Raw genomic sequence first — 57061 nt, 5'->3', positions numbered from 1 at the left:
CCGGCCTACCCACAAGGGATCTCAATTAGGTCGTGCATTGTGCAGTTTATCCGCTCTGCGCGCGATTTCCTGAGATGAGCCTCAGGTCACAGCCTGCTGCTCCGGAACGAATCACCTCGATTGAAATTCGATCCCGATTCTGTTCCGTAGAGTTGCGGATGTCTCACTCCCAGTGGACTCCATCCATTATCCCGGCCGATGAGCTGACGGTTTATCTGGTAGCAGACGAGTTTGGACGCGCCGGAAGCGCCTGGCGCGAAGCCGACCTCGAGGCCGCGGACTTCGATCGTTATGCTGAATTAATCGCCGGCGAGTACCGGCGACCGATACAGGAGCTCTGGTCGGAAGACGGGACGTCGCCGGTGAAATCCAGCGCCGTTGCGATCTGCAGCTCAGCGTCCCATCTCATTTGCAGGATTTTGTCGATCGCTACGCCGGTCTGCGCGGCGGCAGCCTAGCCCACAACCGGACCCGAGAGCATCTGCAGCGCCCCCTCGATAGCCCGCAATGTCCTGCTCCACCTGCGCGATCGACGACCCGGCAAGAAGCCTGTCCTGGCCTTCAGGTCCACGGCCAACCGCCGACGGTGCATCCTCAGATCCTCGAGCGACTGGCGGTCCTTCAGCCTCGCGTAGCCATCCACAATCAATTCATCGCACTCGAACGCGGAAGCCCGCGTAGGAACGCCTCAGTTCGATAGTTTGATGGCTGAGGTTAGCTGCGAGGTTCCTACGCGCCAAAGTCAACAGTTCTTGCCTACGGAATTCGCCGGGGCGGCCTCTACTTCGATCCAGACGGATTGTTCACGACGTTCGGGGTATGAGGACCCGGTGCAGTCCTCGTGTCCCGACCATCGTAAAAGAAGAGCGCGCCCAACACCGCTACGATGAAGGCGATGCCCACCATCCAACCGGCGGAGCTTTTCGTGCCCTTTGAACTACTCTTTTCTCGATAGGAATTATCATTTGTGTGGATTGTCATGGCCACTCCGATCTTGGTCGCTCTTTTAATTGAAGCGCGTCTTGCTCGTTCCTACTGCAAGCGCCTCCGGCCATGTGGCATGAAGTCGCCAAATGTGAGCTGTCAAAAATGACGGAAGCATAGCGTGATTTTCCTTGAGATCGACACCGACCTCGTGTCGGACCAGATGAACGCGGAAGCCCACGCAGGAACGCTCAGTTCGATAGTTTGATGGACTGAGGTTTATGAGCTGTTCGTCTCGGGAATAGTCGCTGCTGCGCTCGGCGGGTACATTGCTGGCCGGCTTTCCGGCAAAGCGTCGCAATCGACGACGGCCTATCACGGTCTCATATCTTGGGCAGTCTCGACGCTCACGGTGGTCTATCTTCTCTCGTCGGCCGCCTCCGGCATGATCGGTGGTGCCGTCAGCACGGCGTCCTCGGCTCTTGGTGGAGCAGGTAGGGCTCTTGGCGGAACAGTTCAGACCGCGGTTCAGACCGCAGCGCCCTCTCTGAATAACGTTGCCGATCCGATGGGAGCCATCGAAAGCAAAGTGCGAAGCGCGTCCGGGGGCCAGGATCCTGCGGCACTTCGTGATGCCGCAATGACAGCTGTTCGAGCGGCACTAACCGGGGATCCTGCACAACAGGCTGCTGCGAATGATAAGGCGGCGGACGCCTTGGCCAAGGCGCAGAACATCTCTCAAGACGAGGCGAAAGGTCAGATCGCTCAGTATCAGCAACAGTATAAGGAGACGGTCGCGAAGACTAAGGCGACCGATACCGCGGCGAAGCGTGTATCGCAGGGCGCCTTATTCGGTGCCCTCGCCCTCCATCTGGGCGCACTAGCTGCATTTTTCGGTGGTCGAGCGAGTGCTGTGACTCCGACTGTTTCCGTCAGAACAACCTAGGGCGAGATGCTTGACCACATTGGCTTTACATAAGGTCCGGAGCTGGCTTACGGACCTCGGTGTTCTCGCCTCGCGTCCCGCCGCATTCGCTGTATTTGTCGTGTACGGACTACTCTGAGCCTTCATTGGGGGTGGGCTCGGGTGGCACGATCTGGCGACGCTTTCGACGTGGGGGATGACCTTGGTAATTCAGCGGGCTGAGCACCGCGACACGCAAGCTCTTCACGCAAAGTTAGACGAACTGTTGAGGGTTAACGGGGACGCGAAGAACTCACTCATGACCCTCGACAACAAGGACGCCGAGGAAGTCGAGGAAGAACGGGCGGCTCAGTTCCGATGGGACGAGCCGAAAGGGAGAAATTCGGCAGCATCAGGTACCCGCCCGGTCATATTGCGCGTTCGGCCGTTCTCGTTAATGCCAATATCCAATCGGGTGCGTACGGCCGTTGTGGCGAACTTGCTCGCGCCGGACAGTAACCACAGGCCCAGCAGCAGCTAACCGCTGCGCCGACGCGCCCGATAAGAACCAAAAGGGCCCCTTGGGCGATCACCTGCAAAACTTCGGTATGCCCCAGGGGCCGACATGTAGCTGCACTCCGTGAAGGGCACCGGTGGCCCATGAGTGGAAGTTGCCACCGGCCTTAGCTGCGGGCCTTCAACTGAATGTCTCACTTCAAATTTTGGCGGACCTTTACTCTTTGATGATGCGCCGGGTCTCTTCCAAACGTGTCACCTTGGGAGCGGGATGTGTCTCTGGTTCGAGGTCATTCACCCCCTGAAGCATAACCGGGGGATGCCGGTGGCCTTCATCTAAATTAATGGGTCTAGTCTCGCCGGTCCGGGGCGCTGCGTTTTTTAGTCTACGAGCTAGTCGCCCGCCATGGGAACGTGCAGAAGCTCGGTCGACATGAGGACATTTGAGTGGTACAAAGGGTCAACTGGCTGAAGCGCTAACCTGGTGATTTTGCTGATCTTCGGCGACCAGATGTCCAGTCCGCCCCTGCGCACCTGAAGCTCAAGCGCCGATCGAGACTCTGTCCGCAACGCGGCCTGTGACTACCTCGTTGAGGAAGTACCCGCTTAGTGCTTCGCGAAGTGGGGGCGCGGAGCTTGGTCTAGTCTGGTGCCATCATTCGTCGCACCGTGGCCTTCGTCGAAGATGACATCCGTGCGCCGAACGGCGCTGACGTAACCGTTCTTCGACCACCGATTGACCACCGAAACAGCGCGAACAAACTGCGATAAAGATGGTCAACCAGTAGCAAACTTCGTTGTTTTTGTTGGTCTTTCCGCAAGCTATCCACGTTCGGGACGCAGGGGTCGCAGGCCCGGAGACTTGGCCGAGGAATTTACATTTCGTCTGTAACCTACTGATCTAAATAGTGAGGTTGTGGCGGCATTTTACAGCTAAGTGGCTGAAGTTACATTTGGAAGATGAGACTCTTAATCAGCGGGTCCCAGGTTCGAGCCCTGGTGCGCCCACCATCCTTAAGAGATTGGCCCGCAAGGGCTTTTTTAAATTCTCCCGCAGAACAAAGCGCGTCTCGTGCGACGTTCTTTGTGTGGGGTGGACACGGCGTGCACGCACGATCTAGCCGGCTTACCCACTTCCGCGTCAGCCGCGCTTTCGCTCAGAGGGTGGCTTAAACTCCACGACCTCGTGCGGGTTGCTCGGATCAGGTGGCTCACTTTTCTTCACGATTAGCTCGAGCTCGAGAGCCTCGAAGGCGAGCTCATCCGCCAAGCGCCTAAACAGCTCACGCTTTTCCATGTCCGTGGCCTGCTGACTCATCAGCGTAAACTCTCTGGCGTCAGCGCGGACCTTTTCCAAACGTCGTCGGAAGTCCTTCATGTGTGCCAGCTTAGCTTTTAAACTTTATCGGCCCGAACAATCAGTTTGCTTGTTCGGATCCACCGGGAGTCAACTGCCGAAACTCGATATTGGTTCTAGGCGGACCGCCAAATTCGCTGCTCATCGTGCCGCGATATTTAGGCCATGCTCTATGACCATGCCCCTGTTCAGGGGTTGCGGGCTGGAGGACGCCGCTGGCTGATGAGCCATCCCTGCCCGGCTCTCGCCGGATGACGCATAGCACTAGCATACCTGAAGGGGCATGAATGTTCGAAAGCGCACAGACGCGAGTGTTGCGCCCGACTAGGCTGCGAGCGATCCTGCAGGCTCGCGAAGCGCTCAGGGCCCAACGGCCTCGGGGGATGCCAAATTGTGCCGGCTGCGCTGAAGCGGCTCCGTCCGCGAACGCAGTGTTGCCGGCTGCGTGCCGGGTATGAGGCAGGATTAAGCTCGACAGATTTTAGATCAACGATGGTCGTCTCGTGCGTACTTTCCTTCTCATTGTGGGAATATGGCTCCTGGCGAACGTTCTGTTCGTTGTAGCTGTCCTGCCCTCGCGCAGACCGGCACCTACTCGGCGAGCAGGAACTCCATCTCCGGTGACGATCAACACGACGGCCGGTCGCTCGGACGATCACGACCCACCACTCCTGCAGCGCGGGATGACGCCGGTTTCAATCAGAGTTCTTTTCCTCGTCCTCCTCCTTCCAATCCTTCGAGCGTGGAATGCGGTTAGGCGGCACTTCAGAGGGCACCACGACTAGACGTGGGCCATCGCGCGCTTGGGATTCTCGTCGATGTCTTCACTGCGCCGCGGGCCCCCCGAGCGATTCAGCGAGAACCATCAGCCAGATCGCAAGTGCGCTCGCTACGGCCATGCCTCCAAGCATGGTTATGACCCGCGTTGAAACGATGATGTGAAAAGCTCAGAGCCCCAGGGTGCGCCGGCATTCCCATCCCGAAATGCCGCAATCGGCGCTCAATTTGTCTGCCGCTTTTGAGCTGAAGCCTGATCGATCAGAAAATCGTCCAGAGCTCGGCCGCTTCGAAGCTGCGGACGCAGCCATCGCGGCTGCCTGCCGCGACCCGACCATGTCTCCGCTGGGTTCTTCGGATTGCGATATTTGGGACGAACGGGCGGGTATGCACGGCGGCGCTTACGATTGAGCCGCGTGACCTCGTTGGCCAGTGCAATCCTGTGGAGCCTTTCCTCCAAATGCGCTTTTTGCGCCAACATTTTCTGAGTGAGTTTGGCGGCGACCTCTTGATGAATTATCCAGAGCTCGTCAACGGAGAGCGAATTAAAATGCGCGGTGTTCATGGCTCCATCCGAATCTTGGGCAGAAGGCCCAGGCAGACAAGTCGGGAATCCGGGAGCAGACAAGCCGTCAGTTAAATATTGATCGTGAAATCCACATTTAAATCGAGAGGTGGCAGGGAGAAAGGCGCGACAGTGGTAATATCGTGGCGCAGTATTTAATTCGCCGCGAGGGGGTAGCCACGTCTCGTGACATCCACAAACTCACCCCTCGGCGAGTTGCGCTTTCGTGATCGACGAGCGCAACGTTGGCGATCGAGCGGGCGGCCGCGGCGCGGATCGTGGGCAGGAGCGAGGCCCGGCGCAACTCAGATGGATCGATGAATCGATCGCGCCGCCTCGTGTTGCACCCCTGGAGTGCCGGGCCGGCATATTAAATTAGGTGGCCAAGAGGATAATTAATTCATCGCGCCGCCCGATTTAAGCCGCATGGGGGCCGTTGTCGCCGCTAAGGTTCAAGCGGGGTGGGGCGCACCCGGGAGTTTTCGATGTCCGGTCAATTGCGATTGTACTTCGCCAGTTTGGTCCTTGTCGGAGGTTTTTCGGCGGCGCCCGCGTCTTCCAATCCTCTAGCCGACTACTTCAATACTGCTACGTCCCAACCCACGGTAACCCCTCCGCCGCAAGCCGAATGCGTGCCGCGTCCCGGTACCGCGACCAGTGGTGGACAGCATTGGGTCTACCGAACGGACGGTCGCCGCAAATGCTGGTTCCTGGCCGAGGGCATCGCGAGGGTGAAGAAGCCCATTCGGGCTCGCGCGGCCAAAGACCGCAGCGCCAGTTTGGACGAAAACGGGACCACGCAGACCAGGCGGAGCGCGGTCGTTGATGCGCGCGCGGAGTTGCTGCGCTCCGCACCGCCCGCGCGATCTCAGACGCCTGTACCCGAAATGCAGGTAGCAGATGCCGCTTCCGATCCTGGCACGGGCCCCACCCTGATGTCGGCGACCCCCATCGTGAATCTTGCCAGCAACCAGCTCACGCCCGAACACTCCGTGCCGGGCCAAGTCGACGCTGGGCAGCTTCTCGCCGCCGCGCCCGCCGACCCACCTCAAGATATGCCGCTGGGCGCGCGCACTGCAGAGGCGCACGGCGAAGCGCGCAGCTGGACGGCCTGGTTCGGTGTGCTGCTGATGACGCTTGGTGGTCTCTCGCTTTTAAGCTCGAACCGCACGCTTCGGCACGCAGTGAGATTACGCCACTGAGGTAGTACAAGGTACTGCCGGCCGCGCGACCGAGGGATTGAACGAGCAGGTATAGCCGAACTGCCACACGTACCAAGGTTCCGTGTGTCGTCACTTAGTTTTACACTGTCCTAGACGGACATTCGAGTATGATGACGGTCGCCTTTTGGATCGGACTGCATCATGCGGTACAAGGTGTTCGTGGTGGACGGCAGCCGGCAAGTAATCTGCACAGCAAAGCTCGACTGCATTGACGAGCAGGCGGCGAGACGCCGAGCCGAGCAAATGCATGACGAGCACGACGTTGAGCTTTGGGAAGGCGATCGACTCGTTGCGGTGTTCCGAAGTGCAACATCGCATGAAAGTCGGAGCTAACGCGCGATCCTGAATAGGTTGGCCGATCTCGCCGCCGAGTTAGTTAAAGCGTTGTGAGGCACCCCGCCTGGCTGGTTGGCGACATGTCGCAGCGACGTCATAGCCGAGGCTCGCTACTGCCGGGATGAAGGCGCCCAGTCTCTTTCAAGATAGTGGCAGATGCCAGGAACGCGGGCAATCCGTGCATCGAATCGCGCGAGTGAGCCGACGCGGGTCAACCTTCGGACCCGGCGGGGGTCTCTAACCGGCTCTTGCTCTGCCGCTCGCTTTGATACGCCGTCTTCTGCCGATTGTTTTTGCTTCTGCATGTCGGAGCTTACTTCGAAGCTTCTCCACCTCTCTAAGCTCCGCCAGAAGCGCCTGATGCCGTTCGCTCAGAACAGCACTCGAAAAAAATCGACGCGTACTCGACATCACATGCCTCAGAAAATGACTTGAAGTAAGAAGTCGACGAAAAGCGAAGGACAAAGAACGCTCGACCGAAGCTCAATGAGCTAAAGCCGCAGCCGCCAGATGCTCCCAGTACTCTGCCTCTGCAAGCAGTTTCCAGCTTCTCTCAGGTTGGAGTGCGGCAGTCTGTCGGCAAAGCAACGCCATTGCGCGAAAGCGGCGGGCAGCTTCCATTCCAACCTCCCATGTTTTCTTTTCCCCAACATATTTTTCAATTTTGCGATGGAGTCATCATGATTATATACGATAATCAAATATATCATTTAATGGCAGGTCGATTTGACCGACTTCCCGAGTCAAGCGGGAGCTGGTTTCGGTTTAAGCTTCACATGGATTTCGAATGCGCCTTGCCGCGCCCTTTTGCGCGTTAAAGCGAACGAGACGGCGTGCGCGGGGCAGCAACAGGTGATGCGAAGCTTCGTGCGCGAGCATCCCAATGTCAGAAATCCCAACCGAGGACTCTTCACGCCGCACCCAGGGCACATGCGTTGGCTACCGAGCCATGACCCGGTCATTGGATGCGTCAGCGGTCTGGCGACGCGCCTCGCTCCTAACGCACAATGCCGCCAACGGCTCGGTGAATGGCCTTACGTTCTGAACAACGGGGCCGCCCAGTACCTCGCTGCGGACCAGACGATCACCGAGAGCTTCCCGGTGACGATCAATGGCGGCCACGGCCCGACAGATAGCCAGACGGTGACTGTCACGATCACAGGCACAAATGATGCGGCCACGGTCGCTTCCGAGGCGAAGTCCGTCACCGAGGGCAATGCCGCGGCGGCGCTCAATACCACCGGGCAGCTCAGCATCACTGACCCGGATGCGGGCGAAGCCCATTTCGTGGCGCAGAGCAATGCGCACGGCAGCTAAGGCGACTTCAGCATCGACGCCACTGACAGGCTGATGCAGCGCCATAGCTCATCGCCATCACATAATTCTCGAAGCTCAGAATAATAAAATTATACCCTTGGTCACCCGTACTATTCCGGTGAATCTTTGCCGACCCTTGGCCGGCGCCGTCCTCGGGGTTCGATTGCGGAGTCTGACATCATCTTCATATTTCGACGTTTTTGCCGGTTTATGGATCCTCACGGCGGCTTGTTTCGCGCGCGATTAACTCAGAAAGGTCATTAATATATTAAATGTTGACGGTAATAAACATTTAATGGATAGTTTTATCGCTGGCGGGGCCGGACATAAATCCGCGGCCGCTGGAAGTTGCCGAGGTGTCTGCAAATTCATCTTGAAAGAAGGGATTCTTCCTATGTTGCATCATTTCATCGAGACCAAGGAAGCGTTGAAGCGTCTGCGGACGGACCAGGACGGCGTGGTGTCATTCGAGTACATCATCGTCGCGGTTTGCATCGTTGGCGCAGTGGGTGCCGTGTTCGGCGGTGGAGCCGGCGGGCAGATTGGGGCGGCGCTGACCACCGGGATCACCGCAATCACCACCGCTTTCGCTACCGCGATCGCTGGCTGATACAGCCATTTTGGCGCCAGAGGGGGGCAATCCAGCTGCCCCCCTCCCGCAGGAGTGCTCCCGCTAGTTTGCCTTCCACTTTTTTGAAACGTGCATTTCATGAGTTGGATTGCTCCCACAGCCTCGATCCTGGAAATCCTTTTGTTGCTCTATGTCGCAACGATGGACGTTGCGACCCGCTTGATCCGAAACGAATTTTGTCTTGCGCTGGCGCTCCTCGGGATCGCCGGTCAATTGCCCAGCCCGATTCAAGTCGCTGTGTCGCTGATCGCAGCCGCGATCCTGTTTCTGCTGCTTTTTGTCCTATACGCGCGCGGAGGAATTGGTGGCGGCGATGTCAAGCTGCTGGTTGCCCTGGCGGTTGGTTTCCCGCCGAGCGGCGTGATGCAGTTGCTGACCGTCACCGTGCTGGCCGGCGGCGTTCTTGCCTTGGTGCATCTGATGATGCGTCACCTGCCATATCCCAGGCTGGCACCCGCCGGATCGTCGCTCGCGCGCAGGATCTACGCGATCGAGCGTTGGCGCCATTTGCGACACGCCCCGCTGCCTTACGGAGCCGCTATCGCCTGCGGCGGTATCTGGACCATTTTGAGCAAAGGATCATGAAATGTCATCCGCGCTGCGTCTGTCGATCATCGTGGTGCTTTTGCTTGCAACCACAGCGTTCGGATTGATCGCCTATAGCATGAACCTGCCGAAGGCGCAGACTCCGGTCCCAGTACAGGTGACAGCGGCGCCCCTCGCGCCGGCGGCGCCGGCGACCGCCGGGTACTTTGTCGCGGCACGACCATTGCCGAGAGGGACGTTGGCCCGCGAAGAGGATTTCGCCGTCCGCTCGGTGCCACCGGAGCGCGTTCCCCAAGGGGCTATCCTTGAAAACCCCGAATCCAAGGCCGGACTTCCCGGTTCACTCATCCGCAACTTCGTCGAAGCGGGCAGTCCCGTTACGTTGCAGGATATCCTGCGTCCGCGGGATCGAGGTTTCCTCGCCAGTGTACTGGCGCCAGACAGCCGCGCCATCAGCATCAAGGTTGACGAGGAGGCCGGTGTCTCCGGCCTCATCAGGCCAGGCGATCACGTCGACGTCGTGTTGACCCAGGTCTTCGAGAAAGTCGATACCGCGCGCCGCGCCCTCAGCGAAACCGTTCTGCGTAATGTTCGAGTCATCGCGATTGATCAGGAGATCGTGCAGGGCGCGCGACCCATCAGCGGGATGGCAGGTAAGCAAACCCAGACCGTGTCACTGGAGCTTACGCAGGTGCAGGTCAAGAAAGTCACTGTCGCAAAGCAGCTCGGGACGCTCTCCTTGGCCGTGCGCGCAGCAGTCGATCAGTGGGACAAGGCAGACACCGGCGCGATGTCGAGCTGTGATGTGTCGCCTGAACTTGCCCGCCAGTATGCAATTTCCGCACAGCGAACGGCTGTGGTCGTTCATTCAGGCGGCGAGGTCAAGCAATACACGGTCAGGAAGCAAGAGGAAGACGCGCTCGTCAGCTGCGACGGTGCATCGGAAACCGTACGCCCGACTGCGACGGCGGCGGGTTACGATAACAGGTTGTCGGAGAAACGGTGATGAACATTGCCATAGCCACCCCGCCTGAAGAATCGACGTCGATCGTCACGCGTAACCGCATCGTCGGCTTCGTAAATGACGAACTCAGCGCCGCGGCGTTGCGCAAGGGGCTCGAGGGCGCCAATCTCTCGATCAGGCGCGGCACGATCCGCAATGCCATACGGATGCTCGAAACCGACACGGATCTGTTCGCGCTGGTGGTAGACATCAGTGGCATCGATGATCCCTTTACGGAACTGGAAAGACTGGCCGGCGTCTGTCCGCCCGATGTCCGCGTAGCCGTGATCGGCGACAACCGAGAGATCACCTTCTACCGTGAGCTCCTGGAGCTCGGCTTGACCGAGTATCTGCCGCGGCCGCTCACGCGCGATCTGGTGCTGGACAAGCTGCGCCCCAAGCTTCTCGGCGACGTCGCAGCCAACCAGATCGATCGTGGCGGGCACGTGGTCTCGATCTGCGGGGCGCAGGGCGGCGCCGGTGCCACAAGCATCGCGATCAATCTGGCGCTGCAGCTTGCCGAGACAACCAAGGCGAAGGTGGCCCTGCTTGATCTTCATCTGCAGGGCGGCGAAGCCGCCGTGATGCTGGGTGTTCGTCCCGGGCCGGGGCTGCGTATCGCTCTGGAAAATCCGACGCGGGCGGACACACTCTTCCTCGAGCGCGCGGCAATCGAGGTCAACGAAAGGGTTTGCCTGGTCTCGGCTGACGAGGACCTCGATGCGCAGCTCGAAATTACGGAAGCTGGCGTACGACACGTGCTGGGTCTGCTGCGTCAACGGTTCAACTACATCGTCGTCGATGTACCCGTCCCATTTCCGCCGTCGATCTATCCCGTGATTGCGCTTTCCCGTCATGTGATGGTGCTGCTCGAATCCGAGGTGACCGGACTTCGCAATGCCCATGCGCTACGCACCGCCGTGATCAACATCGCGGGCAAGGACCGGGTCTTTACCTTGCTCAACCGGGCCGGTCGTCCCGGGGGCCTTCCGAGGGCGGCGGTTGTCAAGGCGTTGGGTGCAGAGCCCGACATCGTCGTTCCCGATCTCGGCAAGGGCATGACCGAGGCGCTCAATCTCGGAATTCCAGCTCTGAAGCACGTCAGGAAATTGCGGCGTCACCTGGCACCGATCGTACGGGAGATCAGCGGTGTCGCTGCCGAGCGGGTTAGCTGGTGGAGGAGGGTGCTCACAGCACATCTGCGATGAAGAAGTTTGGTAGGCGCGAAGACGACGCACCAGCTCACGTATTGGCGGCAGGCGTCCCTGCATCTGCGATAGGCTTGCCGTTGCAGTCGGCCGGCGCGACTGCAGCCGCACCGAACGTGCCGTCACCTGCGCCAAGGCGTGACGAACCTGCGATCCACCAACCCATCATTCCACCTTCGCTGCGTGAACGGGTGATTGAGCAGATCGAACCCGCGGTGGCCGCAACCGTCTCGCGGGAGGTTCTCCGGCGGCAGATTGAAGAGATCATCCATCACATTGCCAACCAGGAACGGCTCGAGCTGTCGGGCCGCGAGCAGCTGCAGCTCGCGGACGAAATTGCCGACGACATGACGGGCTACGGGCCGCTCCGTCCGCTGCTGCTGGACCAGTCGATCAGCGATATCATGGTGAACGGCCCAAGCAATATCTACGTGGAGCGAAGCGGCAGGCTGGAACGAGTTGCGGTGCGTTTCCGCGACAATGATCACATCGCCTCCGTCGCTCAGAAGATTGCCGCGCAGGTCGGTCGGCGCGTCGACGAATCCAGTCCGATGGTGGATTGTCGCCTGCTGGATGGCAGCCGGGTCAACATCATCCTCCCGCCGCTGGCGATCCATAGTCCGTGCATTTCCATCCGGAAATTTCCAAGCCGTCGTTTGGACATCGCCGGATTGATTGAAAACGGCTCGATGACCCCGGCCATCGGACAATTGCTGGAGATCGCGGCCCGCTCGCGGCTCAATGTTCTGGTCTCCGGCGGCACCGGATCCGGCAAGACGACGCTCCTGAACGCGATGAGCCAGTTCATCGATCACACCGAACGTATCGTCACGATCGAGGACGCGGCGGAGCTGCAGCTTCAGCAGCCGCACGTGATCAGCCTGGAGACCCGGCCTCCCAGCCTCGAGGGCACAGGGCAGGTGACACAACGCGATCTGCTGGTGAATGCCCTGCGCATGCGTCCCGACCGGATCGTGGTTGGCGAGGTGCGCAGTTCCGAAGCATTCGACATGCTGCAGGCGATGAACACCGGCCATGATGGTTCGATCTCCACGGTACACGCGAATAGTACCCGGGATGCCCTGACCCGCATCGAAAACATGGTGCAGATGGGACAGGTCAATCTACCGTCGCGCGCCATTCGAAGTCAGATCGTCGCTGCGCTGGATCTCATTGTGCAGGTCGAACGCATGCGGGACGGGCAGCGCCGTATCGTTCAGATCAGCGAGGTGATCGGCCTTGAAGGGGAGGTGATCACCACCAATGACATCGCAGCCTTCGAGTATCAGGAGGAGGATGTGAACGGGCGGATATCGGGCAGCTATAAGTCCAACCTTGCAACTCCGAAGTTCAAGAGCCGGCTTGTCTATTTCGGGCTAGATGGTGCGTGGGCCGAGGCCATGAGGCAAATATGACGCTGGAGTCCGTGATCGTCACTGTTCTGGCGCTCGCGATGTGCGCAGCAGCCATTTCGTTGTGGCTCGACGCTCGGGAAAGACGCATCAATCGCCGGTTGGCGGTTGCTCTGCCAACGTCGCATCCGGCTAACCTGCCATCCATTCGGCGCTTGGAGAGCGGGTCCCAGGATCAGTTTCTCAATCGGCTGTCCAACTACAATCCCGATATACCTTACACGTTGCATCCGGCCTATGTGCTGCTTGCCGGTGCATTCGGAGCAGCAGCGATCCTTTATGCGAACAGCCAGCTGGGATATTCCATTGTCTACGTGTCCATTGTCGCCGCAATCGCGGCCCTCATTGTGATACGAGGCCTATTCGGATGGCAGCAGCGTCGCTTCGCTCTTCAGCTTTTTCGACAGCTGCCTGATGCGATCCAGCTGGTGACGAGTACCGTGCGTTCGGGTCTGCCTGTGCACGAGGCATTTCGTGCCCTCGCGCGCGATATGCCGCAGCCAACGGCCGGGCAGTTTGCCATCGTATGCAGCGAAGTGAATTTGGGAAGACCCCCCGAGGAAGCTATCCAAGCTGTCTATCGGCGAACGCAGGTGGCGGAGTATGCGATCTTTGCGGTGACACTTGCCGTGCAGTTGAAGTCCGGTGGCAGCCTGGCCGAGACGTTGCAGAACCTGGGAGACACTGTCAGGCAACGTGTTGCGCTGGCCGCTCGCGCCAAGGCGCTGGCAGGAGAGGTGATCTTTTCCTCACGAGCGCTGACAGTCTCGCCCTTGATTGCAGGCGGGGTCCTGTACGCAGCCAATCCGCAAACGGTTGATCTGTTGTTCACCGATCCGGTTGGAAACAAGCTGCTGGCTTACGCAGTCCTTTCGGTGCTTGTCGGAGCCCTGGTGATAAGTTGGATGGTCAGAAGGGAAACAGAACTATGACCTCTGGTCTCAGTCTGGTGGCCCTCGCAGTCGTGGCTGCAACCGCGTCCTGCATGTTGATTATCCGCGAAATACACATTCGTACATTGGATGCCCGGGTATCAAACGCCGTGATGGGCGTTGCTGGCCGGTCTGCACCCTTCCAGGATTTGACCGGTTGGTTTTCGTCACTCGGCATGCGGTATCGTCGCTTCTACGCTGAGGAAAATCTGGATCAGCTACGAACCATCCTTCAATCGTCAGGTTTCAATCATCATCGAGCCTTGCCGACCTGGATCGGTGTCAAAGCCGTCAGCATGGCGCTATCCCCGATCATCGCCGGGTGTGTCGCTCAGCTTTTCGGGAAGGCACTGCTGGATGTGATGGTCTTCACACTTATCGGCTTGGCGATCGGGATTCTAGCGCCTCGATTGATACTGGCGGTACTGAAGCGGCGGTTTGATGCCGCCATTCGACTGGGCACGCCGGACATGATCGATTTGCTGGTTGTGTGCAGCGAAGCGGGAATGGGCCTGGAAAGCGGGCTGGCACGCGTCGCGCAAGAAATGCAAGAGACCAATCCCGCTATAGCCCGGGTCATGAGCGGCCTTCTTGATGATCTCCGGATCCTGCCAAGCCGCAGCGACGCATTCGAGAAACTGGGATCTACATCGGATGGGCTTCGCCGATTCGGAATCATGGTCGGCCAAAGCCTGCAATACGGAACGCCGGTGGGGCAGGCTCTGCGGAGTATTGCCGTCGACCTCCGGCGCGAACGTATTACCAAGCTTGAAGAAAGAGCACACAAGTTGGGCGCCAAGCTGACCATTCCGATGGTGTTGTTCCTGCTTCCAGCCATGTTCGTCATTTTGGGTGGAAGTCCCATTCTGCACCTCGTGCGTTCGTTCGCCAGCTTCGGTAAGTAGCCATGAGCACGATCGCCCTTCCGAAAACGTCCTCTTACGACCGGACCATGCAGCTGTTCGGCGGCATGTGGTTCATGTTGCTGGCGCTTGGCGTGGCGATCAAGATCGGATCATCGGCTCATGATCCTTGGCCGTCGCTCCTGTCGAGTGTTTGCCTCGCTGTCTTTTACGTGCTCCTGGCGCTGTTGGTCATCACGCGGCCGCCGGCGAAGGCGCAAGCGAACGGCCGTCTCCCAAGGATAGCGGCGTTCGTCGGCACCTATATGCCCTGGACGATCGCCTTCTTCGGCGAAACCGACAAGGCGTTGCCAAACCTGGCGTCCACCGTGTGCGTGTTGATCGGCATGATCATGATGCTGGTCACCATCCGACATCTTGGCAGGTCGTTCAGCCTGGTGCCACAGGCGCGCAACGTGGTGCAAACGGGTCCGTATCGATGGATCAAGCACCCGCTCTACCTTGCGGAAGAAATCGCCGTGTTGGGTGTGGTGCTGAGAAGCCCGACGCCGCTGACAGCGGTCTTGCTCGTCTTGCATATCGGCGTTCAGGTTTGCCGGATTTATTACGAAGAGGACCTGCTACGTCGCAACTGCCCGGAATATTCTGGTTACGAAGCATCGCGCTGGAGAGTGATCCCTTACGTTTGGTGAGTTCTGTTCCGGTCGACGACCGGAAGGTGAGTATCGGTCGAGGTCAACTCATGAGCCACAAGAGGTCGTTCGTCGTGGATCAGCGCGGCGCCGTCGCATTTGAGACATTGATCGTCTACCCGGTTTTGGTGGCGTTCCTGCTCATGCCGCTCGCCGACCTGGCTGCTGCAGGCTTCCAGTTTATCTCCGCATGGAGCGCATTGCGCTCCTTCGGGCAGTATGTGCAGTACGCTAATCCGCTCGCCCCTGACGGCACGGTGAGCTGGAAGACAGGGCTACAGACCACAGTCGCTGGTCATGCGATCAGCAACCTTCAGGTCTTGTGCGGAGACGCAGGGGCCACCTGTTCGCCAGGCAATCTGGCTTCTCCCAAGTACATTACATTCTCGACAACCATCACTTTGGCTCCAATTGTGTGGAGAGGGGTGCTGTGTCCCACCACTTGTACCTACACGCTGCCTTACTCGGAACGCTTCCAGTAGGGGCTTCCATGCGTAGCCTGCTCCGTTCCCAACGAGGCTCCGTCGCGTTCGCAACGGTCATCGCTCTCGTGCCGCTGATCGGAGTAGTCGCACTCGGGGCTGAGGCCGGATCGTGGTACGTCACCCGCCAGCATGCGCAGAACGCCGCCGACTCGGCCGCCTATTCGGGCGCATTGCGGCTTTCATGTACGATGGCGGGTGCGGCCTGCGAAACCCAGACGGTGGATTATCGCGGCAAGGAATTCGCGGCGCAGAATGGGTTTTGCAACTCCAGCCCGAATGACAGCACGCCCTATCCTGGCACCACGTGTGCACCTAGTCTTCCGAGCAGAATATCGCGTGCCGTGCAGATCGATATCGGCAACTACAATGCGGGCACGTTCACAACGCCCGTCGCGGGCACGGGCAACGCCGTTCGCGCCAGGGTCAGCCAGCAACAACCGGCGTACTTGGCGGCAGTGCTGGGTTTGACCACCGTCGACATCCCCGCCCAAGCCATTGCAGTGGTTCAGCAGCCGACCAAGGCCTGCGTCCTGGCGCTTGGACCTGACTTAGGCGCACTCAAGCTTGCTGGTAACCTCAGCAACAACGGAACTGGCTGCGCTCTGATGTCGGATACCAGTGTTCAACTTGCCAGCACTCCAACGTTCACCGGCTCGGGATGGGCAGTTTATGGTGTAAATGGCTGCACCCCCTCAAGCAGCTGCAGCAATGTTGGTGTACCGTACAACTATTTCATGACGTACGCTAACAATCCGCTCAGCAAACTGAACACCGCATCGTTCAATAGCAGGACTGGCAATGCAAGTATGCCATGCACCCTTCAGGCGGATGGGTGGAAGCATTGCGCGCCGAATAGCGCCGGGACTGGAGCTTACGGCAGTTTCACGGTGCAGAACGGCGACAAGTACGTTTTGGACCCGGGAACATATTTCTTCTACAAGGCAAACATAAAGGTCACCGGCGGGCAACTGAAAGGCGCAGGCGTAACCCTCGTCTTGCTCGGAGACTCGCAGCTTACCATCAACGGGGGTACGGTTGATCTCTCCGCACCCGCCACTAACACGTTCTCCTCTGATCTCAATGGCGTCCTGATTGATGATCAGGCTCCGAGCAAGACCAGCAACAAGGTCACCATAAACGGTGGCGGTCTGGTGAGCCTGGGCGGGGCTATCTACTTCCCCAACGTCGACGTTAGCTGGGCCGGTACGACTGCCAGTACGAACACGACCTGTTCGCAAGTGATCGCGAAAACGCTCGACATGAGCGGTGGCGGCTACCTCAGCACGCAAGGCTGTGATCCGGCCACAATCGTATACACCCAGGTTGTCGCTTTGGTGCAATGATGAGAAAGCTCGACAATCGCGGTATGGCGCCGTTTGAATTTATCATGGTGTCCGTGGCGCTTTTCACATTGATGTTCGCCATCTTCGATCTCGGGCGCTATGCCATCACGATGCAATCCTTGCGGACGCTTGCGAGTGCTGGCGCCCGTGCGGTCATGATCAGCTGCTATACGCCTGCCTTGCTTCAAAGCCCGCCGCAGTCGCCGGCCGGCTGCACCGGGGATCCCCTGTCCACCGCTGCCAAGCAGAACGCGGCCCCCTTCCTGTTTTTCGGTGGTCTGACGCCAACGCTGACCGTGGGGGCCAACAGCAACAGCTTGAGCGTTACAGCTTCCCAGGCAAACTTCACGATGCTGATGCCCATATGGGGCGCAGCGCTCAATGCGCCGAGCGCCTCCAACCAAATTCCCTTCTAGCACAAATATGGCAGCACGACTGACATGTTTCGCTCGACGGCTTTTGTGGACGCGGCGTGCGGACCAAACGCGCGGGGGGCGGAATTACTCGGCCAGGCGAATCGCCAAGCGTGCCACCGACTGTCCTTCGATCGCAAAGCCACGACGGGACCGCGCGCCAAGAGCGGTTGTGCTGCGGGATAGTTCCCCACAACCAGTGAGAATGATGCGCGCTGGCAACATCGAAGGGTTTTCTTTCTGCTTGCGGCGGTGCGGTAAGTATCTCGTCTTGCAAGCTGCCTGCATGAGGGAGGATGATCTTGGAAACACGAAGTAACGAATTGTAGTGGGACAGATTGTAAGCTCTGCGACGTGGTGCGCAGAGGGGAAATGTTGAGGACGTCGGGCACGTAGATTTGCGGGGATCTCCGTGGATCGCAGTGGGGGGACTCGGATGAGTGGCGATCGCATTTGGGGTAACGGGGCCGGGAGGCTTCTCGCCTTCGGCGTGATGGGTCTGGGCGCGGCGCTCGCCTCCTCTGGGTTCGCTGACCGCGCGGCGGCTGCAGACCGGCGGGGCTCCTCCGGCGGCGTCATCGTCAGCGAGATGAATGACGTCCAGCGGGTCAAGCTCGTCGTCAACAAGTCACGTACCTTCAAGGTCGACACGGCCTTTGCGACGATCGTGGCGGGCTCGTCTGACATCGTCGACGTGAAGTCGCTGAGCGATCATCTCATCTACGTGCAGGGCAAGCAGACCGGCACCACCAACGTCATCCTGTTCGACAGCTCGATGAAGCAGATCGGGATCCTCGACGTCGAAGTCGTGATCGATACCGGCAACCTACAGCAGAACATCCGGACCAGCACCGGCGGGCAGGGTATCCGCGTGTCGGCTTCCGAGGGCCAGGTGGTGCTCAGCGGGGTCGCCGCCGACGCAGTTACGGCCGAGCGGGCCATGGCGATCGCCACAAGCACGGTCGCGAAAGGGGGCGTCGTCGTTAACGCGATGAGCGTCGCGGCGCCGCAACAGGTGATGCTCGAGGTGCGCTTTCTAGAGGTGAGCCGGGAGGCTGGACGCAACCTGGGCGTCAATCTGTACGCGGCGAATGCCAATGGTACCAACGTCGGCAATACCGGTCTTGGTTCAACCACGGCCGTCGGGCGGGCACCCATCGGTGGCGTCAATAGTCTCACTAGGGTACCCACCACCGGCGGCACCAGCAACCTTAGTGCCAGCAGCACTCCTGTTGGTGCCAATCCTGCTGGCAGCCTTCCGATACTCGGGACTCTCGGGACGCTCGCCGGTACTGCAGGGGGCATTGCGCCGGCGCCGTTCGGAAGCTTGTTGACCAGCATTATCAGGACCAGCAGCGGGGGCTCGGTGGACCTGTTGATCTCGGCGTTGGAAACCAAAGGATTGGCTCGCCGGCTGGCGGAGCCAAATCTGACCACGCTGTCCGGCGATGCTGCCCGCTTTCTCGCTGGCGGCGAGTTTCCAGTGCCGATACCGACCCAGACGCAGAACGGCTTTCCCACCATCACAATTGACTACAAGAAGTTCGGTGTTGAGCTCGCCTTCGTCCCCACTGTGCTCTCGCGCGGTGTGATCAATCTTCGCGTCGAGCCGTCGGTCAGCGAACTTGATTTCGCCAACGCTGTGACGATCCAGGGGACGACCGTTCCTGCGCTGACCCGCCGCGACGCGCGAACCACGGTTGAGCTGCGCGATGGCCAGAGCTTTGCCATCGCCGGCCTGTTGCAGACCCGCAATCGCCAGGACGTCTCGCAGTTGCCTTGGATCGGCTCGGTGCCGGTGATTGGAAGCCTGTTCAGCAGCAAATCGTATCAGCAGGAGGAAACCGATCTGGTGATCATCGTGACGCCGCGCCTGGTCGCGCCGGCGGCACCCGGTCAGCAACTGGCATCGCCACTCGACTCCCGCCTGCCGGCCAACGACGTCGATTTCTTCCTCAATGGTCAGATGGAAGTCCGCAAGCGGTACAATGACTACGTCAATTCCGGAGGCGAGGTGAAGGGGCCGTATGGCCATATCATCGCGCCTGAAGTCCGGACCCCCGTCGTCGTCCCGGCCGCGAGTGCCGATCAGACGGTCGTCAAAACTCTAAACTAGAGGACGCGCGAGATGACGATCAGGTATCTGGCTCTGTTTGCGCCCTTCCTCCTCGGGGGATGTTACGGCGTCGCCGGTCATGACGAGGTGGACCGCTACTTTCAGCGTTCCGACAGCATCACGATGACCGCCGGCGATGCCAAGCAGGTCAACGCCGTGACCCATACAATTCATCCATGGCCGCGATACGTCGGTGATCGCCGGATCGCCTACGACGCTCGACGTGTGGGCTCGGCCGTGACGCGTTACGGCAACCAGCAACAGCCGGTGGATCAGCTTCCCGACATGGGCGATCCGACGAAACTCATGGGCCAGCGGCCTCCGGTCACGCAGAATGTCAACATAACTGGATTGGGTGCGGGAGCATCGGCGGGAGTATCGGTGCCAGTCGGCGGGGCAGCGGGCAGGTAGCGGCTTCTGGTAAATGAGTTTAGCGACGGGACAGTTGAGTGCGGTGCAGTGCGTCCGCTGGGCCGGGCGGGGGACAAAATTATGCGACGTGCCATTCTACTGCTGACCTGTTGCTGGCTGGCGCCAGGCCTTGCGGCATGTGACTATACCACGAGAGAGGCTGCCATCGTGGCTCCGGTCGAGCCACCGGGTGGGGACCCGGTGCAGGAGCCGACGGACGTCAAGTACTACCCGTCGGACGAGCCTGTGCGGCTGGGCCTGGAGCATTACAATCGCGGCAGTTACGGGCTCTCACAGCGCTATTTCAAGGACGCCGTCGAGAAATCACCCAAGGACGTCACGGCCTGGATTGGTCTCGCAGCGAGCTACGACAAGCTGCGTCGTTTCGACCTGGCCGATCAGGCCTATGCCCAAGCGATCCGGCTGGGAGGCGAAACCGTTCAGATCCTGAATGACCAGGGGTATTCGTACATGCTGCGCGGCAATCTGAGTGCGGCGCGACGGAAGTTCGAGAAGGCTTATTCGCTCGATCCAGGCAATCCGGTCATCGCCAATAACCTCGAGCTTCTCAATGGCAGCCGGCGGTTCATTGAAAGACCACCAAACAACCAGCCTTAGGTGGTCGATCGGCTACTGCGATCGCGGCCAGTTCTCGTCAATTTGGCCCAATCACAGCATCAGCGTGACGGCTGCCGCTCCGGATGATGACAACAACGCCATTGCGAACGGTAAATCGCGCGCCGAGCAGTTTCCGCACCTTCTCCGTGATCGGAGAGGGAAAGGGAACGGTTTCTCCCACGACGGGTTCGCCGACCTTTATCGTCTCAGTCGCTGGGCCAGCAACTGGTGCGGGCTTGATATAGTCTCGGATAAGCTGAATCTCTTCACGTGACAGGATGAGCGGAGCCTGGTCAGGTTGGGTCTCCGACAGCGGCTTGGGTGTTCCGCTGCTTGCCTTTTCACGTATCTCATTGGTGCTTGCGATCTGATCGAGCCTGGCTACGCGTAGCTTGAGCGCGATGATGTCACGTTGCAGTGTTGCGATCTCCAATTTGCGCGCGTTGACCTGCATGAAGACGATGATCGCGCAAACGCAGCTCACGATGAAGCCGACGCTCAGCAGTGCGATCAGCCAACGCTCGAAGTTTCCCATCGACCCTCCAGTCGTCCGGGGGAGTTGATCGCGCTGGAGATGGCGCCGCCAGATGCGGCGTCCTCGGTCGATCCAATCGGTAGAGCCCGTTACGCCGGTCGCCGCCTGGCCCGACCCAAAATGCGCAGGCGACGAGGTGGCTTCCTCGCGGGCCGGATCGACGAACGACGTCGTGTCGACTTGCTCAAGCTCTGGATTCTCGGGAAGGCGATCCGCCGTCGTCAGATGGGCGGCAGGATGGAAAGGATCCATCTGCTTATCGAGCCGGCCCATCTCCGCTCTCCATGCAGCCATCTATCAACTTCAGCAGTTCCGCCGACGCGGCTAGAATAGGGTACCCGAGGATTCGATCAATCGGAACGGAAAAGGCTCTAAGCCGCGGAGCCGCTCGAAGGGTAGCTTCAAGAGATGGGGTGCCAACTCGAAGCCAGGGTTCACCCGCGCGGATGCTCCGACCACGCAGAACTCGGCAACCACCCTCGCATAGTAAGCACAACCATAAGTAGTAGAATGCCCGCTCTTGAAAAGCCGGAACGCGGGCGTCGGCCACCAGAAGATTCAAATTCGACGGAGAATCGACCAGGATCAACGTCCACTTGCCGCCAGCGGCGCGACACGGCTATGGAGCAGGGCCACCGAAAATTGCCTAGGTGACCACGTCCGGCAAGTGGATTGGTGGAATGCCAATCCTTGATTGAAGTTGATTGATACCCTAATACCGTTGCTGACAGGCAACACAGGTGCGGACCGGTGCGGACGATCATTGCTGACGATCACGCGATCATGCGGGAAGGTCTGAAGCAGCTCCTGTCGACCGTCGATGATCTTATTGTCAGCGGAGAGGCGGCGGACGCAGAGGCTGTTCATCGGCTTCTGAACGAAAGCTCCGCCGATCTTCTCATCCTTGATCTCGGCATGCCGGGTGTGAGCGGCTTTCAATTCATAGCTCACCTGAGAACCGTTTGGCCGGAGCTGCGGGTTCTCGTCCTCACCGCCAATGTCGAGCCGCGTTCCGTTCGAGCAGCTTTTTCCGCGGGCGCGAGCGGCTATTTGACCAAGAGCGGCGATCCGTCCGAACTCGTTGCTGCGATCGATGCCATCAGAAAAGGCAACCTCTATGTTGCGGAGGAGGTTCGCTTCGCAGTGGACCACGGCCCGAACGTAATCCCGGAGCCGATCGCCGCGATCGTATCTCCGGTTGCGCTGACAAGGCGTGAGCGGCAAATCCTGGCGATGATTCCTCACGGCGCCACCAACCGCGATATCGCCAGCCGTCTCGGCATCAGCCCGCTCACCGCCCGGAAACATCGCGAAAATCTCATGCGGAAGCTTGACCTGCACAATGGCGCTGAGTTGACCGCCTACGCGGTTCGTCTCGGCCTTCCAGCGGGGTAGCGCAACGGCAACTCGCAACCGAAGCCGCCGCACCTGCCGGCGCGCGGAGAGGTCTCGATGCAAGAGGACAAGATACGCGAGGCGCTCGTTGAACTCCTGTATCGCAATTCCTATGGAGTGGTGGCTTCCAACGTCGTCATCTCCCTAGCGGCAGCGTCCGTGCTAAGGAGCGCGGTGCCGGCGAGCTGGTTGATCGGATGGCTCGGCGCGGTGTATCTGCTCACCGCCATACGCGTCCTGGCGGCGCGCCGGTTCTTCAAACGGGTTAGAGAGCCGACCTCAGTGTTGCGATGGGCTTGGCTTGCGGCTGCGTTTTCCTGCGTGTCGGGCCTGCTGTGGGGAATGCTCGGTTGGGTTGGCTTCCGTCCCGAGGAGCCCATTCTTTTTTCATTCACTGCTGTTGTCTTGACCGGTCTGATCTGCGGCACGGTTCCGTCGCTCTCGGCCTTTCCGCCTGCCTTGGTCGGCTCGATCGTCGCAACGATGCTGCCATTCACGGTACGCTCGATCACCAATGGAGGCGATATTTCCGGCGCATATCTCGCCCTGCTCGCCGGGCTTTTGACCATCAATCTCTATTACTGCCGTACGACGTACCGCATGCTGCATGAGAGCATCAGGTTGCGTTTGGAAAATGTCGAGCTCGTTAGCCACCTCCAGGAAGAACGCGACCGCGCACAAGCCGCGGACCGCGCGAAAACGCGTTTCCTCGCGGCCGCCAGTCATGACCTGCGCCAGCCGATCCATGCCTTGAGTCTTCTGATTGCCACGCTGGCGGCGCTGGGCCACCGCGGCGTTGTCCAGTCCGGCGATGCACGCGATCTGGCAGGCAAGGCAAAATCCATCGTCGGAAATCTCAGCGCCCTTCTGAACGGACTGCTCGACATCTCCCGTCTTGATGCCGGCGTCGTCACTGTTGCGCGGGAGACGGTGAATCTGTCCCAGCTTTTCAACCAGCTCAGCAATGAATTCGCTCCCGAAGCGAAGGATCGCGGCCTGGATTGGCGTGTCGTTGAAAGCCGTCTCCATGTGGACAGCGATCCCATGATGCTGAAACGGGTCCTGGGCAATCTGCTGTCGAACGCCTTTCGATACACGAGGTCCGGTGGCGTTCTGCTCGGTTGCCGCAGGCGCGGTGCCTCGGTGGAAATCCAGATATGGGATACCGGCCCCGGCATTCCCGCAGATCAGCAAGCGATGATCTTCGAGGAGTTCGTGCAGTTGCAGAACCCGGCGAGGGATCGCACCCAAGGCCTTGGCCTTGGCCTCGCCATCGTTCGCCGCACCGCCGCACTGCTGCAACATCCGCTGAAGCTGGTTTCCGTCGTCGATCGCGGTTCGATGTTTTCCGTTACGGTTCCGCAAGCCAGTGCAGTGGCGCCTCCCTTGCCCGATCACAGCGCGCCACCTGCAGATATCGCCATCAGCATCATGGTCGTGGAAGACGAGGGGGATGTTCTCGACGTCATGGTGCGGCTGCTCACGCTGCAGGGCCATCGGGTCTATGCCGGCCGGTCTGCAGCCGAGGTGCAACAAATTCACGCGGAGGCAATGGCGACCGGCGATGCGCCAGTCGATCTGATCGTCACCGACTACCGCCTCGGAGGTGGTGCTACTGGCCAGGACGCAATCGAGGCTCTTTGCGCATATATCGGCCGCTCCCTGCCTGCCATCATCGTGACCGGCGATACCTCGCCGGCGCGCATCAAGGAAGCCAGCGCCAGCGGTCATCGTATTCTCCACAAGCCGATCGCCGGCGAGCAATTGAATGAAGCGATTGTTGCCGCCTATGTAGATCGCAAGCAATCAATCAATAGCGGCTGCTAAAAGCACGCGTAGCTTGCTACCAAAATTGGCGATCAACCGGCCACGGTTGAGGTTGCATCTCCGCGCGGACGCCCACCGCGCCACTACCTGTGGCGACAAAGGTCTTTCGGCTTTCCCTTCCAGCCGGGTACGAAATACGACATCTGCCGTATCGCTCGCGGATTGCCCCAGTGATATCCATGTGGATGTCATTGCCGCCGTCGCTGGGTACGGTGCTATTTCGCCCAGCAGCGATAATCAATTTCGAGTTTAAAGCATGACGCTCGAATATGAGAAGCAGACGATGTGTCATCAATCGCGCGATTTAGCTCCCTCAGTATCTATTTTCGACAGCAGGGTGCGAAGCGTCCTCAAAGATATTCTCGTCTCCCTTCACGTATCGCGGCGCCTTGGAGCGAAACGCGTAATCGGAGAGTACCGGCATTTGCTTGCGAAGGACTGTGCTTCGTTGAATTTTCGGACGCGCACAATGCGTAATCTGAACAGGGGAGTTGCCGATAACCCCCGCGCCCGGCGAGCAGCGCCACCTCTCAAGGCGTGGACAATGGCTGTCCTGGTTGGCTTCGGCATTTTGCACGTCGTCGGAGAACGCACGCTGCATCAGGCGCCGAGTATTCGACCGATCGAGCCGGCAACGGCAGCGATCCAAGGCGACTAGATGGATTGGTTGTTTGTCGTTTGAGTGAGCTCGAACGACCCGACGCTGTCCCGCCATCCACGACGACCAGCATCTTTAGGAAGCGGTGTCATGTCCGACATAGCGGTTTATCTTGTGCTAAGCGGGGCGGTGTTTGCAGGCGCGTTCGTGTCTGGCCTTTCCGGGTTTGCGTTCTCGGCGGTCGCTGGCGCCATCCTGCTACACGTGTTTCCGCCTATCGAAGCTGTGCCGTTGATGATGGCCTGCAGCATCACCGTGCAAGCCGCCAATCTGTATGCTCTCCGCAAGAGCATGCAATGGAGAACCAGCCTGGTTTTCATCGCTGGTGGACTATTAGGCGTTCCGATTGCGATCTATCTCCTGCAGAACGTGGATACAGGTATTTTCAGATTGGGATTTGGAGCGCTCGTGTCGCTTTACGCGGCATACGCCCTGGTGCGGCCGACGGCTGCCTACTTGCGTCAGATGGAGAGCCAGAGCAGGAACGCGCTGGTGGGGTTTGGCGGCGGCCTGGTCGGCGGGTTGACAGCGATGCCTGGCGCACTTCCTGCGATCTGGTGCGATATCCATGGTCTTCCGAAAACGCAGCAGCGCGGCCTGGTTCAACCCTACATCGGGGTCATGCAACTTTTTGCCCTCGCTCTCATGCTTTCGCACCACAGCCTTTCCTTAAAAGTCTTGATCGACTTTGGCATTTCTCTGCCCGCCTTAGCTGCGGGAACGGCTGCAGGTATCGTCCTGTTCGGTCGGATCAACGAAGCAGCCTTCAAACGTATCATCCTTGGCTTGCTGCTGTTTTCGGGATTTTGCCTTGTGATTTAGCAGGACCTCGTGGGAAGGCATGCGTGCTTCTGCGTGCGCGCCGGTCCGGGCTGGCTGCTCATCTGCGCGAGCACGGAATTGAAGTTGTCGCCGACCTACCGGGTGTGGGCGAAAAGACCGTCAGCCGTCACGTCCACGAAATGTCAGGGCAGTGGCTGGAGTTTCCGCAGCATGGTCGGCGACGGTATCGAGCGGAGGAGCGGTGTCCACGGGCCTCATCCCCCGAAGCCATAATAGTCACGCACCACGGTCTCGCGGAGCTTGCCGGGCTCGAAGATCTCGATCACGACCCCGTCGGGTGCGCCGAGCATGAAATAGCCGCCGCCTCCGCCGAGGCGACGAATCGGATTGGGAACATGAAGGCCCGCAGCGGTCATGCGTTCGTAAAGCTCGTCGATGCCGACGACCTGCATGCCGAGATGATGGACGGCATTCTTGCCCTCGCCGCGTGGCAACTGGTCATAGAGATGCAGGGCGCCGATGCCGACCTTGATGAAGACGTTGCGGGCACCGGCAACGTCGCCATCCCACTTCACCTCGGCATCGAACCACTTTTTGTAGAAGGCGATTGTCGCATCGACGTTGGATGCGAACAGATGTACGTGCTGGAGGTGGTAGCGCTGCTTGGTGCCGTAGGGGTACTGCCACTCGTTCTCGGGTGTCGTCATTGTCGTCCTCGGATGTTGAAGTCGGATATCGGGTCAGCGCTTCACGAGCGGGCAGCTGCTCTCGGCCAGCGGAATGGTGACGTCCTGGGCCGGGATCGTGCGGAGGATCTTATAAAGGTCCCACTCGCCCTTAGAGTCCTTGGGGGCTTTCACCTCCGCCAGGTACATGTCGCGAACGACGCGGCCGTCCTTGCGGATCGTGGCGCCATGCGTGAAGGCGCTCTCGATCCGCGTTGCGCGCATTTTCCGACGTCTTGATTTGCGTCGTCCGACCGGTCGCCTCCACGGCCTGTAGATAGTGACGCACCGCCTCGTAAACGCCGATCTGCATGAAGGTCGGCCGCTGTCCCTTGCGGCCGGGCAATCGGAGCAAGCGCGCGCGACGAGCATCCCGAATACAGCCTCATCCGGCGTTCCCCCATCATTGCTGTGGAGGGTCTGTGTCAGAGCCGGTTCAGGCTGGCAAACGAGGTTTTCGCGGTGTCCCTTGAGTGAAACTCAACTCAATCGTTTGCACGCTTTCGCGAGGATGTCCTGGCCGCCGCCTTGTTGGCGCCCTGTTGCTTGCAGGCGTTGCAGAGCCACGTGGCAAAGGCCGCGACCGCCGGATCGTCCGCCATGCGTTGCTCATATTCGAGCACGAAATGGCGCCGCGTCGGCCGGACCACGGGATGCGCTCTGACGAGATTGAGTTGTGCAAGATCCGGAGCGAGCAGGCTCTCGATGGCGATGGCGGCGCCGAGCCCGGCCGCAGCGGCCTCGATCGCGAGCCCCAGATTTTCAAAGCTGCTTCCGCCGCGGATCGGCACCTTGGTGAGCTGCGCGTGGTCGAGCCAGCGTCGCCAATCGTCTGGCCGCGGCCTGTTGTGCAGCAGCGGAACTGACGCGAAATCCAGCACGCCATCCTTCAACAGAGCTGGCGAGCAGACCGGCACGGTGGCGATCGGCAGCAGAGGCCGGGTGACGAGGCCGGCTCTCGGCTCTCCGTCCGAGACGGCAATGACGGCATCGTAGCGGCTGGCAAGAAGATCAACCGGGTTGGCGCTGGTGTGCAGATCGATCTCCAACTCGGGATGTGCCGCCTTGAGCCCCGGCCATATCGGCAGGAGAAAACGCGACAGGAAGAATCCGTAGACGCCGACGGATAGCCGTCTGAACTGCCGCAGGTGCAGGCCTTCAGCGGCATCCGCAATGCGATCGAGGGCCTCGCGGGTGGAATCGGCGAACGCCTTGCCGGCCGAGGTCAGGACGAGGCCGCGCGACCCCCGCAGGAACAGCGCGGTGCCCATGCGCACCTCGAGTGCGCGGACGTGCCTGCTGACTGCGCCGACCGTCACGTTCAACTCGTCGGCGGCTCGCGTGATCGACAGGTGTCGTGCGGCCGCTTCGAATGCCCGCACGGCATGGAGTGGAGGAAGTCGTCGTGAAGCCATGATAGTGCGCCCCGCGGGATGACCGGGCCTTGAGTTTCGCTCAAGGCGCCCGCCCAAGAAGTCGTTTGCGTGGAGCGCTGTCAAGTCATACCCGAACACTGGCCCGGGGTCCGCCCCGCCCAAGATACGTCCGTCCGGAGAGGAAGCTCATGACCGTTCATGCCGGTTTGGCCCGTCGCGAAGCGTCGTCCCGACGCTCGATGGTGTTAGCGCCCACCTGCCGTGGGCTGAACTACTTTGCGATCGACCGGAGCATTCGGGATCTGCTTCCCCTGTACATGGAAGCGCCACTGTTGGCGCATCTCGAGCCGCATCTCGCCGAGCTCGGCGCGCTTGCCGGAAGTAAGCTCTACGATCTGTCCGATCAGGCCGAGCGCCATCAGCCGGTGCTGCATCCGCGCGATGGCTATGGCCGCGATGAGGAGTGGGTCGAATACCACCCGGCTTACCGGGAGATGGAGCGGATCGCATTCGGACAATTCGGTATGCACGCGATGTGCAATCGAGGTGGCGTGCTGGGCTGGCCCTCGGTGATGCCGCCGATCGCAAAATACGTTTTTCACTACCTGTTTTCGCAAGCCGAGTTCGGCCTGCTGTGCCCGGTGAATCTGACCGACAGCTCGTCCGAGCTGGTGCGACGTTTCGGCAGCGACGAGCTTCATAAGCGCTATCTGCAACGCATGTGGAGCCAGGATCCGGCCACGCTGTTCAAATGCGCGCAGTTCATGACCGAGAAGGCGGGCGGCTCCGATGTCGGTGCGGCCGAACTGACCGCCGTGCGCGATGGCGCGCATTGGAGGCTCTATGGTGAAAAATGGTTCTGCTCCAACGCCGATGCGGAGCTTGCCGTGTTGCTGGCACGGCCGGAGGGCGCAGTCGGCGGCGGGCGCGGCCTTGGCCTGTTCCTGATGCCGAAGACGCTGCCGGACGGCAGCCGCAACGCCTATCGCATCGTGAGGCTCAAGGACAAGCTCGGCAGCCGCACCATGGCCAGCGGCGAGATCGTGTTCGATGGTGCCGTCGCCTATCAGCTCGGTGAGCTCGATCAGGGCTTGAAGCATATGCTGGTGATGGTGAATTCCAGCCGTGTCTCGCATCTGGCGCGCGCCGCCGGCATGATGCGCCGCTGCCTCAACGAGGCGCTGCAGGCCTCCCGTCACCGCAACGCCTTCGGCCGCGCAGTGGTCGATCATCCCCTGATGCGCCGGCAGCTCGTCAAGCTGATGGTGCCGACCGAGCAGGCGCTGTCCGCGCTTCTCTATTCGGCAACCGCACCGGAGAAGGTGCTGCGGCTGCTGACGCCGATCGTCAAATACCGAGCCTGCCGCGACAATGTCACGGTGGCGACCGGTGCGATGGAGGCGCGCGGCGGCAACGGCTACATCGAGGACTGGCCGAACGCGCGGCTGGTGCGCGATGCCCATCTCGGCCTGATCTGGGAGGGCACCAGCAACATCAACGCGCTGGATGCCGTGCAGCGCGCCGTTGGAAAGGTCGGCGCGCACGCCGCCCTGCGCGACGATCTCCTCACCCGGCTCGCGGATACACAGGGCATTCCCGGACAGTTTCGCACGCGGCTCGATGGCGCAGTCAATGGCGCGCTGCGCTTTGCGGAAGAGGTCGCGTCCCGCAAGGAGAATGAGCGCTTCTGCCGGGCCGCGGCGGGCAAGCTCTATCACGCTGTCACCGCCGCGCTGTTCATTCAGGAGGGCTTGCGTCTGGGTGCATCCGGCGGCGACGCCCGCCGCCTGCTGCTCGCGCGCTTCGTGCTGGAGCACCGCTTGCAAGCGCCGAACACGCTGAACCTGGAGAGCCAGCGCTGGGAGGACGAGGCCATCGACCTGCTGCTGGATGAGGCGCCAGTGCCGTTGTCGCGCGCGGCCGCGCTGCTGGTGAGGTAATCGCGATGGATCAGTCGGCCCAGCGCGAACTCGCTCGCCTGCTTGCTACCCTGCGCCGCGAAGGACGCCAGCAGAGCGGCCTCGACCAGCGCCTCGTGCCGCCGGACAAGCCGACCGCCTATCGCGTCGCGCGCATGGTCGAGGAGGAGCTCGGCTGGACCGTCGCGGGCTGGAAGATCGCAGCGATGAAGGAAGTGCTGCAGCGCGAGTTGCGTACGGATTCGCCGATCTATGGCCGGGTCTACGCGCCGCTCATCAAGGCGTCGCCAGTTACGGTCGAGTATGCACGTCAGTGCAGTCCGATTCCCGAAGTCGAGTACCAGGCGCTGCTCGGCGCCGATCTTCCGCCGCGTGAAGCTCCCTACAGCATCGAAGAAGTCAAGCAGGCCGTCGTTTCGCTGCATCCGGGCGTGGAGCTGGCCGAGTGTCGTTTCGTCCACGACGCCGCGTTTCCTCCGTTGCCCGCTATCCTTGCGGACGGAGCCGGCAGCGGGACGATTGCATACGGTCCGCCGATCGAGAATTGGCGGCAGCGCGACATTGCCGGCCAGGAGGTCGTGCTGACCTGCAACGGGACGCTGAGGCGGAAAGGCAGTGCGGCGATCGCGCTGGACCATCCGATCGTGCCGGTGACATGGCTCGCCAACGAACTCTCGCGGACCGGCATCGGCCTGAAGGCGGGGCAGATGATCAGCACCGGCACCGTGACGGGAATGTTGAGACCGAAGGCCGGAGAGACGTTCGTCGCGGATTTCGGACCTTTCGGCAGCGTGACGGTGACGTACGCGTGATCTGATCGAACTGACAATCTTCCAAGAACAACAGTCGGACGTGGGGGCGCGATGATGTCGTGGTCACACACCCAACCGGCGAGGAGTTGGAAACGGCATGGCGCCAGCCTTGCCTCGAGGGAGGGGAGAAGCCTATGGGATTGATCAGTCTTTGCCGCAAATTACTTCTCGTGTCAGCCGTTGCGTTATCCATGCCTGCGATGGCGAGGGCGGAATTTCCCGAGCGACCGATCAAATTCGTGGTGCCTTTTGCCGCAGGTGGACCGACGGACGCATTGGCGAGATCTCTGGCTGAGGGGGTCCGAGCCAAGCTCGGCCAGCCCGTCATTGTCGAAAACCGCGCCGGCGCCGGCGCCAACGTCGGAGCAGACTTCGTCGCTAACGCACCGGCCGATGGCTACACCCTCTTGTTTGGTACATCTGGACCGCTTGCCATCAACGTAGGCCTCTACGCAAAGCTCAGCTACGATCCAATCAAGAGCTTTGATCCGATCATCATGATCGGCAAGATGCCGAACGTTCTCTCGGTGCATCCCTCCGTGCCGGCGCAGAATGTGCAGGAGCTGATCGCGTATGCGAAAGCCAATCCGGGAAAATTGAGCTTTTCCTCGTCCGGCAACGGCGCATCGACGCATCTCGCTGGCGTCATGTTCAATGCCATCGCCGGCACCGACATCCTGCATGTGCCTTACCGCGGCGGCGCACCCGCGATCAACGATCTCATCGGCGGCCAGGTTCAGATGAGCTTTGCCGACATCTTCGTCTCCGCCCCTCACATCAAGGCCGGACTCCTTCGCGCGCTCGGCGTGACGACGATCGAGCGGACGCCGGTTCTGCCCGATGTGCCGACCTTCGACGAGCAGGGCCTGAAGGGTTTCGATGTCAGCGTGTTCTTCGGCGTCGTCGCCCCAAAGGGCGTACCTGAGCCGATCATCGAGAAGCTCAATGCGGCTTTCGTCGCCGCCATGAACGACAACTCGATCAAACCGATCCTCGATGCGCAGGGAATCATCCCGGCGCCGTCGAGCAGTCCCGCCTATCTGGGGACGTTCATGGCGCAGGAAATTCCAAAATGGCGGGACGTCATCAACTCCATCGCACTGCGAATTGATTGAGGCGGGAGAAGCCATCGGCAGTCGTGGTTCGCCAGGGGGCGGTAATTCACGGTGCCGATGACGAGCCGCCGGCAGGACACATGAAGACACGAGCTTGGCCCCGAGCGAACCACTGGAGAGAGGATCTTATGTTTCAACGCAGCAGTTTGATGATTGCGATCGCGGCGCTCGCCATGCTCGTGCCCGTCTACGCCGGCGCACAGGAATACCCGACCAAGCCGATCACGCTGATCATTCCCTGGCCGGCCGGCGGATCGACCGACCTCACCATGCGCGCGATCGCCGAGAAGGCCTCCAAGGTACTGAGACAGCCGATTGCGATCGACAACAAGGCCGGGGGCAGTGGCACGGTCGGCCCGGCTACCATGGCTGCATCCGCGAAGCCCGACGGCTACATCATCGCGCAGCTCCCGATGGGAGTGTTCCGCCTGCCGCTGATGCAGGAGGTCCCGTGGGATCCGTCGAAGGATTTCACCTATATCATCCACCTCTCGGGCTACACCTTCGGCGTGACGACCAGTGCGGAAGGTCCGTTCAAGACATGGCAGGACGTGGTTGACTACGCCAAGGCCAATCCGGGCAAGGTCACCTATGCGACGCCTGGCGTCGGGACTTCGCCGCATGTCGGGATGGAACAGATCGCCATGCTCGCGGGCATCAAGCTCACGGCTGTTCCGTTCAAGGGCGGCGCGGAGACGAATGCCGCGGTGCTCGGCCAGCACACCATTCTGCAGGCCGACGCCACCGGCTGGCGTCCGCTGGTCGATGCCGGCAAGCTGCGCCTGCTGATGGTGTGGACCGCGAGCCGCTCGCCGAACTTTCCCGACGCGCCGACGCTAAAGGAGCTCGGCTATCCCGTGGTCTACGACTCGCCGTTCGGCATAGCCGGCCCGAAGGGAATGGATCCCAAGATCGTCGCCAAGCTGCACGACGCCTTCAAGAAGGCGCTGGATGATCCGGCCGTGGTCGCGACGCTGTCCAAATACGACATGGTGCCGAACTACAAGAACAGCGAGGACTACAAGAAGTTCGTCGTCGAGGTCACGGACTCCGAACGCAAGGTGATCGATGCACTCGGGCTCGGCAAGAAGAACTGAGCCATGAGTGACAACAGCAACGTCAAGTTCCATCCCAACAACACCGAACTCTGGGGCGGGCTGATCGGTCTCGGGCTCGGCCTCTTCGTGATACGGTCGGGGCTGCACCTCAAGCTCGGCACGATCCACGATCCCGGCTCGGGTTTCGTGCTGTTCTACGCCGGCATCCTGATGTGCGCGTTCGCTGCAACGATCATCGTTGCCGCGCTGGCCGACGGCGGACCGACGTTCGGCGCGCGCTGGAAAGATGTGCACTGGGCCAAGCCTGTCGTCGTCATCGCGTGTCTCATCATGTTCGCCTTCGCGCTCGATCCTTTCGGCTTCCTGCTGTCCTCGATCCCGCTGATGCTGCTGCTGCTGATGCGTCTGATCGATCCGGTACGCTGGGTCCTCGCGGTGCCGATCTCCGTCCTGGTCCCAGTCGGCATGTGGTGGCTGCTCAAGCATGGGCTTGGCATCCAACTGCCATCCGGCATGTTCGAAATCGGCTGAGCGCTCGCCATGGATACTCTCGTCAATGTCGCGCATGGGTTCGGGGTCGCACTGGCGCCGATCAACCTGCTTTACTGTTTCATCGGCGTCTTCATCGGCACGCTGGTCGGCGTGTTGCCGGGCATCGGGCCGATCTCGGCGATGTCGTTGCTGCTGCCCGTGACGCTCTCGGGCACGCCGGAATCCGGCATCATCATGATGGCCGGCATCTATTACGGCTCGATGTATGGTGGCTCCACCACCTCGATCCTGGTCAATATCCCCGGCGAGGCGGCATCCGTCGTCACTTGCATCGACGGCCACCAGATGGCGAAGCAGGGCCGCGCGGGTCCCGCGCTCGGCATCGCCGCCTTCGGCTCCTTCATCGCCGGCACCTTTTCGCTGGTCGCCTTGATGCTGGTCGCGCCGAAGCTCGCCAGCGTCGCCATCGTTTTTGGTCCCGCCGAGTATTTCAGCCTGATGGCGCTCGGGCTCGTGGTGCTGACCTTCCTCACCCAGGGCTCGATGGCGAAGGCCTTGTTGATGGCCTGTATCGGCGTCGTGCTCGGCTTGATCGGGCTCGACAGCATTACCGCGCAGCCGCGCCTGACGTTCGGCCGCATGGAACTGATGGACGGCATCGGGCTCGTGCCTGTCGTGATGGGCCTGTTTGGCGTCGCCGAGGTACTGCTCAACACCGAGCAGTTGATCCGGCGCGACGTTATCAATGCCAAGATCACCCGGCTCTTCCCGAACAAGGAGGATTGGAAGGCGAGCGCCGGCCCGGTCGGCCGCGGCACCATTCTCGGCTTTTTCCTCGGCATCCTGCCGGGCGGCGGCGCGGTAGTAGCCTCCTTTGCTTCCTATGCCCTGGAGAGGCGGCTCTCCAGGACTCCCGAGCGCTTCGGCCACGGCGCGATCGAGGGCGTCGCGGGGCCGGAATCCGCCAATAATGCCGCCGCCGGTGGCGCCTTCATTCCGCTGATGACGCTTGGGATTCCACCGAATGTCGTGATGGCGCTGTTGCTTGGCGCCTTCGTGATTCACGGCCTGCAACCGGGACCGCTGATGATCACGCAGAACCCCGGACTGTTCTGGGGCATCGTCGCCAGCATGTATATCGGCAACCTCATGCTGCTGGTGCTCAATTTGCCGATGATCGGCATGTGGGTGCAGCTCCTGAAGCTGCCCTACAACATTCTGTTCCCCCTCATCATCCTCTTCACCATCATCGGCGTCTATTGCAGCGGCAATAACGTGTTCGACGTCTACGTCATGATCGCGTTCGGAATCATCGGCTATTTCATGCGCAAACTCGGCTACGAGCCGGCACCGCTGGTGCTGGCCTTCGTGCTGGGACCGATGCTGGAGAACAATCTGCGCAAGTCGCTGATCCTCTCGCAGGGCGATCTCGGCACCTTCGTGACGCGGCCGATCTCGGCGGTGTGCCTCGCGCTTGCTCTGGTGCTGCTGATCGGACCGCTGTTGCCGGCGCTGCGCAGAAAGCGCGAACTGGTGGCGCTTGACGAGGGAGCCTGACGTTGACCTGTGCGGCTCTCGCTACGCTATGGCTTGTCGATTGCGCTCTTTAGCAGGAGCTCGAGCTCGTGGCTGACCTCCTCCAGGGGGTGGGCGCTACGCGCAGCCCTGCACATGGCGACCGTACCTTCGACCGATGCGACGATCAGCGTGGCAAGCCGCCGCGCGCGCGACGCGGTGAGGCCTTCCTGCTTCAGCGCATTGGACAGGATCTGCTGCCAATCCGCAAAGATGCCCTGAGCGAGATCAAGCAGATGGCGCTGGACCGCCTGTCCGCCGGCGGTTTCCTGATCGGAGGGATCGCTGACATATTCCTCGACGGCAACTGCCAGGATCGGACATCCGGCCTGATAATTCGTCTGCTCCAGCGTCCTCTTCCAAAACGTGATGAAGGCGCGCAGGCCGGCCATGGCCCCCCGTTCGCTGGTGAGATGTCGCAAGGGACCGCTGACGTGGGTGCCCGCAAAGACAATGGCATCTTCGATGAGCTGCCGTTTGCCCCCGGGAAAATGATGGCTGATCGATCCGCGCGGCGTGCCGGTGTGGCGCACGACCTCCCGTACGCTCGTCGCATTCACGCCGCGGCGGCTCATCAGATCGGCGGCCCCGGCCACCATTTTCGCTCTCGTATCGGACGTCATCGGGCACCTCGTCGTCCGACGCTACAATATGACAGTTGACATAGCCAGCGCCGTGTGGGTGTATGTCACGTGACATAGTCAGCCCCGGAGAGCTCGAGATGACCTTTATCCACGTGATGACCCCGCAAGGCCGATTGACCGGTCAGCAGCGCCGGGTGCTTGCCAAGACGCTGACGGATGCCGTGCTGGTGCCTGAGGTCGGCCGGCTCGTTACCCAGGCACGGCGAGGTTACCAGGTGCATTTCCTCGAGCGCCCGCTCGACATGATCGCGCACGGCGGAGAGCTGCTCTCGGACCAGCCGAGCGACGTCATGGTGGTGGACGTCGTCGTGATGGACTGCTGCTGGACCCGCGAGGATCGAGCCGCCGTCATTCGCAATGTGCTGAGGGCGCTCGCCGATGCTTGCGAGATGAAGGAGCCCTCTCCGAGCTGGTGGGTCAATTTCCGTATCATCGAAGAGGGCAATTGGGGCTCTCGCGGCGGCGTGTTGTCCTTCCTCGACATTCTCCAGGAGGGCGCAGCGGCGTTCCCGCCGGAGCGGGCAGCAGCCATTCGAACCGCACTCGCCATCAAGAACGACAGGTAGACAGGAGACGCTCGCATGACCACCGAAGGCACGATCCGCACCGAGGCGCATGATCACATCCTGAAGATCATCATCGACAATCCCGCGAAGAAGAACTCCTTCTCCCCCCAGATGATGGATCTGCTGTCGGACGCGTTGACCGAGTTGCACGACAACGACGGCTACTGGGTCGGCGTGATTTGCGCGGAAGGCAGGGACTTCACCGCGGGCCTCGACATGCCGAAATTCTTCGGCCCGAACGCCGAGAAGCGGACTGTCAAGGAAGGCAATGTCGACGTTTTCGGCCTCACCAAGCGCTGCAAGAAGCCGATCGTCACCGCGACGCAAGGCATCGTCTACACCGTCGGCATCGAGCTGATGCTGGCCGGCGACATCGTGGTGGCCGCCGACGACAGCCGGTTCTGCCAGATGGAGGCCAAGCGCGGCATCGCGCCCCTGGGCGGCGCTCACTTCCGCTATCTTTCCCGCGCAGGCTGGGGTAACGCCATGTACCACCTCTTCCTCTGCGACGAGTTCACGGCGCAGCGGGCGCGGGAGATCGGTCTCGTTCAGGAGGTCGTTCCGGCCGGCCAGCAGATCGGCCGTGCCATGGAGATCGCGGCGATCATCGCCCGCAACGCACCGCTGGGGATTCAGGTGACCAAGGAAGCGGCCGCGAAATACACCGAGCAGGGTGAGGCGGCTGCGATCGCCTGCATTCCGGCGATCCGGGAGCGTGTGCTCAAGAGCGCCGACGCGCGCGAGGGCATCCAGTCGTTTATTGAGCGGCGGCCAGCAGTCTTCCAGGGACGGTGAGCCAATGCCACAAGCATCTTTGTGACGGGCGACAGGCGGATGAAGGTGGCTGATAACCAGATCTTTGGACAGTCATCAGCCCCTGGGGCCTTCTTCGTTGAACGAAGCAGCGTTGCGGGATGCTAGGCACCCCCAGAGCCTGTCTAGATTGCATTGCGGTCGGGCGATTTCGGCTGATGGCTTGACTTGAAGGCCGCCTTCGCCCGCTCACGCAGGCGCTGCAAAACCACGTAGAGCATCGGCACGATGAATATTCCGATCGAGCTTGCGGCCAGCATGCCGGCGAAGACCGCCGTGCCGACCGCACGCCGGCTGAGCGCGGCAGCGCCGGTCGCGATCACGAGCGGCAAGAGGCCCAGGATGAAGGCCGCCGAGGTCATCATGACGGCGCGAAAGCGCATATGTGCGCCCTGGATCGCGGCCTCGTCGAGCGGCACGCCGGCCTCGCGTTGCTCCTTGGCGAACTCGACGATCAGGATGCCGTTCTTGGCGGCAAGCGCGATCAGGACGACGAGGCCGATCTGACCGTAGAGGTCGAGATTGAGCCCGGCGATCTTGATGCCGAGGTAGGATCCGAGCACGCCGACGACGACCGAGAGCAGCACGGGAATCGGAATCACGGTGCTTTCATAGAGCGCGACCAGGAACAGATAAGCGAAGAGGACGGCGAGCATAAGCACGATGCCGGTCTGGCCCGCCGCCTGCTGCTCCTGGTAGGCGGTGCCAGTCCACGCGAAGCTGTAACCCGGCGGCAGAACATCCTCCGAGATCTGCGCCATGGCGGCGATCGCGGTTCCGGAGGAGATGCCCGATGCCGGGCTGCCGTTGACGGTCACCGAACGATAATTGTTGTAGCGGGTGATGACCTGTGGCCCGGTCACGATCTTGAGGCCGGCGAGGGATCGTAACGGCACCATCTCGCCCGAGCTGTTACGCACATGGATGCGCCAGACATCGGACGTATCGGCGCGATCGAATGCTTCACCTTGCAGATTGACCTGCCAGGTGCGACCGAACAGGTTGAAGTTGTTGACGTAGATGCCGCCAAGCGTGGCCTGGAGCGCCGTAAAGATGTCGTTGACGGTGACGCCCAGCGCCTGGGCCTTGCGGCGGTCAATATCGAGATAGAGCGATGGATTGGTCGCCGTGAATGTCGAGAACACGCGCGCGAGCTGCGGATCGGCATTGGCTGCGCCGATCAATGCGTTCGTGACGCTGGAGATCGCGGCCGGGGCCTGACCCTCCAGGGCCTGCAATTGATATTCGAAGCCACCGCCGGTGGAGAGCCCGATGATCGGCGGCAGGTTGAACGGTAGCACATTGGCTTGCCGGATCTGCGCGCCGGCGGCGAAGGTCTTGGCGATCAACGCCTGGGCGGAATCCGTTGCCGTCTTGCGGTCGGCGAACGGCTTCAGTCGCGCCACCACGAGTGCGCTGTTCGGCTCGGAGGCTCCGTCGAGCAGGGAAAAGCCGATCACCGCGAGGACGTGGTCGACGGCCGGCATCTGTTTCAAGATGTCCTCGATCTGCCGGGTGGTCTCGCTGGTCCGCGCTACCGATGCGCCGTCCGGCAACTGAACCGAGGTGAAGAAGGCACCCTGGTCCTCCTCGGGCAGGAAGCCCGTCGGGGTCACCAGCGACAGGCCGAAGATTCCTGCGGCAAAGGCTGCCACCAGCAGGAGCGACAAGGCTGCCATGCGCACCAGCCGGCGGACCGCGCCGCTGTAGCGATCGCGCACCCAGTCGATGCCGGTGAGCATGCGGCCGATGATGCCGCGGCGCTGTCCTGTATGACGCAGCAGCAGCGCACAAAGGGCTGGCGACAGCGTCAGGGCATTCAATGCCGAGATCATCATGGCGGCGCTGATCGTCACCGCGAATTGGCGGAACAGCGTGCCCGAGATACCGGGAATGAAAGCGATAGGCACGAACACCGAGAGCAGTACCAGCGTGATCGCGACGATCGGCGCGGTGATCTGGCTCATGGCTTTCTTGCTGGCCTCGGCCGGAGACAGGGCAGGCTCCTCCGCCATGACACGTTCGACATTCTCGACCACGACGATGGCGTCGTCCACCACGATGCCGATCGCGAGCACCATTGCGAGCAGGGATACGGTGTTGGCGGAATAACCGAGCGCGAGCAGGACAGCGAAGGTGCCCACGAGGCTTACCGGGACCGCGACGGCCGGAATCGCGGTGGCACGCATGTTTCCGAGGAACAGATAGACCACGATCACCACCAGGACGAAGGCCTCGCCCAACGTCCACAGCACCTCCGTGATCGTGTCGCGTACGAACGTGGTGGAGTCGTATTGCACGAGATAACCGAGCCCTGCCGGAAACCGGCCGGACAGCCGCTGCATCGTGTCCGCGACCGCACGCGCGGTGGTCACCGCGTTGGCGCCGGGGGCGAGGTAGATCGCAATCGGAACGGCAGCTCGCCCGTCGATCCGGGCTTCGCTGTCGAGATTTTGCGCGCCCAACTCGACGCGGGCGACGTCCTTGACCAGCAGTGAGGATCCGTCCGGCTCGGCGCGCAGCACGATGTTGGCGAATTGATCGACAGTGGCGAGGCGGCCCATTGTCTGCACGTTGAACTGGAACTGCTGATCGTCGCTGATCGGCCGCGCGCCAATGCGGCCGACGGGAGCCTGGACGCTCTGTGCGCGAATGGCGGCGACCACGTCCGAGGGGGTCAGGTTGAGGCTTGTGAGGCGCTGCGTATCGAACCAGATCCGCATCGAATAATTCATCCTGGCGAACAGATTGGCCTGGCCGACACCCGGCGTGCTCGCAATCGCGTCCAGCACGTTGATGATGGCGTAATTGGTGATGAAGAGCGGGTCCTGCTGGCCATCTGCACTGTAGAGCACCAGGAACTGCAGGATCGAAGAGGATCGTTTCTGGACGGTCACGCCCTGCTGTTGCACTTCCGTGGGCAATTGCGACAATGCGCTCTGGACGCGATTATTGACGTTGACCGTGTTGATGTCGGGATTGGTGCCGAGCGCGAACGAAACTGTCAGCGTATAGCTGCCGTCGTTGCCGCTGGTCGATTTCATATAGAGCGCGCGGTCGACGCCGACCACCTGCGCCTCCAACGGCTGTGCGACGCTGCTCTCCACGACCTCGGCGGAGGCGCCGGGAAAGTTCGCGGCTACGGTGACCTGCGGCGGCACGATATCGGGAAACTGCGCCACCGGGATCTGCGTGAGCGCCAGCGCGCCGGCGATGGTGATGACAAAGGCGATCACCATCGAAAGACGTGGCCGGTCGACGAAGACGCTCGATATCATTGGCTGCCGCCCTTGCCGGTTCGGGGCGGCGGGGCGCGCCCGCCTTGCGGAGTCGCCTCGCCAGTTGAGTCTTTCATGCTCGACAAGATCAGCGGACTTGCCGCCTCTGGAGAGACGGTTTGGCCGGCGCGAACCCGCTGCAGCCCTTCCGCGATCACCTTGTCACCGGCCGTCAATCCGCTGATGACGGCGGCGATCGTGGGAGTCGATTGCCCGAGCTGAATGCGCCGCTGCTCTGCCTTGTCGTTTGCCCCGACGACAAGAACGTAGTCGCCGCGCTGGTCGGACAGCACCGCCGAGCGCGGAATCGCCAGCACCTCGACAGGCTGGACTCCTTCGAGGACGACGGTGACGAATTCGCCGTTGGTGAGCTCGTGGACGGTGACGCCAGCGGCCGAGGGAGCGCGCAGGATCGGGTTGGCGATCTCTCCGCGCACCGTGATCGTGTCGGTGTTCTGGGCGATGGTGTTGTCGACGAAATTCAGCTTGCCGGATTGCCCATACATGCGCCCGTCGGGCAGCCGCAACCGGATCGTCACCGCCTCGAGGCCGCCTTGGGGGCCGTAGCGTTCGCGCAGCTCGAGCCCCTGGCGCAGCGGCACCGGGAACGTGACATACATTGGATCCTGGCTGACGATCGTGGTCAGCACGCCCGAACTCGGACTGACGATGTTGCCTTCCGTCACGGCCGTGCGCCCGATCTTGCCGTCGATCGGCGCGCTGATGATGGTGTAGTCGAGGTTGATCTGTGAGGCCTGGACCTGCGCCTGCGCAGCCTTGACCTGGGCCTCGAGGCTGCGCTGGCTCGCGAGCGCGGCATCGTAGGTCGATTGCTGCCCGGCCGGTCCGCCAAGCAGGGTGCGGGCGCGCTCGGTGGTCAATCTGGCATTCTCAAGCGTCGCCTCGAGCTGTGCCACCTCCGCCTGCTTGGCGGCGACATCGGCCTCGAACGGGCCGCGTTCGAGCTTATAGAGCTGCTCGCCTTTCCTGATTTCGGCGCCCTCGGTGAACAGCCGCTGCTCCAGAAATGCGGTGATGCGAGCGGCAATGTTGACCTGGTTGATGGCCTCGATCCGGCCGAGAAACTCACTGCTCTCGGTGATCGGCCGCCGCGCCGCTTCGACGACGCCGACGGCGGGCGCAGGCGGGGCCGGCTGCGGCCGCGCGGGTTCGCCGGCCAACAATGTCAACAATGTCACGAGGCTCGCCGCCAGCAGTCCGAGCCGGACGTCAGCAAGGTTCATCGTCCGCTCCCTGCACCAGGCTCGGAACTGCCGGCGTCAGGCCTCCGCGATTCGACCAGCTGAGCTAGTCCCGCGCGGTTCGGTTGCTGCGCGCCGGCTCGTCGTAGCCCTTGCGATGGCTATAGAACATCAGCGCGATCAGGCCGCAGCCGAGCACCAGAACAAGGATGGCGGCCGCCGCCAGCACGATGTTTCCGTAAAGCGGCATCGAGGGTGTCGTCGTCCAGACTGACAGGCAGAACCAGCTCGCGCCGAGGAAAAGCACTGCAAGCACGGCGACGAGGATCCATTGGTTCTTGTTGCGTACCATTTCCTCATCCTCTTCGGACTACCAGCGCCATCCGCAATGACGGCGCCCACGATGCCACCAGCAAACCCAGCGGCGGCGCCGGCGCGGTCGCGGGCCCCAGCCAGGATGAGAAGGGCCCCAGCCGGGCCGCGGCGGAGGTCCCCATTGCACCGGGATGGCGCGATCCCCCGGTGCCCGGCCGGCCCGAGAGAGACCGGGATCGGCCGGCATTGCGTCCGCAACACCGATGAACTGAGCGCCGGACGCTCCGATCGCGGCGACGGCAATGGTGTTCATCGCAAGGCTGAGGAAGACGCGGCGACTGGGAGCATCCATGGTTGTTCTCTCCTCTGTTATCCGGTCGTTCGCACCGATTGCAGCGCATAGAGCAGCCATGCCAGGCCATGGGCAATCAGGTCGACGCCCAACAGGAAGCCGAGAGCCCAAGCGCTGATGGTGGGGAAGCCGAACAGGACCAGCACGCCGGCGATCACCGCGAAGACGCCCGAGATCAGCATCATCCATCCGTTCTGCCGCCAATAGGCAAAGCTCAGCACGCATCGAATGACACCCGAAGCGAACAGCACCGCGCCGAGGAAATAGGTCAGGATAAGCGCGCCCGAGACCGGCTGGGTGAGCAGCACGACACCGAAGGCGAGGTAGAGCGCGCCGAGCACGACTTGCCAAAGGAACCCGCCCCACCCCTTGGTCCAGAAGGCGTGGGCAATCTCGAATGCGCCGGCGGCGATCGCGGTGAGCCCGATGAGCTTGACACTGACGACGGTGGCGAAGGCAAGGTCGCCGAGCGCGAACAGGCCGGCGGCGATCAGGACGACGCCGAGGAGCGCACAAACCCACAGCGGCGGAGCAACCACGGCATCGAGACTTCCGCGACTGTCATACACTGTCATGCGATCCTCCTGGGCGGCTACGGCCCGAACGAGCATGCATCGGATCCTAGCTTCGAACACCCGACGCCGACATCGGAGGAAACCCTGAGCGGCGGGGCGGGAATGTTCTCATCCTCTCCCTGCGCGAACCGGCATCAAGAGCGGACCGAACCGCGGGACCGAGACGATGGGATCAGAGCCCGCCTCGCGGTCCCAGTGTCAGATGAGTTACGCCAGCCGCGAGATTGAGCCCGATCGAGCGTTCGACCGAGATCGGCTGCAGCATCACGCTCCTGCGCGAGCCGCCGACCAGGACGTTGGCGCCGAGGCCGGGACCGAATGCAAGATTGCCGCTCGCGCCGACGTAACTGCCGCGCAACGTGCCGGGGCCTATCCGCGAGTTCCTGGCGAGGACGGCCCACGATAGCGCGCCGGCGCTGGTCACGCCGATATCAACGCCGACGCGCCGTATTCGCCCCTCGTAGATGTACTGCCGGGGCGGGCGCAGCGCGTTGAACACGCAACGCAGCGCCTGCGTCGATCCAAGCACCAGTCCGACGCGTGGCTCCGAGAAGCACAGGAGCCTGCCCACCCTGAATCTCTCGGCTTGCGCGGGCGAGGTGACGGCGCAAAGAACGAGTGATGCGCCGATGGCGGCAAGATATCGCAACGTTCGCATTCAATCCTCCCGGTGGTTCGTGATGTCCCTGGCGCTCTGCGAGGGGCTGCCGTCCTGACGCCACCAGAACGAGATGGCGAGGCCAATCAGCAGCACCGCCCCGAGCAGGAAGAAGAAGATGGATTGCTTCAGCCAGGAAATCGCCGGAACAGCGGCGCCCATCGCAAGGCCAAGGAAGGCGATCTGCAACGACAGCAGGCTCAGGCCCGCAAGGAACGTGCCGAGCGCGAGCAACGTCAGCAGGACGAGTCCCGTTGCAGGGGTCGGAAGCAGTTGCTGCACGCCGGAGATCAGCATGATGTTCATCGTGATCAGGACCGCGATCCAGTGCAGAGCCTGCGTCCAGATCAGCCGGATCTGGCCCTCCTTGCCCTCGATCTCCGGCCACTTGGTGACAACGCAGACGACGCCGATGGCGAGCGCCAGGAATTCCCAATAGCCGGTCAACGGCTGGTGCGAGACGTTGGTATAGGCAACGCCGACGATGGCGAGCAGCAGCGCGACGACGTAGGGGAGTTGCTGCCACAGGAAACGCGCCGTCGTCGAACGCGCAGGGGCATCACTCGGCTGCGCTTCGAATTCGCTCATGGCTGCTCGCTCGCAATTAATGGCGGCTTGGGATCGCCGCCCAGATAGTCCTCGACATAGAACCTGACGATCGCAACCCGACCGATCGCAACCAGCGGCATCGCGACCGCGACGCCCATGACGCCGAACTGAGCGCCGAGAAGGACGATCGCAACCAGTGTCCACGCCGGCGGGGTCTCGACTGCCTGGCGCTGGATCAATGGGCCGATCACGTAGCCTTCGATCGACTGGATGATGGTGTACACGGCGACCGCCCAGATCAGGGGCGATGCGCCGAGCGGCATCGCGACGAGCGCGATGGGGATCGCGGCAACGATCGGCCCGAGATAGGGAATGAAGTTGGACAGACCGGCCTGAAGTCCAAGCACGAAGGGACCGGGCAGCCCGATAAGATAGAGCGCGAGCCACACGCACAACGTCATCAGCATGATGCGGATCAATTGTCCGACGAACCACAGCCGCATGACGTTGCCCATCTCGTCCATCACGGCGCGCGCACGGGCGCGATGGGAATGCCTGACCAGCGCGATCACGCTCTCGCGGTGGCCGGTGGGATCGAAAGCGAAGAGAATGCCGAGGAACAGGATCACCAGCACGGCGGTCAGAACGCTCGATGCTCCGCCGAGCAGAAATTGAGCGTGGCTGAAGAACCGGCCCTGATCGGCGAACAGCCATTGTGCAAAGTCGCGGCCCCATTCCGGGCCGAGCAGGTCGACGCCATACGACAGCAGGTGCTCCTGGAGCAGGTCGACCTGCGCATCCATCACTTTCAGAAGCAGACGCGTCTGTTCCGGCAGCTTGCGCGCGCCCCAGGCGAGGCCAAAGCAGGAGAGCGCGGACAGAAGCAGGACAACGAGCGTCAACCGCCAGGCTCGTTTGAGTGGAAGGACCGGCGCCAAGGTTCGCGCCAAGGCGTCCAGAAAGGCGGCGAACAGCACCCCGGCGAAGACAATCAGAAGGCTGGAGACCGTTTGCCAGATCAGGAACAAAGCGATGCCGGCGGCGAGCAGGGTGAGACCGACGGCCAGCAGACTTGGCCGTCCGGCCTCTCCGGTCTCGTCGACAGCGGTCTCGTCGCGAGGGAGTTCTCGGTAGTTTAGGGAGCGCATCCCGGAAACGCTGTCAGGTTGATCCATTGGAGGGGCCACTACGATGTCTCAGGTGCGAAGGCGGCGGCTGCCATAGTGCGGGTGTCTGCCGCCGCGATGACGCCAGTACCGGTGCTTTGTCGGATTGGTGTTGGTGTTCGGAGGCGCCTGCTTTTTGGATGCGGCGGTGCCGGTCTCCTTTGTCATCGCCGCGCTGTTGTCCTTCGATTGCGCGAGCGTGACGGTGGGTGGCGCCGTGACGGCCAGCAACCCGGCGAGGAGTAAGCTGCAACGCGTGATCGTCATGTTCATGTTCGCCTCCCTACAATTCAAAGACGCCGGGTCAGATCGAAATGGCACCGACGGCGAGCCCATAGACTCCGCCGCCCGCCGCGATTGCGACCGCTGCAAACAGGATGGCTTCGGTTCTCGTGAAGGTGCTTTCCTTGCGCTCGCGTTTGGCCATCAGGAACAGCAAGGTTCCGGGCGCGTAGAGGATCGAGGACAGCAGGAGAAACTTCGGGCCGCCGGCGTAGATCATCGCGGCGGCGTAGAGCGTCGCAACGGCGGCGCGGATCCAATCGGCCGTGCGGGCGCGCTCGCCGGCGCAATAGGTCTCGCCGGTCGATGCGAGCTTGAGGCCATAGGCCGCGACGAGGACGTACGGGATCAGCGTCATCGCACTCGTCATCTTGAGTGCGAGCGTGAAGGCATATTCGGCGAACCAGCTGACGAGCAGAAACGCCTGGATCACGCAGTTGGTCAGCCAGAGCGCACCGACAGGAACCTTGTTCGCATTCTCACGCGCGAGAAAGGACGGCATCGTGTGGTGTATCGCCGCCGAATGCAGGATCTCCGCGGCGAGCAGCGACCAAGACAGATAGTTGCCGAGGATCGAGATCAACAGCGCCACGCTGATGAACACGTTGCCCCAGCGCCCGACCATTGATTCCATCACGCCTGCCATCGATGGCGTCGAAAGATCCGCCAGCTCGTTCCGCGGCAACACTCCGTAGGAGAGCAGCGTCACCAGGACAAGCAGGCAGAGAACGCTCAGAAAGCCCACCACCGTCGCAATGCCGATGTCGGCGCGATTCCTGGCGTAGCGCGAATAGACGCTCGCGCCTTCGACGCCGACGAAGACGAATACGGTAAGCAGCATCGTAGAGCGTACCTGGCTCAGCACCTGTCCGAGACTCGGCGGCTCCGTTCCCCAGAAATTCCGCACCAACAGGTCGCGATCGAGAACGAACGCGGCCACGACGATGAACAGGAGTATCGGAACGATCTTTGCGAAGGTTGCAATCGTGTTGAGCCTGGCCGCGCCCCTGATGCCCCGCAGGACAAGAAAGTGCACACTCCATAAAAGCATTGTCGCCGATGCAATGGCCGTCAGTGTCGTGCCGTCGCCAAAGATCGGAAAGAACTGCCCGAGTGTGGCCTTGATCAGAATGAGACAGGCGACGTCGGCAAGACAGCAGCCGATCCAGTAGCCGGCTGCCGAGGCGAATCCGATGTAGTCGCCGAATCCGGCCTTGGCGTAGGCATAAATGCCGGCATCCAGTTCCGGTTTGCGCTGCGACAGCGACTGGAAAACGAGCGCCAGCATAAGCATGCCCGTCCCTGCGATGATCCATGCGATGATCGCACCGAAGGCGCCGGTGGCACGTCCGAATGCAGCCGGCAGGGCGAAGATACCGGATCCCACCATCGATCCGATCACAAGCGCAATCAACGCGTTGCGGGAAAGCTCTTGATCGGCCTCGTTCGACGAAGACGCCATGACGGAAGGTGGCCTCCCAATCCGGAGCGTGGCGGTGGTCACATCTGCCGACCGCCCCCCGCGGACGACCTTAGAAGTGTCTGCCGCATGCGCACATCAGGGATTCTCTGTAGGAGGTGAGGGCAGAAAAATCAGCCGCCGCCCGGGGCTCCGCAAGCCGTCTGCGGCGGGCTGGCCACAAGCACGACGCCGCCGCGGCAGAATTCACCGGCCTTGGCGAGCTCGGCGGCGAGGCGCCTGGCGTGCAGGATGGCTGCATCCTGATCTCGGCAGTCCTGTCCGATCCCGTCGGGAAAGAGGCCGTATTTGTCGGCGATGTGAAAGAAGAAGCGCATGGCATGGGTTAGATCGCGACCCGCCCGGCTTCCAAGTGACAAAGCTGTAAGGAGCGTAGGCCAAAAGGCTTAGACGTCGTTCCACGCTCTCGCATCGGTCATGTGCGGCATCGCTGCGATGCCCGCAGTTGCGACAGAGAAGGGTAATTTCCACGGGCGGCATTCGGGTGATTGTCCGATGCCGCTCCGGAAGCCCGAGGATTAGTGTCGCCTCCCTCGGCAAAGTCCTGAGGAGGCGGATGTGTCAAATTTCGATCAAGACCTGACTGCGGCAGAGACGACTGGCAGTGCGTTTGCGGTGGACGCCGGCCTGCATGAATACATGCTCCGCATCTACGCTCACATGGCCGCGGGCGTCGGCTTGACCGCCGTTGTGGCCTGGCTGGCCTATCAGGTCACAGGCCCGGCACTGCTGCAGAGTCCATTGATGTGGGTCTTCATTCTGGCGCCGTTGGGGCTGGTGTTCTTCATCGGCTCGCGCATCAACACGCTGTCCGTGTCGACGGCACGGCTGCTGTTCTTCCTCTACGCAGCCTTGGTCGGCGTATCGCTCTCGACATTGTTCCACATCTACACGGACTCGTCGATTGCCCGGGTCTTCTTCATCGCCGCCGCGAGTTTCGGAGCGCTCAGTGCGTTCGGGTATACGACGCGACGCGATCTCTCCGGGTTAGGCACGTTCCTGTTCATGGGGTTGATCGGCGTCATCATCGCAAGCCTGATCAACATCTTTCTGTCCTCGAGCGCGCTCGACTGGCTGATCTCGATCGTTGGCGTCGGCGTATTTGCCGGGCTTACGGCCTACGACACGCAGCGGATCAAGGCGATGTACGACAGCGCGGATGACCATACCGCTGCGGGTCGCAAGTCGGTCATCGCGGCGCTGTCGCTCTATCTGAATTTCATCAACCTCTTCATGATGCTGCTGCGGCTTGCGGGCGGCCGGCGCTGAGACAGGGAGGAACGCCCCGGCTTCAGGCCGCGGGCCGCTCCACCGCACTCGTCAGCGCATCGCGGAGGAGCTTTTCCTTCGTCTCGTCCAGTGACGTCTTGAGCACGACGCCGCCGGCGCTCTTGATCTCGTTGATTACCTTGTCCGCCGTCATGTGCTTGATCAGGACGAACAGGGCCGCGTTGCCGGGCTGGAGGCTGGTCGACAGGCTCTTCATGAAGGCGTCGTCGATGCCGAAGTCCGAGAGCGCGCCGCCGAGCGCGCCGGACGCGGCGCCTACCGCGACTCCGAGGATCGGGTTCAGGAACAGGACGCCGATGAGAAGGCCCCAGAAGCTTCCCGTCATTGCGCCCATGGCAGTGGTATTGACGAGTTGATTGAGCTTGATGCCGCCCGCGTCCGTCTTAACGGCAATCACGGCGTCGCTGATTGTGATCAGATATTCCTTCTGCAGCCTGAACAGCTGCTGGCGGACTTCTTCTGCCTTTGCTTCCGACGGATACACGATCGCGACAAGATCGGACATTGACACCTCCCGTTGATCCAAATGCGAACCGGAGCAGTCGATGCTACCGTGCAAGGAGACCCGGCGCGATTGGAGGAAACCCCGGACGTTGGCGGAGGAATGTCCCGATGGGGCAGGCACAGTTGGCGTTCATGCCGAATCCGGGTGGCGTACGACAACCAACAGCTCGTCATTTACGCCGCCCGGCCGATATCGGACTGAGCGCTGCCGTCAGCGGCGGCGATTTTGCACGCAGGTGCCCTGCCGCCCGCTCACCGATGCGCGGCATTGGGAGCGGGTCTCATACATGCAGTTGAGCATTCCCTTGATCTTCGAGCACCATGCCAGATCCTGCGCCTGTACGGGCGTCGTCGAACCCATCGCGCTGAGCGCAATGAAGATGGCCGCGGACAGCAAAGCCAGCTTTCTCATGTCGATCCTCCTGTCGTCTTGTGAATCATTCGGAGCCTGAGCGGCCGGTTCCCTTGCCACCTGCTGCTTTGGCGAACGCGCCGCGGCGGGAGCAGGTGCAGCCTTAATGCACCGCTTGCTGCGTTTCCGGTATCGGGTGATTGCCTGACGTTGCCCTGGGAATCTTCTGACTGCTGCCGGAAGGTTCTCCGGACCACGATTGCATCTGTGATCGCTCAGTAGATTTACCGATGGAAGGGAGATGATCTATCGACAAGATCGGCAGCGGAGCAGTTGACCGATGATCATGTCATGCCGATGCGGCCGCTGAACATCGCGCTTGTCGCAGCGGTCACCACGCTGCTGGTTGCCGCCTGTGAACGGGACCCGGTGGAGGATACGCCCCCGGCGCCACGTCCGGTTCGCACGACCACGGTCGAGAAGCGCGAGCAGTTAACGCCGTTCACGTTTACGGGGCGTATCGAGGCGGAGGACGAGGTAAGCATCGCATTTCGAATCGGCGGGCGGCTGCTTTCGAACAACACCCGGCTTGGTGATCGCATCCAGGCCGGCCAGCTTCTGGCGCAACTGGAATCGCAGAACGAAGCGAACGCGCTACGCCAGGCGCAGGCGGCACTTGCTGCTGCGCAAGGCCAGCTCACTCAGGCCCGCAATCATTTCGAGCGTCAGCAGACGCTGCTGGCGCAGGGTTGGACCACCCGCGCCAACTTCGAAGCCGCGACGCAGGCGCAGCAGACCGCCCAATCGCAGCTCGATATGGCCGAAGCCCAGTTGAGCGCCGCCCACGATCAGGTCGGCTTTACCGAGCTGCGCGCCGATGCGCCGGGCAAGGTCACCGAAACCGGCCCCGCCGCCGGCGAGGTCGTTCAGGCCGGGCAGACGATTGCGAAGATCGCTCGCCAGCACGGTCGCGATGCGGTCTTCGATGTGCCCGCCCAACTGGTGAGAGCGGCGCCTGCCAATCTGCAGGTAACGGTCGCGCTCACGGACGATCCGGCAGTGACGGCACAAGGGCGCATCCGGCAGGTCGCCGCCCAGGCCAACCCGGTCACGCGGACCTTCGAGGTCAAGGTGGGCCTTACCGATCCGCCGGCTGCGATGCGGCTCGGGGCGACCGTGATCGGGCGCGCCGAGGCGAGCTCCGGCCCGATGATCGGCATTCCCGCAACCGCGCTGACGAGGATGAATCAACAGCCGGCCGTCTGGGTCTTCGATCCCTCGGCCAATACGGTCTCAGTGCGGAACGTCGACGTGCTGCGGTTCGACCAGGCGCAGGTGATCGTCGCGCAAGGGCTTGATAGCGGCGAGATCGTCGTGACAGCAGGCGTTCAGGCACTTCATCCAGGCCAGAAGGTGCGCGTGCTCGGGTCGGGGCGATGAGTGGATTCAACCTTTCGGAATGGGCACTGGGGCGACGCTCGCTGGTCGTCTACCTCATGCTGATAGCGGTGGCCGCCGGCGTCCTGTCATATTTCCGGCTGGGCCGGAACGAGGATCCCGCCTTCACGATCCGGACCATGGTCGTTCATGCCGTCTGGCCAGGGGCGACGGCCGACGAGACGATGAAGCAGCTGACGGAGCGCCTCGAGCGCCAATTGCAGGAGACCCCGCATCTGGATTTCCTGCGCAGCTTCACCCGGCCAGGCCTCACGACCATCTTCGTGAACCTCAAGGGAAGCACCAATGCGCGGGATGTCTCCGATACCTGGTACCACGTGCGGAAGACGATTGGCGACATTCGCCATACGCTGCCTGCCGGTGTCGTCGGGCCGTTCTTCGACGACGATTTCGGCGACACCTTTGGCATCGTCTATGGCTTTACCAGCGACGGCTTCGCGCAACGCGAGCTGCGTGACCGGGTCGAGGCGATCCGTTCGCAGCTCCTGGCTGTACCGGATGTCGCGAAGATCGAGCTGCTGGGCGCACAAGAGGAAGTGATCTTCGTCGAGTTCTCCAAGCAGGAGCTTGCAAATCTCGGTGTTGATCGCACGGCTCTGATCGCGGCGTTGCGGGCGCAGAATATCGTGATGCCGGCTGGAACGATTCAGACCGGCACCGAGCGGATATCGCTGCAGGTGTCGGGCAGCTTCCTATCCGAGCAGGACATCGCCGATATCAACTTCGCCGCCGGCGGTCGCATGCTGCGCCTGAGCGACCTTGCGAGAGTGCGGCGGGGCTACGCCGATCCACCCCAGCCGCTGTTCCGGATCAATGGCCGCCCGGCGATCGGGCTTGCCATCGCCATGCGCGACGGCGGCGACATCCTCGCGCTCGGCAGGAACGTCAAGGCGGCGATGGCGCGGATCACCGCTGATCTGCCGATCGGGATCGAGCCCAGCCTGGTGGCCGACCAGGCCGTCGTCGTGGGCAAGGCGGTCGGCGAGTTCATGACCTCGTTGTTGCAGGCGATCGCCATCATTCTGGCCGTGAGCTTCATCAGCCTTGGGGTTCGTCCGGGCCTGATCATCGCGCTGGCGATCCCGCTCACGCTCGCGGTCGTGTTTCCGGTCATGGCGGTGCTTCAGATCGACATGCAGCGGATATCGCTCGGGGCCCTGATCATTGCGCTTGCCCTGCTGGTCGATGACGCCATGACGACGACGGATGCCACGCTCATTCGCCTGGCGTTGGGCGACAGCAAGGTCGAGGCCGCCAGCTACGCCTTTCGGACCCACGCGCTGGCCATGCTTGCGGGGACGCTCGTGACGATCGCGGGCTTCATTCCGGTCGGCTTTGCCGCCAGCGCCGCGAGCGAATACACGTTCTCGCTGTTCGCGGTGGTCGCGATCGCGCTGCTGGCGTCCTGGTTCGTCGCGGTGATCTTCGCGCCACTGCTCGGCGTTGCCATCCTTGTCCCGCCCAAGCAGAAGGGCGCTGCGGCTCCCGGACGGGTATTCCGGCTGTATCGACGCTTGCTGATATCGGCGATCCGCGCCAAATGGCTGACCCTCGGTGGGACCGCCGCGCTGTTCGTCGCCTCCGTGCTCGCGCTGCCGCTCATTCCGCAACAGTTCTTTCCGTCCTCCGATCGGCCGGAACTGCTGGTCGATCTCAGCCTGCCGCAGAACTCGTCGATTTTTGCCAGCGAAACCGCGGCAAAGCGTCTGGACAAGATGCTGACGGGCGATCCCGATGTCGCGCATTGGAGCACCTATGTCGGGCGCGGTGCGATCCGGTTCTATCTGCCGCTCAGCGTCGAATTGCCGAACGACTTCTTCACGCAGGCGGTCGTCGTCGCCAGAGATATTGGGGCGCGTGAGCGCCTGCATGGCAAGCTGGAACGATTCCTCGCCGATGAGTTTCCGAACGCGATCTCGTCGGTGTCTCCGCTCGGCCTCGGTCCCCCGGTCGGATGGCCGCTGCAGTATCGCGTCAGCGGCCCCGACGTCGAGCGGGTGCGCGACATCGCGCTCGAGGTCGCACGGATCGTCGGGGCCGATCCGGCCGCCAAGAGCGTGAATTTCGACTGGATGGAGCCCGATCGCCAGGTGCGCATTCGCGTCAACCAGGACGAGGCCCGACTTCTTGGCCTCAGTTCGCAGGCGATTTCCACCGTTCTGAACACCGTGATATCCGGCACGCCGGTCACGCAGGTGCGGGACGATATCTACCTGGTCGATGTGGTGGTCCGCGCAACCGATGAACAGCGCGTCTCGCCGGCGAGCTTGCGCACGTTGCAGATGCCGATCGCGGGTGGCCGGACCGTTCCATTGAGCCAGTTTGCATCGTTCGAATATGATCAGGAGTTTCCGCTGATCTGGCGACGAGATCGCGTGCCCACACTCACGGTTCGGGCGGCCATTGCCGACCGTGCGCTGCCGGAGACGGTCGTCAACAGGCAGGCCGCGGCCATGGCAAAGCTGAAGGCGGCGCTACCGGCTTCATACCGCGTCGTGGTCGGTGGCACGGTGGAGGAAAGCCGGAATTCTCAGGCGTCCGTCATGGCGGTGGTGCCCGTGATGCTGTTCGTCATGTTCACGGTCCTGATGGCCCAGTTGCAGAGCTTTCCGCGATTGTTGATGGTCGTCAGCGTTGCACCGCTCGGTCTGATCGGCGTCGTCGCAGCGCTGCTGTTGTCGGGGCGGCCGTTGGGCTTCGTCGCCATTCTCGGTGTGCTTGCTCTGCTCGGCATGATCAGCAAGAACGCGGTCATCCTGATCGGCCAGATCGAGGCGGAGCGTTCACTGGGGAAGGGACCCTGGCAGGCCGCGGTGGATGCCAGCAGTTCCCGCTTTCGTCCAATCATGCTGACGGCCGTCTCCACCGTTCTCGGCATGATCCCGATTGCTCCGACGGTGTTCTGGGGGCCGATGGCCTTTGCGATCATGGGCGGCCTGCTGGTTGCGACAGGTCTGACCCTGGTCTTCCTGCCGACACTGTATGTGGCATGGTTGGGCGGAAAGGAGCCGGCCGAAGCTTCCGGTTCTTCGTTCGCGGCCTGAGGGCGTGTGGGCGGTGAGGGTAATCCCGGACCTCGACTAGGTAATCACCTGATTGGCCATGCGCGCTCCACGGCGCATCGTCCGGCTCGCAGCGAGCGACGCGGCCGCTGCGCCGACCATCGTTCGCGGTCCGAGGCCTTCACATGAGCGCGACGCCGTCGATCCAGAAGCTTTCGCTGTTTGCTCTGACGGCCATGGTGGTCGGCTCCATGGTCGGTTCCGGCATCTTCTCACTGCCGCGCACTTTTGGCATCGCAACCGGTCCATTCGGCGCCATCTTCGCCTGGTGCATCGCTGGCGGTGGCATGTACACGCTGGCGCGCGTGTTTCAGTCGTTGGCGGAGCGCAAGCCTGAACTCGACGCCGGTGTCTACGCCTATGCGAAAGCGGGTTTCGGCGATTATCCCGGCTTCCTCTCGGCGCTTGGCTACTGGATGGGAAGTTGCATTGGCAACGTGTCGTATTGGGTCCTGATCAAGTCGACCTTGGGCGCGTTCTTTCCCGTGTTCGGTGACGGCAATACCGTCACCGCCATCATCGTCGCCTCGATCGGGATCTGGCTCTTCCATTTCATGATCCTGCGTGGCGTGCAACAGGCCGCCGCGATCAACACCATCGTGACCATCGCCAAGATCGTGCCGATCCTGGTCTTTATCGTCATCCTGATCTTCGCCTTCAAGGCCGACCAGTTCAGCGACAATTTCTGGGGCGGCGAGGACATGCCGGACAAGGGTCTCTTCGAGCAGATCCGCGCGACCATGCTGGTCACGGTGTTCGTGTTCCTCGGGATCGAGGGGGCCAGCGTCTATTCCCGCTATGCCAAGGAACGATCCCATGTCGGCGCGGCGACGATCATCGGCTTTGTGATGGTGACCAGCCTGATGGTGCTCGTCACCATGCTGCCCTACGCCGTGCTGCCGCGCGCCGACATCGCCGAGATGCGACAGCCGTCCATGGCGGCGGTGCTGGAGGCCGTGGTCGGGCATTGGGGCGCGGTCTTCGTCAGCATCGGACTTCTGGTTTCGGTGCTCGGGGCTTATCTCGCCTGGAGCTTGATCTGCACCGAAGTTCTTTCGGCCGCGGGCCGCACCAGGGATATGCCGGCCCTGTTCGGCACCGAGAACGAGAACAAGGTCCCGGCTGCGGCGCTGTGGCTGACCAACATCGTCGTCCAGCTCTTCGTCATCAGCACCTACTGGTCGCGGGACGCCTTCTCGCTGATGCTCAATCTGACGAGCGTCATGAATTTGATCCCGTTTTTCCTCGTCGCCGCCTACGGGCTCTTGCTGGTCAAGCGAGGCGAGACCTATGAGAAGCGCCCGGACGCGCGTCGAAGCGGGCTGATCTTTACCGGCATTGCGCTGATCTACACGCTCTTCCTGATCTATGCGGCCGGAATGAAATATCTGCTGCTGTCGGCCATCCTCTACGCGCCCGGCACGGCACTGTATTTGTGGGCGCGCCTCGAGCAGAAGGCGAGAGTCTTCACCTTCGTCGAGTGGATCATCTTCATTGTCGTTGCGATCGGCGCGGTCGTCGGCGTTCATGGCCTGGCCACCGGCTACATCACGATCTGAGCGGAGCAGTTCCGGAGATAGGCCTCATGACAAAGCAGACATCGGATGCAGGGATTCCCTTCGGTGTTCATTCGGAAGTCGGCCAGCTGCGCAAGGTGCTGGTCTGTTCGCCGGGGCGGGCCCATCAACGTCTGACGCCGACGAACTGCGACACCTTGCTCTTTGACGACGTCCTATGGGTCGACAACGCCAAGCGCGATCATTTCGATTTCGTGCAGAAGATGCGTGATCGAGGTATCGAAGTCGTCGAGATGCACAATCTCCTCGCCGACACGGTCGCCATTCCGGAGGCGAGGACGTGGATCCTCGACAACCAGGTGATTCCCAATCAGGTTGGCCTCGGCCTGATCGACGAGCTGCGCGGCTATCTGGAAAGCCTCAAGCCGCGCGAGCTGGCGGAGACGCTGATCGGCGGATTGTCGACCCAGGACTTTCCAGAAGCCCGCGGCGGCGAGACGCTCAGGCTCATCCGGGAAGCGGCCGGCATGACCGAGTATCTTCTGCCGCCCCTTCCCAACACCCTGTACACGCGCGATACGACCTGCTGGATCTACGGGGGCGTTACGCTGAATTCGCTGTTCTGGCCGGCGCGCCACGAAGAGCCTATCCTCGCCGCCGCGATCTATAAGTTCCATCCGGATTTCGCCGGCAAGGTCAATGTCTGGTGGGGCGATCCGACACAGGATCACGGCCTTGCGACGCTCGAGGGCGGCGACGTGATGCCGATCGGAAAAGGCAACGTGTTGATCGGATTGAGCGAGCGTACTTCGCGGCAGGCCATCAGCCAGCTCGCTGCCGCCCTGTTCAAGAAGAAGGCGGCCGAGCGCGTGATCGTGGCTGCCATGCCCAAGCTTCGAGCGGCGATGCACCTGGATACGGTCTTCACATTCGCCGATCGCGATTGCGTGCTGCTTTATCCGGACATCGTCAACAATATCGCGGCATTTTCCTACCGTCCGGCCGACAACTCCGCAGGCATCGAGCTGCGCAAGGACGAAAAGCCCTTCGTCGAGGTCGTCGCAGAGGCGCTTGGGCTGAAGAAGCTGCGCGTGGTGGAGACGGGCGGAAATGCCTATATGCGCGAGCGCACCCAGTGGGATAGCGGTGCCAATCTCGTCTGCGCATCCCCTGGCGTCGTGTTCGCCTATGACCGCAACACCTACACCAACACGCTGCTGCGCAAGGAAGGCATCGAGGTCGTCACCATCGTGGGTGCGGAACTCGGACGTGGTCGCGGCGGCGGTCATTGCATGACCTGTCCGATCACCAGGGACGCGGTCGACTATTAGGCCCGCATCAGCGGTCAATGCGGCCTGTTACGAAACGATGATCGATCTGATCAACCCATGATTTAGTCCGAGAACATTAACACGCCACAATCGTGTCACAGCCTGACGCGAATCCCGATGCACGCGACAGCCATCGAGGGACGCCATGCGAAGATCCAGAATTCTTCTGCCGATCTTTGGTCTGCTCGGCGCGAGCACGGCAGGTGCAGCCGACCTTGATGTCACCGAGTTCAAGACGATCGCGGCTCCTGTCCCGTACACCTCAGTACCATCCTGGAGCGTCGTCGGTTCCATCGCGCCCACCTTCACCGACAACGCCCTGTTTACCCGCGACAACCGCAAGTCGGACGTTTACTACGTGCCCGACGTGAGCGTCCGGCTGGACGGGAACCTCAGCAATGACCTGTCGTACCGCCTCTATGCACGCGCGCAATATGAAGCGTTTTCGCGGGAGAAGGACGGCAACTTTGCCGTCGCGCGGATGGGCGGGCGCCTGACCCAAAATTGGGACGGCTGGCGTTTCTCCGCCATTTACGAGCATCGCTACGATTTTGACGGAATCTACCGCGACCTCGCCTTCACCTCGAACGATGTGATGGGCTCGGTTGCGCGCGACTTCCACTTCAACAACGCGACGTTTTCGCCATTGCTGCTCCTGACCTATCGATTTTCCGACCTGGCGGAGGCGCGCCGCTGGCGCTTTGACGCCGTGCTCGGTATCGAGGTCAAGCTCGATTCCAAATGGTCGATTGTGAGCACGCCGTTGTTCGAAGCTTACTGGTTCACCGATGGACTCAATAGCGGG

General features: G+C 61.7%; 56 protein-coding genes (1 of these 56 running past the window's edge). 37 read left to right on the top strand and 19 right to left on the bottom strand.

The annotated features are described in order from the left end of the window. Window positions 1-158 precede the first annotated feature (158 nt). The 3 genes from A3AS_RS0113670 (at window position 159) to A3AS_RS44615 (ending at window position 2369) form a co-directional block, all read left to right on the top strand. Window positions 159-458 carry a hypothetical protein gene (locus A3AS_RS0113670; RefSeq protein ID WP_049814875.1) on the top strand — a complete coding sequence of 100 codons (300 nt, stop codon included), beginning with the start codon at window positions 159-161 and terminating at the stop codon, window positions 456-458. Window positions 459-1336: 878 nt separating this feature from the next. Beyond that, entirely contained in the window at window positions 1337-1870 is a 534-nt protein-coding gene (locus A3AS_RS47190; RefSeq protein ID WP_157644269.1) for a hypothetical protein, read from the top strand. 124 nt (window positions 1871-1994) lie between these two features. Beyond that, a complete protein-coding gene (locus A3AS_RS44615) occupies window positions 1995-2369 on the top strand; it encodes a low affinity iron permease family protein (RefSeq protein ID WP_371260670.1) in 375 nt (124 codons plus the stop codon). A 1116-nt stretch (window positions 2370-3485) separates the two neighbouring features. On the opposite strand, the gene A3AS_RS0113645 is transcribed toward A3AS_RS44615, so the two are convergent. Together A3AS_RS0113645 and A3AS_RS45010 are read right to left on the bottom strand one after the other, a co-directional pair. Next, on the bottom strand, window positions 3486-3722 hold the full coding sequence (locus A3AS_RS0113645; RefSeq protein WP_018318142.1) for a hypothetical protein: 237 nt from the start codon (window positions 3720-3722) through the stop codon (window positions 3486-3488). A gap of 979 nt (window positions 3723-4701) precedes the next feature. Continuing rightward, window positions 4702-5043 carry an H-NS family nucleoid-associated regulatory protein gene (locus A3AS_RS45010; RefSeq protein WP_084674824.1) on the bottom strand — a complete coding sequence of 114 codons (342 nt, stop codon included), beginning with the start codon at window positions 5041-5043 and terminating at the stop codon, window positions 4702-4704. A 485-nt stretch (window positions 5044-5528) separates the two neighbouring features. On the opposite strand from A3AS_RS45010, the gene A3AS_RS0113640 reads away from it, so the two are divergent. The 16 genes from A3AS_RS0113640 (at window position 5529) to A3AS_RS0113560 (ending at window position 20592) form a co-directional block, all read left to right on the top strand. Further along, window positions 5529-6245 (top strand): hypothetical protein, encoded by a 717-nt coding sequence (locus tag A3AS_RS0113640; protein WP_026201974.1) that lies wholly within the window; start codon window positions 5529-5531, stop codon window positions 6243-6245. 1083 nt (window positions 6246-7328) lie between these two features. Continuing rightward, window positions 7329-7919 (top strand): VCBS domain-containing protein, encoded by a 591-nt coding sequence (locus A3AS_RS0113630; RefSeq protein WP_198293696.1) that lies wholly within the window; start codon window positions 7329-7331, stop codon window positions 7917-7919. Window positions 7920-8214: 295 nt separating this feature from the next. Then, the gene (locus A3AS_RS0113625) at window positions 8215-8529 is read left to right on the top strand and encodes a hypothetical protein (RefSeq protein ID WP_244550615.1); all 315 of its coding nucleotides are present in this window, start codon (window positions 8215-8217) and stop codon (window positions 8527-8529) included. Window positions 8530-8628: 99 nt separating this feature from the next. Beyond that, window positions 8629-9135 (top strand): prepilin peptidase, encoded by a 507-nt coding sequence (locus A3AS_RS0113620; protein WP_049814874.1) that lies wholly within the window; start codon window positions 8629-8631, stop codon window positions 9133-9135. 1 nt (window position 9136) lies between these two features. After that, window positions 9137-10102 carry a Flp pilus assembly protein CpaB gene (cpaB, locus tag A3AS_RS0113615; protein WP_018318135.1) on the top strand — a complete coding sequence of 322 codons (966 nt, stop codon included), beginning with the start codon at window positions 9137-9139 and terminating at the stop codon, window positions 10100-10102. Further along, entirely contained in the window at window positions 10102-11307 is a 1206-nt protein-coding gene (locus A3AS_RS0113610) for a pilus assembly protein CpaE (RefSeq protein WP_026201973.1), read from the top strand. The genes cpaB and A3AS_RS0113610 overlap by 1 nt, the downstream gene beginning before the upstream one ends. Beyond that, entirely contained in the window at window positions 11304-12722 is a 1419-nt protein-coding gene (locus A3AS_RS0113605; RefSeq protein WP_026201972.1) for a CpaF family protein, read from the top strand. Before A3AS_RS0113610 ends, A3AS_RS0113605 begins: the two co-directional genes overlap by 4 nt. Next, the gene (locus A3AS_RS0113600; RefSeq protein ID WP_018318133.1) at window positions 12719-13651 is read left to right on the top strand and encodes a type II secretion system F family protein; all 933 of its coding nucleotides are present in this window, start codon (window positions 12719-12721) and stop codon (window positions 13649-13651) included. The genes A3AS_RS0113605 and A3AS_RS0113600 overlap by 4 nt, the downstream gene beginning before the upstream one ends. Continuing rightward, window positions 13648-14556, top strand: a complete 909-nt coding sequence (locus A3AS_RS0113595) for a type II secretion system F family protein (protein ID WP_018318132.1) — start codon at window positions 13648-13650, stop codon at window positions 14554-14556. Before A3AS_RS0113600 ends, A3AS_RS0113595 begins: the two co-directional genes overlap by 4 nt. A 2-nt stretch (window positions 14557-14558) precedes the next feature. Beyond that, complete coding sequence (locus tag A3AS_RS0113590; protein WP_018318131.1) at window positions 14559-15206, top strand: isoprenylcysteine carboxylmethyltransferase family protein; 648 nt, start codon at window positions 14559-14561, stop codon at window positions 15204-15206. 50 nt (window positions 15207-15256) lie between these two features. After that, on the top strand, window positions 15257-15688 hold the full coding sequence (locus tag A3AS_RS0113585) for a hypothetical protein (protein ID WP_049814884.1): 432 nt from the start codon (window positions 15257-15259) through the stop codon (window positions 15686-15688). An 8-nt stretch (window positions 15689-15696) separates the two neighbouring features. Next, window positions 15697-17034, top strand: coding sequence for a TadG family pilus assembly protein (locus A3AS_RS0113580; protein ID WP_018318129.1), 1338 nt, complete (start codon window positions 15697-15699; stop codon window positions 17032-17034). After that, window positions 17031-17450 carry a TadE family protein gene (locus A3AS_RS0113575; protein ID WP_018318128.1) on the top strand — a complete coding sequence of 140 codons (420 nt, stop codon included), beginning with the start codon at window positions 17031-17033 and terminating at the stop codon, window positions 17448-17450. Before A3AS_RS0113580 ends, A3AS_RS0113575 begins: the two co-directional genes overlap by 4 nt. Before the next feature lie 433 nt (window positions 17451-17883). Next, on the top strand, window positions 17884-19563 hold the full coding sequence (locus A3AS_RS0113570) for a type II and III secretion system protein family protein (RefSeq protein ID WP_018318127.1): 1680 nt from the start codon (window positions 17884-17886) through the stop codon (window positions 19561-19563). A gap of 12 nt (window positions 19564-19575) precedes the next feature. Then, the gene (locus A3AS_RS0113565) at window positions 19576-19974 is read left to right on the top strand and encodes a hypothetical protein (protein WP_018318126.1); all 399 of its coding nucleotides are present in this window, start codon (window positions 19576-19578) and stop codon (window positions 19972-19974) included. Between the two features lie 81 nt (window positions 19975-20055). Beyond that, window positions 20056-20592 carry a tetratricopeptide repeat protein gene (locus tag A3AS_RS0113560; RefSeq protein WP_177236952.1) on the top strand — a complete coding sequence of 179 codons (537 nt, stop codon included), beginning with the start codon at window positions 20056-20058 and terminating at the stop codon, window positions 20590-20592. Between the two features lie 37 nt (window positions 20593-20629). On the opposite strand, the gene A3AS_RS0113555 is transcribed toward A3AS_RS0113560, so the two are convergent. Continuing rightward, on the bottom strand, window positions 20630-21400 hold the full coding sequence (locus tag A3AS_RS0113555; protein WP_018318124.1) for a hypothetical protein: 771 nt from the start codon (window positions 21398-21400) through the stop codon (window positions 20630-20632). A 477-nt stretch (window positions 21401-21877) separates the two neighbouring features. Between A3AS_RS0113555 and A3AS_RS0113550 the strand changes: the two genes are divergently transcribed. The 4 genes from A3AS_RS0113550 to A3AS_RS0113535 all read left to right on the top strand — a co-directional run bounded on the left by A3AS_RS0113550 (window position 21878) and on the right by A3AS_RS0113535 (window position 25829). Beyond that, window positions 21878-22522 (top strand): response regulator transcription factor, encoded by a 645-nt coding sequence (locus tag A3AS_RS0113550; RefSeq protein WP_026201971.1) that lies wholly within the window; start codon window positions 21878-21880, stop codon window positions 22520-22522. 57 nt (window positions 22523-22579) lie between these two features. After that, window positions 22580-24349 carry an ATP-binding protein gene (locus A3AS_RS0113540; protein ID WP_049814872.1) on the top strand — a complete coding sequence of 590 codons (1770 nt, stop codon included), beginning with the start codon at window positions 22580-22582 and terminating at the stop codon, window positions 24347-24349. 256 nt (window positions 24350-24605) lie between these two features. Then, the gene (locus A3AS_RS47185; protein WP_157644268.1) at window positions 24606-25007 is read left to right on the top strand and encodes a hypothetical protein; all 402 of its coding nucleotides are present in this window, start codon (window positions 24606-24608) and stop codon (window positions 25005-25007) included. A gap of 90 nt (window positions 25008-25097) precedes the next feature. Next, complete coding sequence (locus tag A3AS_RS0113535) at window positions 25098-25829, top strand: sulfite exporter TauE/SafE family protein (protein WP_018318120.1); 732 nt, start codon at window positions 25098-25100, stop codon at window positions 25827-25829. Window positions 25830-26044: 215 nt separating this feature from the next. Here the strand turns inward: A3AS_RS0113535 and A3AS_RS0113530 are convergent, their stop codons facing one another. The 3 genes from A3AS_RS0113530 to A3AS_RS43425 all read right to left on the bottom strand — a co-directional run bounded on the left by A3AS_RS0113530 (window position 26045) and on the right by A3AS_RS43425 (window position 27930). Next, complete coding sequence (locus A3AS_RS0113530; RefSeq protein ID WP_018318119.1) at window positions 26045-26497, bottom strand: VOC family protein; 453 nt, start codon at window positions 26495-26497, stop codon at window positions 26045-26047. 33 nt (window positions 26498-26530) lie between these two features. Further along, window positions 26531-26740 (bottom strand): hypothetical protein, encoded by a 210-nt coding sequence (locus A3AS_RS0113525; RefSeq protein WP_018318118.1) that lies wholly within the window; start codon window positions 26738-26740, stop codon window positions 26531-26533. A gap of 260 nt (window positions 26741-27000) precedes the next feature. Continuing rightward, window positions 27001-27930, bottom strand: a complete 930-nt coding sequence (locus tag A3AS_RS43425) for a LysR substrate-binding domain-containing protein (protein ID WP_018318117.1) — start codon at window positions 27928-27930, stop codon at window positions 27001-27003. Window positions 27931-28130: 200 nt separating this feature from the next. On the opposite strand from A3AS_RS43425, the gene A3AS_RS0113515 reads away from it, so the two are divergent. From A3AS_RS0113515 to A3AS_RS0113490, 6 genes are all read left to right on the top strand, one after another. Then, window positions 28131-29831, top strand: coding sequence for an acyl-CoA dehydrogenase family protein (locus A3AS_RS0113515; RefSeq protein ID WP_018318116.1), 1701 nt, complete (start codon window positions 28131-28133; stop codon window positions 29829-29831). A gap of 5 nt (window positions 29832-29836) precedes the next feature. After that, complete coding sequence (locus A3AS_RS0113510) at window positions 29837-30622, top strand: 2-keto-4-pentenoate hydratase (protein WP_018318115.1); 786 nt, start codon at window positions 29837-29839, stop codon at window positions 30620-30622. A 275-nt stretch (window positions 30623-30897) separates the two neighbouring features. After that, window positions 30898-31737 carry a tripartite tricarboxylate transporter substrate binding protein gene (locus tag A3AS_RS0113505; RefSeq protein ID WP_198293695.1) on the top strand — a complete coding sequence of 280 codons (840 nt, stop codon included), beginning with the start codon at window positions 30898-30900 and terminating at the stop codon, window positions 31735-31737. 149 nt (window positions 31738-31886) lie between these two features. Then, on the top strand, window positions 31887-32834 hold the full coding sequence (locus A3AS_RS0113500) for a tripartite tricarboxylate transporter substrate binding protein (RefSeq protein ID WP_018318113.1): 948 nt from the start codon (window positions 31887-31889) through the stop codon (window positions 32832-32834). A 3-nt stretch (window positions 32835-32837) separates the two neighbouring features. Next, window positions 32838-33326, top strand: coding sequence for a tripartite tricarboxylate transporter TctB family protein (locus tag A3AS_RS0113495; RefSeq protein WP_018318112.1), 489 nt, complete (start codon window positions 32838-32840; stop codon window positions 33324-33326). Between the two features lie 9 nt (window positions 33327-33335). Next, window positions 33336-34844 carry a tripartite tricarboxylate transporter permease gene (locus tag A3AS_RS0113490; protein WP_018318111.1) on the top strand — a complete coding sequence of 503 codons (1509 nt, stop codon included), beginning with the start codon at window positions 33336-33338 and terminating at the stop codon, window positions 34842-34844. A 26-nt stretch (window positions 34845-34870) separates the two neighbouring features. Here the strand turns inward: A3AS_RS0113490 and A3AS_RS0113485 are convergent, their stop codons facing one another. After that, entirely contained in the window at window positions 34871-35485 is a 615-nt protein-coding gene (locus tag A3AS_RS0113485) for a TetR/AcrR family transcriptional regulator (RefSeq protein WP_020508674.1), read from the bottom strand. A gap of 98 nt (window positions 35486-35583) precedes the next feature. Between A3AS_RS0113485 and A3AS_RS0113480 the strand changes: the two genes are divergently transcribed. Both A3AS_RS0113480 and A3AS_RS0113475 read left to right on the top strand, forming a co-directional pair. Beyond that, entirely contained in the window at window positions 35584-36072 is a 489-nt protein-coding gene (locus A3AS_RS0113480; RefSeq protein ID WP_018318109.1) for a hypothetical protein, read from the top strand. 15 nt (window positions 36073-36087) lie between these two features. Then, window positions 36088-36867: a crotonase/enoyl-CoA hydratase family protein gene (locus tag A3AS_RS0113475; protein WP_018318108.1), complete on the top strand. Its 780-nt coding sequence runs from the start codon at window positions 36088-36090 to the stop codon at window positions 36865-36867. Window positions 36868-37010: 143 nt separating this feature from the next. Here the strand turns inward: A3AS_RS0113475 and A3AS_RS0113470 are convergent, their stop codons facing one another. From A3AS_RS0113470 to A3AS_RS0113425, 10 genes are all read right to left on the bottom strand, one after another. Then, window positions 37011-40163: an efflux RND transporter permease subunit gene (locus A3AS_RS0113470; RefSeq protein WP_018318107.1), complete on the bottom strand. Its 3153-nt coding sequence runs from the start codon at window positions 40161-40163 to the stop codon at window positions 37011-37013. Then, complete coding sequence (locus A3AS_RS43420) at window positions 40160-41407, bottom strand: efflux RND transporter periplasmic adaptor subunit (RefSeq protein ID WP_018318106.1); 1248 nt, start codon at window positions 41405-41407, stop codon at window positions 40160-40162. Before A3AS_RS43420 ends, A3AS_RS0113470 begins: the two co-directional genes overlap by 4 nt. Window positions 41408-41471: 64 nt before the next feature. Continuing rightward, window positions 41472-41717, bottom strand: coding sequence for a hypothetical protein (locus A3AS_RS0113460; RefSeq protein ID WP_018318105.1), 246 nt, complete (start codon window positions 41715-41717; stop codon window positions 41472-41474). A gap of 332 nt (window positions 41718-42049) precedes the next feature. Beyond that, on the bottom strand, window positions 42050-42607 hold the full coding sequence (locus A3AS_RS0113455; protein ID WP_018318104.1) for an HdeD family acid-resistance protein: 558 nt from the start codon (window positions 42605-42607) through the stop codon (window positions 42050-42052). A gap of 172 nt (window positions 42608-42779) precedes the next feature. Next, on the bottom strand, window positions 42780-43265 hold the full coding sequence (locus A3AS_RS0113450) for a DUF992 domain-containing protein (RefSeq protein WP_018318103.1): 486 nt from the start codon (window positions 43263-43265) through the stop codon (window positions 42780-42782). Beyond that, on the bottom strand, window positions 43266-43853 hold the full coding sequence (locus tag A3AS_RS0113445) for a hypothetical protein (protein ID WP_018318102.1): 588 nt from the start codon (window positions 43851-43853) through the stop codon (window positions 43266-43268). Continuing rightward, the gene (locus A3AS_RS0113440) at window positions 43850-44962 is read right to left on the bottom strand and encodes an AI-2E family transporter (protein ID WP_018318101.1); all 1113 of its coding nucleotides are present in this window, start codon (window positions 44960-44962) and stop codon (window positions 43850-43852) included. The genes A3AS_RS0113445 and A3AS_RS0113440 overlap by 4 nt, the downstream gene beginning before the upstream one ends. A 48-nt stretch (window positions 44963-45010) precedes the next feature. After that, window positions 45011-45253, bottom strand: a complete 243-nt coding sequence (locus A3AS_RS0113435) for a hypothetical protein (RefSeq protein ID WP_018318100.1) — start codon at window positions 45251-45253, stop codon at window positions 45011-45013. A gap of 31 nt (window positions 45254-45284) precedes the next feature. Next, window positions 45285-46724, bottom strand: a complete 1440-nt coding sequence (locus A3AS_RS0113430) for a basic amino acid/polyamine antiporter (RefSeq protein WP_018318099.1) — start codon at window positions 46722-46724, stop codon at window positions 45285-45287. A gap of 131 nt (window positions 46725-46855) precedes the next feature. Continuing rightward, on the bottom strand, window positions 46856-47059 hold the full coding sequence (locus A3AS_RS0113425; RefSeq protein ID WP_018318098.1) for a hypothetical protein: 204 nt from the start codon (window positions 47057-47059) through the stop codon (window positions 46856-46858). Between the two features lie 241 nt (window positions 47060-47300). On the opposite strand from A3AS_RS0113425, the gene A3AS_RS0113420 reads away from it, so the two are divergent. Then, window positions 47301-48011: a Bax inhibitor-1/YccA family protein gene (locus tag A3AS_RS0113420; RefSeq protein WP_018318097.1), complete on the top strand. Its 711-nt coding sequence runs from the start codon at window positions 47301-47303 to the stop codon at window positions 48009-48011. A 22-nt stretch (window positions 48012-48033) separates the two neighbouring features. Here the strand turns inward: A3AS_RS0113420 and A3AS_RS0113415 are convergent, their stop codons facing one another. Further along, window positions 48034-48537 carry a DUF1269 domain-containing protein gene (locus A3AS_RS0113415; protein ID WP_018318096.1) on the bottom strand — a complete coding sequence of 168 codons (504 nt, stop codon included), beginning with the start codon at window positions 48535-48537 and terminating at the stop codon, window positions 48034-48036. A gap of 210 nt (window positions 48538-48747) precedes the next feature. Further along, entirely contained in the window at window positions 48748-48948 is a 201-nt protein-coding gene (locus A3AS_RS0113410) for a DUF3551 domain-containing protein (protein ID WP_018318095.1), read from the bottom strand. 273 nt (window positions 48949-49221) lie between these two features. Between A3AS_RS0113410 and A3AS_RS0113405 the strand changes: the two genes are divergently transcribed. The 5 genes from A3AS_RS0113405 to A3AS_RS0113385 all read left to right on the top strand — a co-directional run. Continuing rightward, complete coding sequence (locus A3AS_RS0113405) at window positions 49222-50328, top strand: efflux RND transporter periplasmic adaptor subunit (RefSeq protein ID WP_018318094.1); 1107 nt, start codon at window positions 49222-49224, stop codon at window positions 50326-50328. Beyond that, on the top strand, window positions 50325-53390 hold the full coding sequence (locus A3AS_RS0113400) for an efflux RND transporter permease subunit (protein WP_018318093.1): 3066 nt from the start codon (window positions 50325-50327) through the stop codon (window positions 53388-53390). Before A3AS_RS0113405 ends, A3AS_RS0113400 begins: the two co-directional genes overlap by 4 nt. Window positions 53391-53533: 143 nt before the next feature. Further along, window positions 53534-54967 carry a basic amino acid/polyamine antiporter gene (locus A3AS_RS0113395; protein ID WP_018318092.1) on the top strand — a complete coding sequence of 478 codons (1434 nt, stop codon included), beginning with the start codon at window positions 53534-53536 and terminating at the stop codon, window positions 54965-54967. Between the two features lie 26 nt (window positions 54968-54993). Beyond that, entirely contained in the window at window positions 54994-56256 is a 1263-nt protein-coding gene (gene arcA / locus A3AS_RS0113390) for an arginine deiminase (protein WP_018318091.1), read from the top strand. 145 nt (window positions 56257-56401) lie between these two features. After that, window positions 56402-57061 carry the 5' portion of an outer membrane beta-barrel protein gene (locus A3AS_RS0113385; RefSeq protein WP_018318090.1) on the top strand. It continues 162 nt past the right edge of the window, so the window shows 660 of its 822 coding nt (coding positions 1-660); the start codon lies at window positions 56402-56404; its stop codon lies beyond the right edge, outside the window.

It is taken from the genome of Bradyrhizobium sp. WSM2793, assembly GCF_000379585.1.
Classification (GTDB): Bacteria; Pseudomonadota; Alphaproteobacteria; order Rhizobiales; family Xanthobacteraceae; genus Bradyrhizobium.
Note: the sequence above shows the minus strand (reverse complement) of the source record. Positions and strands in the feature narration are given on the sequence as shown.

Coding starts and splice junctions, on each gene's coding strand:
- A3AS_RS0113415 (WP_018318096.1), bottom strand. CDS start 48,537: ATGTCCGATCTTGTCGCGATCGTGTATCCGTCGGAAGCAAAGGCAGAA.
- A3AS_RS0113540 (WP_049814872.1), top strand. CDS start 22,580: ATGCAAGAGGACAAGATACGCGAGGCGCTCGTTGAACTCCTGTATCGC.
- A3AS_RS0113480 (WP_018318109.1), top strand. CDS start 35,584: ATGACCTTTATCCACGTGATGACCCCGCAAGGCCGATTGACCGGTCAG.
- A3AS_RS0113625 (WP_244550615.1), top strand. CDS start 8,215: ATGGATAGTTTTATCGCTGGCGGGGCCGGACATAAATCCGCGGCCGCT.
- A3AS_RS0113600 (WP_018318133.1), top strand. CDS start 12,719: ATGACGCTGGAGTCCGTGATCGTCACTGTTCTGGCGCTCGCGATGTGC.
- A3AS_RS47185 (WP_157644268.1), top strand. CDS start 24,606: ATGACGCTCGAATATGAGAAGCAGACGATGTGTCATCAATCGCGCGAT.
- A3AS_RS0113500 (WP_018318113.1), top strand. CDS start 31,887: ATGATTGCGATCGCGGCGCTCGCCATGCTCGTGCCCGTCTACGCCGGC.
- A3AS_RS0113620 (WP_049814874.1), top strand. CDS start 8,629: ATGAGTTGGATTGCTCCCACAGCCTCGATCCTGGAAATCCTTTTGTTG.
- A3AS_RS0113515 (WP_018318116.1), top strand. CDS start 28,131: ATGGTGTTAGCGCCCACCTGCCGTGGGCTGAACTACTTTGCGATCGAC.
- A3AS_RS0113450 (WP_018318103.1), bottom strand. CDS start 43,265: ATGCGAACGTTGCGATATCTTGCCGCCATCGGCGCATCACTCGTTCTT.
- A3AS_RS0113510 (WP_018318115.1), top strand. CDS start 29,837: ATGGATCAGTCGGCCCAGCGCGAACTCGCTCGCCTGCTTGCTACCCTG.
- A3AS_RS0113395 (WP_018318092.1), top strand. CDS start 53,534: ATGAGCGCGACGCCGTCGATCCAGAAGCTTTCGCTGTTTGCTCTGACG.
- A3AS_RS45010 (WP_084674824.1), bottom strand. CDS start 5,043: ATGAACACCGCGCATTTTAATTCGCTCTCCGTTGACGAGCTCTGGATA.
- A3AS_RS0113610 (WP_026201973.1), top strand. CDS start 10,102: ATGAACATTGCCATAGCCACCCCGCCTGAAGAATCGACGTCGATCGTC.
- A3AS_RS0113460 (WP_018318105.1), bottom strand. CDS start 41,717: ATGGTACGCAACAAGAACCAATGGATCCTCGTCGCCGTGCTTGCAGTG.
- cpaB (WP_018318135.1), top strand. CDS start 9,137: ATGTCATCCGCGCTGCGTCTGTCGATCATCGTGGTGCTTTTGCTTGCA.
- A3AS_RS0113575 (WP_018318128.1), top strand. CDS start 17,031: ATGATGAGAAAGCTCGACAATCGCGGTATGGCGCCGTTTGAATTTATC.
- A3AS_RS0113525 (WP_018318118.1), bottom strand. CDS start 26,740: ATGCGCGCAACGCGGATCGAGAGCGCCTTCACGCATGGCGCCACGATC.
- A3AS_RS0113440 (WP_018318101.1), bottom strand. CDS start 44,962: ATGCGCTCCCTAAACTACCGAGAACTCCCTCGCGACGAGACCGCTGTC.
- A3AS_RS0113475 (WP_018318108.1), top strand. CDS start 36,088: ATGACCACCGAAGGCACGATCCGCACCGAGGCGCATGATCACATCCTG.
- A3AS_RS0113495 (WP_018318112.1), top strand. CDS start 32,838: ATGAGTGACAACAGCAACGTCAAGTTCCATCCCAACAACACCGAACTC.
- A3AS_RS0113605 (WP_026201972.1), top strand. CDS start 11,304: ATGAAGAAGTTTGGTAGGCGCGAAGACGACGCACCAGCTCACGTATTG.
- A3AS_RS0113570 (WP_018318127.1), top strand. CDS start 17,884: ATGAGTGGCGATCGCATTTGGGGTAACGGGGCCGGGAGGCTTCTCGCC.
- A3AS_RS0113535 (WP_018318120.1), top strand. CDS start 25,098: ATGTCCGACATAGCGGTTTATCTTGTGCTAAGCGGGGCGGTGTTTGCA.
- A3AS_RS43425 (WP_018318117.1), bottom strand. CDS start 27,930: ATGGCTTCACGACGACTTCCTCCACTCCATGCCGTGCGGGCATTCGAA.
- A3AS_RS0113445 (WP_018318102.1), bottom strand. CDS start 43,853: ATGAGCGAATTCGAAGCGCAGCCGAGTGATGCCCCTGCGCGTTCGACG.
- A3AS_RS0113595 (WP_018318132.1), top strand. CDS start 13,648: ATGACCTCTGGTCTCAGTCTGGTGGCCCTCGCAGTCGTGGCTGCAACC.
- A3AS_RS0113585 (WP_049814884.1), top strand. CDS start 15,257: ATGAGCCACAAGAGGTCGTTCGTCGTGGATCAGCGCGGCGCCGTCGCA.
- A3AS_RS0113470 (WP_018318107.1), bottom strand. CDS start 40,163: ATGATATCGAGCGTCTTCGTCGACCGGCCACGTCTTTCGATGGTGATC.
- A3AS_RS0113590 (WP_018318131.1), top strand. CDS start 14,559: ATGAGCACGATCGCCCTTCCGAAAACGTCCTCTTACGACCGGACCATG.
- A3AS_RS0113430 (WP_018318099.1), bottom strand. CDS start 46,724: ATGGCGTCTTCGTCGAACGAGGCCGATCAAGAGCTTTCCCGCAACGCG.
- A3AS_RS0113490 (WP_018318111.1), top strand. CDS start 33,336: ATGGATACTCTCGTCAATGTCGCGCATGGGTTCGGGGTCGCACTGGCG.
- A3AS_RS0113645 (WP_018318142.1), bottom strand. CDS start 3,722: ATGAAGGACTTCCGACGACGTTTGGAAAAGGTCCGCGCTGACGCCAGA.
- A3AS_RS0113530 (WP_018318119.1), bottom strand. CDS start 26,497: ATGACGACACCCGAGAACGAGTGGCAGTACCCCTACGGCACCAAGCAG.
- A3AS_RS0113640 (WP_026201974.1), top strand. CDS start 5,529: ATGTCCGGTCAATTGCGATTGTACTTCGCCAGTTTGGTCCTTGTCGGA.
- A3AS_RS43420 (WP_018318106.1), bottom strand. CDS start 41,407: ATGAACCTTGCTGACGTCCGGCTCGGACTGCTGGCGGCGAGCCTCGTG.
- A3AS_RS0113555 (WP_018318124.1), bottom strand. CDS start 21,400: ATGGGCCGGCTCGATAAGCAGATGGATCCTTTCCATCCTGCCGCCCAT.
- A3AS_RS0113400 (WP_018318093.1), top strand. CDS start 50,325: ATGAGTGGATTCAACCTTTCGGAATGGGCACTGGGGCGACGCTCGCTG.
- A3AS_RS0113580 (WP_018318129.1), top strand. CDS start 15,697: ATGCGTAGCCTGCTCCGTTCCCAACGAGGCTCCGTCGCGTTCGCAACG.
- A3AS_RS0113435 (WP_018318100.1), bottom strand. CDS start 45,253: ATGAACATGACGATCACGCGTTGCAGCTTACTCCTCGCCGGGTTGCTG.
- A3AS_RS0113410 (WP_018318095.1), bottom strand. CDS start 48,948: ATGAGAAAGCTGGCTTTGCTGTCCGCGGCCATCTTCATTGCGCTCAGC.
- A3AS_RS0113455 (WP_018318104.1), bottom strand. CDS start 42,607: ATGACAGTGTATGACAGTCGCGGAAGTCTCGATGCCGTGGTTGCTCCG.
- A3AS_RS0113485 (WP_020508674.1), bottom strand. CDS start 35,485: ATGACGTCCGATACGAGAGCGAAAATGGTGGCCGGGGCCGCCGATCTG.
- arcA (WP_018318091.1), top strand. CDS start 54,994: ATGACAAAGCAGACATCGGATGCAGGGATTCCCTTCGGTGTTCATTCG.
- A3AS_RS0113565 (WP_018318126.1), top strand. CDS start 19,576: ATGACGATCAGGTATCTGGCTCTGTTTGCGCCCTTCCTCCTCGGGGGA.
- A3AS_RS0113560 (WP_177236952.1), top strand. CDS start 20,056: ATGCGACGTGCCATTCTACTGCTGACCTGTTGCTGGCTGGCGCCAGGC.
- A3AS_RS0113670 (WP_049814875.1), top strand. CDS start 159: ATGTCTCACTCCCAGTGGACTCCATCCATTATCCCGGCCGATGAGCTG.
- A3AS_RS0113425 (WP_018318098.1), bottom strand. CDS start 47,059: ATGCGCTTCTTCTTTCACATCGCCGACAAATACGGCCTCTTTCCCGAC.